The 50,649-nt window shown below is 67.8% G+C and carries 45 protein-coding genes, 1 other RNA gene and 1 pseudogene (1 of these 47 only partly in view); 25 read left to right on the top strand and 22 right to left on the bottom strand.

What is annotated here, in order from left to right; translation table 11 throughout:
• The first annotated feature begins 422 nt into the window (after nucleotides 1-422).
• Genes AVMA1855_RS08885 through AVMA1855_RS08875 form a run of 3 tightly spaced genes read left to right on the top strand, consistent with a single transcriptional unit; the run spans nucleotide 423 to nucleotide 3,774 of the window.
• Nucleotides 423-1,799 carry an aspartate aminotransferase family protein gene (locus AVMA1855_RS08885; protein ID WP_284397832.1) on the top strand — a complete coding sequence of 459 codons (1,377 nt, stop codon included), beginning with the start codon at nucleotides 423-425 and terminating at the stop codon, nucleotides 1,797-1,799.
• The gene (locus tag AVMA1855_RS08880; RefSeq protein WP_284425427.1) at nucleotides 1,799-2,866 is read left to right on the top strand and encodes a GNAT family N-acetyltransferase; all 1,068 of its coding nucleotides are present in this window, start codon (nucleotides 1,799-1,801) and stop codon (nucleotides 2,864-2,866) included. The genes AVMA1855_RS08885 and AVMA1855_RS08880 overlap by 1 nt, the downstream gene beginning before the upstream one ends.
• Nucleotides 2,863-3,774, top strand: coding sequence for an arginase family protein (locus AVMA1855_RS08875; RefSeq protein WP_284425426.1), 912 nt, complete (start codon nucleotides 2,863-2,865; stop codon nucleotides 3,772-3,774). Before AVMA1855_RS08880 ends, AVMA1855_RS08875 begins: the two co-directional genes overlap by 4 nt.
• Before the next feature lie 13 nt (nucleotides 3,775-3,787).
• Here AVMA1855_RS08875 and AVMA1855_RS08870 read toward each other — a convergent pair whose 3' ends face one another.
• The 9 genes from AVMA1855_RS08870 to AVMA1855_RS08830 form a co-directional block, all read right to left on the bottom strand.
• Nucleotides 3,788-5,014: a DegT/DnrJ/EryC1/StrS family aminotransferase gene (locus AVMA1855_RS08870; RefSeq protein ID WP_284425425.1), complete on the bottom strand. Its 1,227-nt coding sequence runs from the start codon at nucleotides 5,012-5,014 to the stop codon at nucleotides 3,788-3,790.
• Nucleotides 5,004-5,414: a DMT family transporter gene (locus AVMA1855_RS08865; RefSeq protein WP_284425424.1), complete on the bottom strand. Its 411-nt coding sequence runs from the start codon at nucleotides 5,412-5,414 to the stop codon at nucleotides 5,004-5,006. The genes AVMA1855_RS08870 and AVMA1855_RS08865 overlap by 11 nt, the downstream gene beginning before the upstream one ends.
• Nucleotides 5,411-5,737 carry an EamA family transporter gene (locus AVMA1855_RS08860; RefSeq protein WP_272553130.1) on the bottom strand — a complete coding sequence of 109 codons (327 nt, stop codon included), beginning with the start codon at nucleotides 5,735-5,737 and terminating at the stop codon, nucleotides 5,411-5,413. Before AVMA1855_RS08860 ends, AVMA1855_RS08865 begins: the two co-directional genes overlap by 4 nt.
• 59 nt (nucleotides 5,738-5,796) lie before the next feature.
• Nucleotides 5,797-6,690 (bottom strand): alpha/beta hydrolase, encoded by an 894-nt coding sequence (locus tag AVMA1855_RS08855; protein WP_284425433.1) that lies wholly within the window; start codon nucleotides 6,688-6,690, stop codon nucleotides 5,797-5,799.
• A gap of 11 nt (nucleotides 6,691-6,701) precedes the next feature.
• A complete protein-coding gene (locus AVMA1855_RS08850) occupies nucleotides 6,702-7,355 on the bottom strand; it encodes an MtnX-like HAD-IB family phosphatase (protein ID WP_284425432.1) in 654 nt (217 codons plus the stop codon).
• A 70-nt stretch (nucleotides 7,356-7,425) separates the two neighbouring features.
• Complete coding sequence (locus AVMA1855_RS08845; protein WP_284425423.1) at nucleotides 7,426-8,349, bottom strand: HlyD family secretion protein; 924 nt, start codon at nucleotides 8,347-8,349, stop codon at nucleotides 7,426-7,428.
• Nucleotides 8,346-9,095 (bottom strand): ABC transporter ATP-binding protein, encoded by a 750-nt coding sequence (locus AVMA1855_RS08840; protein ID WP_284425422.1) that lies wholly within the window; start codon nucleotides 9,093-9,095, stop codon nucleotides 8,346-8,348. The genes AVMA1855_RS08845 and AVMA1855_RS08840 overlap by 4 nt, the downstream gene beginning before the upstream one ends.
• Entirely contained in the window at nucleotides 9,092-10,228 is a 1,137-nt protein-coding gene (locus AVMA1855_RS08835; RefSeq protein WP_284397849.1) for an ABC transporter permease, read from the bottom strand. The genes AVMA1855_RS08840 and AVMA1855_RS08835 overlap by 4 nt, the downstream gene beginning before the upstream one ends.
• Nucleotides 10,225-11,685: an efflux transporter outer membrane subunit gene (locus tag AVMA1855_RS08830; protein ID WP_284425421.1), complete on the bottom strand. Its 1,461-nt coding sequence runs from the start codon at nucleotides 11,683-11,685 to the stop codon at nucleotides 10,225-10,227. Before AVMA1855_RS08830 ends, AVMA1855_RS08835 begins: the two co-directional genes overlap by 4 nt.
• Nucleotides 11,686-11,897: 212 nt before the next feature.
• Here AVMA1855_RS08830 and AVMA1855_RS08825 point away from each other — a divergent pair, with 212 nt between their 5' ends.
• From AVMA1855_RS08825 to AVMA1855_RS08785, 9 genes are all read left to right on the top strand, one after another.
• Nucleotides 11,898-12,629 carry a response regulator gene (locus tag AVMA1855_RS08825; protein ID WP_284425420.1) on the top strand — a complete coding sequence of 244 codons (732 nt, stop codon included), beginning with the start codon at nucleotides 11,898-11,900 and terminating at the stop codon, nucleotides 12,627-12,629.
• Between the two features lie 15 nt (nucleotides 12,630-12,644).
• On the top strand, nucleotides 12,645-13,814 hold the full coding sequence (locus AVMA1855_RS08820; protein ID WP_284397857.1) for a sensor histidine kinase: 1,170 nt from the start codon (nucleotides 12,645-12,647) through the stop codon (nucleotides 13,812-13,814).
• Nucleotides 13,815-13,998: 184 nt separating this feature from the next.
• The gene (locus tag AVMA1855_RS08815; RefSeq protein ID WP_284397861.1) at nucleotides 13,999-14,499 is read left to right on the top strand and encodes a hypothetical protein; all 501 of its coding nucleotides are present in this window, start codon (nucleotides 13,999-14,001) and stop codon (nucleotides 14,497-14,499) included.
• Between the two features lie 112 nt (nucleotides 14,500-14,611).
• The gene (gene pyrC, locus AVMA1855_RS08810) at nucleotides 14,612-15,661 is read left to right on the top strand and encodes a dihydroorotase (RefSeq protein ID WP_284425419.1); all 1,050 of its coding nucleotides are present in this window, start codon (nucleotides 14,612-14,614) and stop codon (nucleotides 15,659-15,661) included.
• Between the two features lie 70 nt (nucleotides 15,662-15,731).
• Entirely contained in the window at nucleotides 15,732-16,610 is an 879-nt protein-coding gene (locus AVMA1855_RS08805) for an NYN domain-containing protein (protein ID WP_284425418.1), read from the top strand.
• 121 nt (nucleotides 16,611-16,731) lie between these two features.
• A complete protein-coding gene (locus AVMA1855_RS08800) occupies nucleotides 16,732-17,352 on the top strand; it encodes a DUF3025 domain-containing protein (RefSeq protein WP_284425417.1) in 621 nt (206 codons plus the stop codon).
• A 133-nt stretch (nucleotides 17,353-17,485) separates the two neighbouring features.
• Nucleotides 17,486-18,358, top strand: coding sequence for a protease HtpX (gene htpX, locus AVMA1855_RS08795; RefSeq protein WP_272565273.1), 873 nt, complete (start codon nucleotides 17,486-17,488; stop codon nucleotides 18,356-18,358).
• Nucleotides 18,359-18,558: 200 nt separating this feature from the next.
• Entirely contained in the window at nucleotides 18,559-20,133 is a 1,575-nt protein-coding gene (locus AVMA1855_RS08790) for a methyl-accepting chemotaxis protein (RefSeq protein WP_284425416.1), read from the top strand.
• 144 nt (nucleotides 20,134-20,277) lie between these two features.
• Nucleotides 20,278-20,688: a hypothetical protein gene (locus AVMA1855_RS08785; protein WP_284425431.1), complete on the top strand. Its 411-nt coding sequence runs from the start codon at nucleotides 20,278-20,280 to the stop codon at nucleotides 20,686-20,688.
• 54 nt (nucleotides 20,689-20,742) lie between these two features.
• Here the strand turns inward: AVMA1855_RS08785 and AVMA1855_RS08780 are convergent, their stop codons facing one another.
• The 11 genes from AVMA1855_RS08780 to AVMA1855_RS08730 all read right to left on the bottom strand — a co-directional run bounded on the left by AVMA1855_RS08780 (nucleotide 20,743) and on the right by AVMA1855_RS08730 (nucleotide 34,558).
• Complete coding sequence (locus AVMA1855_RS08780; protein WP_284425415.1) at nucleotides 20,743-22,458, bottom strand: NAD(P)/FAD-dependent oxidoreductase; 1,716 nt, start codon at nucleotides 22,456-22,458, stop codon at nucleotides 20,743-20,745.
• A gap of 318 nt (nucleotides 22,459-22,776) precedes the next feature.
• On the bottom strand, nucleotides 22,777-23,679 hold the full coding sequence (locus tag AVMA1855_RS08775) for a hypothetical protein (RefSeq protein ID WP_284425414.1): 903 nt from the start codon (nucleotides 23,677-23,679) through the stop codon (nucleotides 22,777-22,779).
• Between the two features lie 273 nt (nucleotides 23,680-23,952).
• Nucleotides 23,953-25,083: a lysylphosphatidylglycerol synthase transmembrane domain-containing protein gene (locus AVMA1855_RS08770; RefSeq protein ID WP_284425413.1), complete on the bottom strand. Its 1,131-nt coding sequence runs from the start codon at nucleotides 25,081-25,083 to the stop codon at nucleotides 23,953-23,955.
• A 3-nt stretch (nucleotides 25,084-25,086) separates the two neighbouring features.
• The gene (gene clsB / locus AVMA1855_RS08765) at nucleotides 25,087-26,322 is read right to left on the bottom strand and encodes a cardiolipin synthase ClsB (protein WP_502870299.1); all 1,236 of its coding nucleotides are present in this window, start codon (nucleotides 26,320-26,322) and stop codon (nucleotides 25,087-25,089) included.
• Nucleotides 26,319-27,083 (bottom strand): endonuclease/exonuclease/phosphatase family protein, encoded by a 765-nt coding sequence (locus AVMA1855_RS08760; RefSeq protein ID WP_284425411.1) that lies wholly within the window; start codon nucleotides 27,081-27,083, stop codon nucleotides 26,319-26,321. Before AVMA1855_RS08760 ends, clsB begins: the two co-directional genes overlap by 4 nt.
• A gap of 295 nt (nucleotides 27,084-27,378) precedes the next feature.
• The gene (gene cysK / locus AVMA1855_RS08755; RefSeq protein ID WP_272550931.1) at nucleotides 27,379-28,296 is read right to left on the bottom strand and encodes a cysteine synthase A; all 918 of its coding nucleotides are present in this window, start codon (nucleotides 28,294-28,296) and stop codon (nucleotides 27,379-27,381) included.
• A gap of 77 nt (nucleotides 28,297-28,373) precedes the next feature.
• A complete protein-coding gene (gene rtcA, locus AVMA1855_RS08750; protein WP_284425410.1) occupies nucleotides 28,374-29,429 on the bottom strand; it encodes an RNA 3'-terminal phosphate cyclase in 1,056 nt (351 codons plus the stop codon).
• Nucleotides 29,423-30,286 carry a nucleotidyltransferase domain-containing protein gene (locus AVMA1855_RS08745; RefSeq protein ID WP_284425409.1) on the bottom strand — a complete coding sequence of 288 codons (864 nt, stop codon included), beginning with the start codon at nucleotides 30,284-30,286 and terminating at the stop codon, nucleotides 29,423-29,425. Before AVMA1855_RS08745 ends, rtcA begins: the two co-directional genes overlap by 7 nt.
• Before the next feature lie 67 nt (nucleotides 30,287-30,353).
• Nucleotides 30,354-31,571 carry an RtcB family protein gene (locus tag AVMA1855_RS08740; RefSeq protein ID WP_284425408.1) on the bottom strand — a complete coding sequence of 406 codons (1,218 nt, stop codon included), beginning with the start codon at nucleotides 31,569-31,571 and terminating at the stop codon, nucleotides 30,354-30,356.
• A 56-nt stretch (nucleotides 31,572-31,627) separates the two neighbouring features.
• A complete protein-coding gene (locus AVMA1855_RS08735) occupies nucleotides 31,628-32,437 on the bottom strand; it encodes a hypothetical protein (protein WP_284425407.1) in 810 nt (269 codons plus the stop codon).
• 567 nt (nucleotides 32,438-33,004) lie between these two features.
• A complete protein-coding gene (locus AVMA1855_RS08730; RefSeq protein WP_284425406.1) occupies nucleotides 33,005-34,558 on the bottom strand; it encodes a vWA domain-containing protein in 1,554 nt (517 codons plus the stop codon).
• Nucleotides 34,559-34,776: 218 nt separating this feature from the next.
• Between AVMA1855_RS08730 and rtcR the strand changes: the two genes are divergently transcribed.
• The 13 genes from rtcR (at nucleotide 34,777) to AVMA1855_RS08665 (ending at nucleotide 48,792) form a co-directional block, all read left to right on the top strand.
• Nucleotides 34,777-36,396 (top strand): RNA repair transcriptional activator RtcR, encoded by a 1,620-nt coding sequence (gene rtcR / locus AVMA1855_RS08725; protein WP_284425405.1) that lies wholly within the window; start codon nucleotides 34,777-34,779, stop codon nucleotides 36,394-36,396.
• A gap of 10 nt (nucleotides 36,397-36,406) precedes the next feature.
• An RNA gene (gene rnpB, locus AVMA1855_RS08720) (RNase P RNA component class A) lies at nucleotides 36,407-36,848 on the top strand.
• A gap of 565 nt (nucleotides 36,849-37,413) precedes the next feature.
• Nucleotides 37,414-38,052 carry a hypothetical protein gene (locus AVMA1855_RS08715; protein ID WP_284397898.1) on the top strand — a complete coding sequence of 213 codons (639 nt, stop codon included), beginning with the start codon at nucleotides 37,414-37,416 and terminating at the stop codon, nucleotides 38,050-38,052.
• Nucleotides 38,049-38,678, top strand: coding sequence for a C39 family peptidase (locus AVMA1855_RS08710; RefSeq protein ID WP_284425404.1), 630 nt, complete (start codon nucleotides 38,049-38,051; stop codon nucleotides 38,676-38,678). The genes AVMA1855_RS08715 and AVMA1855_RS08710 overlap by 4 nt, the downstream gene beginning before the upstream one ends.
• Entirely contained in the window at nucleotides 38,671-39,594 is a 924-nt protein-coding gene (locus AVMA1855_RS08705) for a hypothetical protein (RefSeq protein WP_284404768.1), read from the top strand. The genes AVMA1855_RS08710 and AVMA1855_RS08705 overlap by 8 nt, the downstream gene beginning before the upstream one ends.
• Nucleotides 39,595-39,607: 13 nt before the next feature.
• Nucleotides 39,608-40,006 carry a hypothetical protein gene (locus tag AVMA1855_RS08700; RefSeq protein WP_284425403.1) on the top strand — a complete coding sequence of 133 codons (399 nt, stop codon included), beginning with the start codon at nucleotides 39,608-39,610 and terminating at the stop codon, nucleotides 40,004-40,006.
• A 63-nt stretch (nucleotides 40,007-40,069) separates the two neighbouring features.
• Nucleotides 40,070-41,470, top strand: coding sequence for a hypothetical protein (locus AVMA1855_RS08695; protein WP_284425402.1), 1,401 nt, complete (start codon nucleotides 40,070-40,072; stop codon nucleotides 41,468-41,470).
• Nucleotides 41,467-42,489, top strand: a complete 1,023-nt coding sequence (locus AVMA1855_RS08690; protein WP_284425401.1) for a polyprenyl synthetase family protein — start codon at nucleotides 41,467-41,469, stop codon at nucleotides 42,487-42,489. Before AVMA1855_RS08695 ends, AVMA1855_RS08690 begins: the two co-directional genes overlap by 4 nt.
• Before the next feature lie 28 nt (nucleotides 42,490-42,517).
• Nucleotides 42,518-44,401 carry a hypothetical protein gene (locus AVMA1855_RS08685; protein WP_284425400.1) on the top strand — a complete coding sequence of 628 codons (1,884 nt, stop codon included), beginning with the start codon at nucleotides 42,518-42,520 and terminating at the stop codon, nucleotides 44,399-44,401.
• A gap of 4 nt (nucleotides 44,402-44,405) precedes the next feature.
• Nucleotides 44,406-46,964 carry a hypothetical protein gene (locus AVMA1855_RS08680; protein ID WP_284425399.1) on the top strand — a complete coding sequence of 853 codons (2,559 nt, stop codon included), beginning with the start codon at nucleotides 44,406-44,408 and terminating at the stop codon, nucleotides 46,962-46,964.
• A 9-nt stretch (nucleotides 46,965-46,973) separates the two neighbouring features.
• A complete protein-coding gene (locus AVMA1855_RS08675) occupies nucleotides 46,974-47,171 on the top strand; it encodes a hypothetical protein (protein ID WP_284425398.1) in 198 nt (65 codons plus the stop codon).
• 188 nt (nucleotides 47,172-47,359) lie between these two features.
• Nucleotides 47,360-47,956, top strand: a complete 597-nt coding sequence (locus tag AVMA1855_RS08670; RefSeq protein ID WP_284425397.1) for a hypothetical protein — start codon at nucleotides 47,360-47,362, stop codon at nucleotides 47,954-47,956.
• A gap of 11 nt (nucleotides 47,957-47,967) precedes the next feature.
• Nucleotides 47,968-48,792: a hypothetical protein gene (locus AVMA1855_RS08665; RefSeq protein WP_284425396.1), complete on the top strand. Its 825-nt coding sequence runs from the start codon at nucleotides 47,968-47,970 to the stop codon at nucleotides 48,790-48,792.
• Between the two features lie 51 nt (nucleotides 48,793-48,843).
• Here AVMA1855_RS08665 and AVMA1855_RS08660 read toward each other — a convergent pair whose 3' ends face one another.
• Both AVMA1855_RS08660 and AVMA1855_RS08655 read right to left on the bottom strand, forming a co-directional pair.
• The gene (locus tag AVMA1855_RS08660; RefSeq protein WP_284425395.1) at nucleotides 48,844-50,067 is read right to left on the bottom strand and encodes a M48 family metallopeptidase; all 1,224 of its coding nucleotides are present in this window, start codon (nucleotides 50,065-50,067) and stop codon (nucleotides 48,844-48,846) included.
• A gap of 28 nt (nucleotides 50,068-50,095) precedes the next feature.
• Nucleotides 50,096-50,649 (bottom strand): annotated as a pseudogene (locus tag AVMA1855_RS08655) (YjgN family protein) (it continues 679 nt past the right edge of the window).

The raw sequence follows: 50,649 nt of genomic DNA, 5'->3' as shown, positions 1-50,649 counted from the left end.
CTCTTGTGTTGGCGCGAGGCCTCAGCGAACAGGTCGAACTTCAGGGCGCTACGGGGAGTGATCATGGCAAAGGATGGAGCACGCGTTCTCGATCAACAAGGGACCGGATGGGTTTTGAGAGGTTCCCATTGTTATTGAGATGTCCATCGTCAATTGCTTTTTCGTAACAAAAAAGTACGTAATATCGAGGCTGCTCATGTCTTGTGAACGAGGTAGTCCTTGTGGGCGCATAGGCATCCACTGGCCCAGTCACCGGCGAAATCAACAGCCGCGATGGGAAGCCGGTGACGCTCCACGATTTGCACACAAACGCTCGATAGACGGTCAAGGTTGGGGGGCCAGACTGCGCTGCAGATGCTGAAGGCCAAGCCCGTTGCGGGATGCCAAGGCATGCAAGCCAACCCTCTGGAGCCCCTTCCGACATGAGCCAAGACAACGCCCAACTGCTGGCCGACGAAGCAAAGTACTGCTCGTTCGGCGACACCGTTCACTACGTCAACCCGCCCAAGATCTTCGACGGCTGCGACGGCAGCTACATGTACGACGCCGAGGGAACGCCTTACCTCGACCTGCAGATGTGGTACTCGGCCGTGAACTTCGGCTACAAGAACAAGCGGCTGGAAGAGGTCATGATCCGCCAGCTGCAGACCCTGCCGCAGGTGGCCAGCCAGTACCTGCACCCCACGAAGATCGAGCTGGCGAAGTTCATCGCCCAGGACGCCGAAGCCAAGTGGGGCAACGCGGGCCGCGTGCACTTCAACGTGGGCGGCGCGCAGGCCATCGAGGATTCGCTCAAGGTGGTGCGCAACGCCAGCGGCGGCAAGAGCCTGATGTTCGCCTTCGAGGGTGGCTACCACGGCCGCACGCTGGGCGCCTCCAGCATCACCTCCAGCTACCGCTACCGCCGCCGCTTCGGCCACTTCGGCGATCGCGCGCAGTTCCTGCCGTTCCCCTATCCGTTCCGCCGCCCCAAGGGCATGACGGCCGAGGAATACTCCGAATCGCTGGTGCAGGAGTTCGCACGCAAGTTCGAGAACGAGTACCACGCCGTGTGGGACCCCAAGACGCGCCAGTGCGAATACGCGGCCTTCTACGTCGAGCCCATCCAGGGCACGGGCGGCTACGTGGTGCCACCGGCCAATTTCTTCAAGGGCCTCAAGAAGGTGCTGGACGAGCACGGCGTGCTGCTGGTGGTGGACGAGATCCAGATGGGTTTCTGGCGCACCGGCAAGCTGTGGTCGGTCGAGAATTTCGGCGTGAAGCCGGACGTGCTGGTGTTCGCCAAGGCGCTGACCAACGGCCTGAACGCGCTGTCCGGCCTGTGGGCGCGCGAGGAACTGATCAACCCCACGATCTTCCCGCCGGGCTCGACGCACTCCACCTTCGCCTCCAACCCGCTGGGCACGGCGCTCGGTCTGGAGGTGATGAAGATGACGCACGAGATGGACTTCGGCGCCCAGGTGCGCGACAGCGGCGCCTACTTCCTGGAAGGACTCAAGGACCTGCAAAAGCGCCACAAGGAGATCGGCGACGTCGACGGCCTGGGGCTGGCACTGCGGGCCGAGATCTGCACCGAGGACGGCTTCACGCCCAACCGCGCGCTGCTGGACAAGATGGTGGACATCGGCCTGGAAGGCAATCTCGAATACAAGGGCCAGAAGCGCGGCCTGGTGCTGGACGTGGGCGGCTACTACAAGAACGTCATCACGCTGGCGCCTTCGCTCATGATCACGCGCCCCGAGATCGACGAGGCCCTGGTGCTGCTGGAGCAGCTCCTGACGCGCGCCAAGCGCAGCTGATGCCCTGGCGCAACGCGCTCGAGCCGCAGGCGCTGGCCGGGCACTTCGCCGCGCACCCGCCGCAGGGCTTCACGGTGCTGCAGGGCCTGCCGGCGCCGGCCTTCGCGGCGCCGCTGGACCTGCTCACCACGGCGGACGATGCGCTCAAGGCCCGGGTGCGGGCGCTGCCGCTGTTCGCGCGCTGGTCCCGCTGGCTGCGGGTGGCCACGGCGTTCGTGGGCACCACGGTGACCGAATACGCGCCGCTGCCCGCGGATGGCACCGCGCCCGAAGCCCTGGCGCAGGTCGTGCGCGCGGGGCCGGGGCGGCGCTTCGCGCTGGCCATCATCAAGGACCTGCCGCAACAGTCGCCCCTGCTGTCCGACGCCGACAACGCCTACGCGGCCGCCCTGGCGCACGCCTGCGAGCGCCAGGGCTTCGTGCTGGTCGAAGGGCAGGCGCTGGCCTATGTGCCCATCGACTTCGCGAGCATCGCCGACTACCTGGGCCGCCTGTCCGCCAGCCGGCGCCAGAACCTGCGCCGCAAGCTGCGCAGCCGCGCGGGGCTGGCGGTGCGCCACATCGCCACGGGCGCGGCCTTTGCCGACGACGCCGTGGTGGACGCCTACTACGCGCTGTACGAGGCCGTTTACGCGCAGAGCGAGGTGCACTTCGACCGGCTCACGCGCGGGTTCTTCGCCGCCGTGCTGCGCGATGCGTCCAGCGGCGGCATCGCCTTCGAATACCGCCACGCCGCCACGGGGGATCTGTTGGGCTGGAACCTGTGCTACGTGCATGGCGGCCGCCTGGTGGACAAGTACATCGGGCTGGCCTATCCGGCCGCGCGCGAGGCCAACCTGTACTTCGTGAGCTGGATGGAAAACCTCGAATACGCGCTGGCGCAGGGCCTCACGCACTATGTCGCCGGCTGGACGGACCCCGAGGTCAAGCGCAGCCTGGGCGCGCGCTTCACCTTCACGCGCCACGCGGTGTACGTGCGCCAGCCCGTGCTGCGCGCGCTGGCGCGGCGGTTCGCCGGGCGCTTCGAGAGCGATCGGCAGTGGCGCGACCGCGCGGAGGCCGCATGAGGCCGGCGGACTGGCCACCGGTCGTGCTCGACCTCGACGGCGCCGTCGGGGCGCTGCCGGACGAGCGGCGCATCGATCTGGCGCAGGACTGGCACGAGTCGCTGCGGTTCGGCTGCGGCCTGGCCCGCATCCGGGCCTTCGGCGGCCTGCTCGACGCCCGGCTGCCGGCCTTCGACCGCCACGGCCCGGTCTTCATGGGCAGCGGTGATTTCCACCACCTGAGCTGGCCGCTGATCGCCCGCTGCATCGCCGCGCGCGGGCACACCGCCGCGCGGCCCCTGCGCGTGGTGGTGCTGGACAACCACCCGGACAACATGCGCTTTCCCTTCGGCGTGCACTGCGGCTCGTGGGTGCGCCGCGTGGCGATGCTGCCGCAGGTGTCGCACGTGCACGTGGTCGGCATCACCTCGGGCGACATCGGCCTGCGCCACGCTTGGGAGAACTACCTCGCGCCGTTGCGGGCCGGCCGGCTCACCTACTGGAGTGTGGGGGTGGATACGCGCTGGGCGCGCTGGCTGGGCCTGCAGGCGCGGTTTCGCAGCCTGCCCGATGCCGACGCGCTCGCCGCCACGCTGTACCGCGTGCTCTCGGCCCACCGCCAGCCCACCTACCTCAGCATCGACAAGGACGCGTTCTCGCCCTCGGTCGTGCGCACCAACTGGGACCAGGGCGTCCTGGGCGCGCACCACGGCGCCGCCCTGATCTCCGCGCTGCGCGGGCAGCTCGTGGGCAGCGACGTGACGGGCGAGGTGTCCGTGCACCGCTACCGCACGGCGTGGAAGCGCTGGCTCAGTGCGGGCGACGGGCAGGACACGGCCCAGGCCGACGCGGCGCTGCCGCAGTGGCAGGCGCAGCAGGCGGCGTTCAATCGGGTGCTGCTGGGCCAGTTGGCGATGGCGGCGGATTGAACGGCGCGCGGGGCTAAGTCAGCAACGCTTGCGCCAGCGTGGCGCAGACCCGCTCGAAGCCCGCGTCGTCCAGCCAGGGGCTGTTGCTGATGGACAGCACCTGCGTGGCGAATCGCCGGGCCTGGGGCAGCCCTGCCGCGCGGTCCTCCGCCGAAACTAGGTGGGCGTATCGCTCGTAGTCGGGCAGCACGTGCACGAAAGGCACGCCCACGCCCAGGCCGGCACCCCACAGGGACTTCAGGGCGGCCTCGCGGGCCGCGGCGTGGGGCAGCAGCACCAGCAGGGTGGGCCAGGTGCCCTGCGCACCACCGGCGGCCACGCTGTCCTCCAGCACCTGCAGCCCTGCGATGCCGCGCAGCCGTGCGACCCGCGCTGCGGCGCGCGCTTGCGCTGCGGCCAGCCAGTCGGGCAGCCGCGCGAGCGCCCGCACGCCCACCGCCTGCCGCCAGCGGCCCACGCGGTGCAGCGGAATGCGCGGCGAGAAATCGTCCCCCGCGGCGCCCACGCGGTCGCCCCGGGCGAGCGCCCGCCGCAGCGGCGCGCCGTAGGCCATCGGCAGCGTGGCCGGGCGGTAGAGCGCGGCGTAGGCCAGCAGTTCGGCGCAGCGGCGCAGTTCCCAGAACATACGGCGCGGCACGGTGCTGCGGCTGGCGTGCAGGCATGAGGTGCGCAGCTGCGGGTCGGCTGCGATGAGCGCGCCGCCCTCGAAAAGGGTCAGTCCCTTGCCCACCGCCAGACTGAAAAAAGCGAGGTCGCTGCCGGCCCCCACGCTCGCGCCGGCCACGCGCGCACCCAGGGCCTGCGCCGCGTCCTCGATGACCCAGGCGCCCGCGGCCCGCGCCAGGCTGCGCACGTTGGCCGTGTCCACCACGCGGCCGGCCAGGTGCGTGGGCAGCACCGCCAGCGTGCGGTGGCCGCACAGCGGATCGAGCTCCGCCAGGTCCAGGTCGAGCGTGCCGGGGCCGAGGTCGCACAGCCGCAGCTTCAGGCCGCAGTGCGCCACCGCCATGGCCACCAGCGGGCAGGTATAGGCCGGCACCACGACTTCGTCGCGGTCGGGCGCCAGCGTGCGCAGTGCCGTGAGGGCGACCACCAGCGCGGCGGTGCCGGAGCACTCCACCTGCACGGCGGGCACGCCCAGGAAGCGCGCGAGCGCACCGCCCAGGTCGGCATCGCCGCCAGGTAGCAGGTCGGCCATCCGCAGCGGCAGGCCCGCGGTGGGCGGGGCTTCACGCGCCATCGTGCGCCGGGACGTGATCGGCCCCGGGCTCGGCATCGGCCTCGCTGCGCGCCAGGCAGGCGATGCCGCCCAGGATGAGCACCGCGCCCGCCACCTGCGGCCAGCCGATGGGCTCGTTGAACCACATGGCCGAGATCGCCAGCACCGAAACGACTTCCAGGTGCGACGCGGCGAACGCCGGGCCGATCGGGGCATGCTCCAGCAGCGTCATCCAGGTGAAGAACGCGCCCAGGTAGCCGATGAAGGCCCCGTAGATCCACGGGTGCCCGAAGACCCGCACCAGCCAGTCGGCGGACAGCTCCAGCGGCAGCGCGTGCTCGCCCGCGAGCTTGAAGCTGATCTGCGCCAGCGTGTCGAACGCCACCAGCGCGAGGAACCCGAGGGCGTAGAAGCGCTTCATCCGTGCAGCCCCACGACGGCCACGCCGGCCGACACCAGCAGGATGCCGGCCACGCGCATGCGCGACAGCTTCTCGCGGAACAGGAACCGGCCGGCCACCATGACGGCCACGATGTTGATGGAGCCCAGCAGCACGCCGTCCGACAGCGGCACGAGCGAGAGGAACGCCAGCCACACCAGGAACTCGGCGACGTAGCAGCCCACGCCGATCCACAGCCACGGCCGTCGCGCCATGAACGCCCAGCGGGCCAGACCGCTGCCGGCGCGCGGGTCGGCCGTGGCCGCCGCCTTGAACGCCAGCTGCCCGCCCGTGTCCACCAGCATGTTCAGCGCCCAGAGCGCTGCCACCAGCGGCGTGATGCCGCTCTCGGCCCCGGCCGGGTTCACGGCGTGCCCCCGCGGGCGACTTGCTCCGCGAACGCGACGGTGCGCGCCACGACGGCGCGGCGCTCCCGGTCGATGGTGATCATGTGGTAGCTGTCGTCCAGCAGCACCAGCTCCACCGGCGCGTACCGCACGCCCTGCACGATGGCCTGGGCGTTGGCGGCCGAGGCGATGTCGTCGTGGCGCGCATGCAGCACGAGGCAGGGCGAGCGCACGGCGTCCAGGCGCCGGCGCACGTGGGCCGCCAGCGCGCGCATTTCGATCACCGACCACCACGGGTTGCCCGGCAGGCCGGCGGCCGCGCTGTCGCCCGATTGCATCTGCGCCACCACGCGCTCGCGCAGCGCCGCGTCCTTGATGCCGTAGGGCGGCTGCTCCATGAAGACGCGGCGGCGCCCGATGCCGAGCATGCGAAACAGCGGCAGCAAAAAGGACAGCCGCGTGTACGCGGGCATGCTCCAGCCGTCGTAGCGGAAGGTGGGCGACAGCGCCACCACGCCGGCCACCTGGGCCGGGCGATCGGCGGCCAGCGCCAGCGCCAGCACGGCGCCCATCGAGAGGCCGCACGCCACGAGCCGGCCGCCGGTCACCATCGCCAGCCGGTCGGCGCCGCGCTGCACGCTGGCGTGCCAGTCCTGCCAGCGCGTGGCGACCAGATCGTCCTGCGTGCCGCAGTGGCCGGCCAGCTGCACGGCCAGCACGGTGAAACCGGCGCGGTGCAGGCCCTTGGCCAGCAGGCGCATTTCGTTGGGCGTGCCGGTCAGCCCGTGGATCAGCAGCACGCCGGTGCCGGCGTTCGGGCCGTGCCCGCGCAGCAGGTACTCGTGCTGCGTGCCGGCATCGCCGGAGCGGGCCGCAGTGTCGCCCAGGGGAAGGGCGGTTTCGCGGGGCATCACGGCGGCGTTCATGCCGCCAGTTCCAGTGCCACGGGCTGCGGCAGCAGGGCCAGCGCCTGCGAGAAGTCGGTGAACGCCGCATGGGCGATGCCGTGGTCAACGCAGTGCTGGATGAGCTTGTACTTGGCCAGCACGAAGTCGGCTCGGCCGGACACGCAGAAGTCCGAGGTGCTGTCGCCCACGTACAGCACGCGGCCATGCCGCTCTCGCTGCTCGGCCAGGCGTTCGCATTTGCAGTTGCCGCTGGCGCGCGCGCAGGCAGCGCTGGCCCAAGGCGATTGCAGCTGCCAGCTGCGCGGGTCGGTCTGCACCAGCCGGTTGGCGATCACCGGCAGGTCGCCCAGGCCATGGCGTTCCAGCACGGCATGGATGGCGTAGTCGATGCCGTCGCTCACCACCTGCACCGGCATGCCCCGCCCGCGGGCCGCGCGCACGAAGGCGCCGAAGTGCGGGTCCACCGCGATGGTGGCCAGGTGCGCGTCCAGCTCGGCGCGGTCCATGTCGAGCAGGGCCACCTGGCCCTTCATGCATTCGCGCGAGCCGATCTCGCCGCGCTCCCAGGCGGCCTCCAACTCCTCCCAGCCGTCGCGGCCGAAGCGCTGCAGCAGCGAGTCGGTCACGTCTTCGGTGCTGATGGTGCCGTCGAAGTCGCATTGCACCATCCAGCCCGAGCCGGTCGCGGGCTGGGAGACATGGCGTGCATCGACCAGGGCGATGCGGTGGGTTCTGGCGTCATTCATGGAAGCTCACTCTCACGTTCTGTCCGACCCGCGCGGTGGGCGCCTGATCGAACTCCAACACACATTCGACGATGCGCACGGGGCCGCGCTGGACGTCGTCCTGCAGCCGCCCGGTGCCGAGCACGGGGCTGATGCGCACCACATGCGCCGGCGGCATCGCCGCAGCGGCGGTGTCGCCATCGGTGGTGACGGTGGCGCGTTGGCCCACGTGCACCTGGGCCGCGTAGCTTTCGTTCAGCTCGGCCCGCACGACGAGCGGGCGGCGCGGCAGCAGCGTGATGGCCGCTGCGCCGCCCGACGCCGGCGCACGCTGGCCGGCCTGCGTGCCCACGCGGACCACGGTGCCGTCTTCTGGCGCATGCAGCTCCAGCCGCGCGCGCTGCGCCTGCACCTGGGCCAGGCGGCTGCGCGCCACTTCGGCCTCGGCCTGCGAGACGGCGAGGTCGGCTTCGGCATCGCGCACGGCCTGCAGGGCTTCGTCGGCACGCTGGGGTTCAGCGGCGCCCGCAGTCACTGCCTCGGACAGCCGAGCCGCCGTGCGACGCAGGGCCGGCAGGCGCTGGGCGCGTGCCTGGTGGCGGGCCTGGGCCAGGTGCAGTTCGGACTGGGCGACCGCGGCTTCGCTGCCCGCGGCATCGCCCGCCAGGCGCAGCAGCAACTGGCCGCGCTGCACGGTCTGCCCTTCCTGCACGGCGACGGCCTGCACCAGCCCTTCCTGCGCGGGCGACAGTTCGAGCAGGCCGCCCGGCACTTCGATCTTGCCGCGCGCCACGGCCACCTGGGCCGGGGGCGGGGGCTCGGCCGCGACGGCCGAGGGCAGGGGCTTTTCGTTGCAGGCGACCAGCAGCACGGCCGTGGCGAGGAGCGCCGGGATCAGGCCGAGCAGCGATGGGGGCGTAAGGGGCAGGCGGGTCATGGGGTGTTCGTGGTCAGGGGCGCGTCGGGCTGGCGCCAGTCGCTGCGGATGGCGCCGTCCTCCATGCCCAGCACCCGGTCGGCATGGCGCACCAGCCGGGGGTCGTGGCTCACGCACAGCACCGTGGTGCCGTGCGCATGCGCGATGCGGTGAAGGATGTCGATGACACGCTGGCCGCTGTCGGCATCCAGCGCGCTGGTGGGCTCGTCGGCGAACAGCAGTTGCGGTTCCTTGGCGATGGCCCGCGCGATGGCCACGCGCTGCTTTTCTCCACCGGACAGCTGCGCGGGCCGCATGCTGGCGCGGTGCGACAGGTCCACCTCGTCCAGGGCGCGGCGGGCGCGCTTTTCGCTCTCGCGGTCGCTCAGGCCCAGGTAGCCCAGCGGCAGCTGCACCTGTTCCAGCGCCGTCAGGGCGGGAAACAGGTTGAAGCCCTGGAACACGAACCCCGTGTGGTGCAGCCGAAAGCGCTCGAGCGCGCGCACGCTGAGCGCGCCCAGGTTCTCGCCCAGGGCGATGGAATGGCCCGCGTCCGCCCGCTGCAGGCCGGACAGCAGCGACAGCAGCGTGCTCTTGCCGCAACCGGAGGGGCCGGAGATGAGCGTGAGCTCGGCCGGGTAGATGGACAGCGTGAGGCCTTCGATGACCTGCACGCGCACGACGCCAGACACGAACGACTTGTGCACCTGCACCGCCTGCAGGCTGTGCGTGAGGCGGGGGGCTTCGGGAGCGGTGCCGTGGTTCATCGCAGGAGCAGGGCCGGGTCGGCCCGCAGCAGGCCACGGATGGCGAAGAAACCCGAGAACAGGGCCACGATCCCGACCAGCACCGCGCAGGCGGCGGCTACGCGCGGCGTCATGGCGACCGGCACGCCATAGGCGGCCGCCACCCCCAGCAACGCGGCGCTGGTGGCGCCGGCGACCAGCAGGCCCAGCCCGCCGATCCAGCAGGCCTGCTCGATCACGAGCCGGCCCAAGGCGCCGCGGCTGGCGCCCAGGGCGTTGAGCACGGCGTATTCGCGCGCCGTGCCGGCCACCACGCCCATGAGCGACTGGCTGGTGACCACGGTGCCGACGAGGCACACGACGATCACCATGAACAGCACGGCCACGCCGGCGCCGGTGTCGAACATCCAGTACAGCTGCGACCGGCGCGAGAACTGACGGGCCGTCCACACCTCGAACGGGCCGAAACCCGGGCCACCCTGCGAAAGCCGAGCCTGGGCGGCCGCGGCGTCCGCCGGGCTGCGGGTGCGTGCGACCACGTAGGTGCTGCCGGAGCCGGCTTCGGCACCGGCGATTTCGCGTGCGGTGTCCAGCGAGGCCAGCACGTTCACGCCACCCAGGCCGCGCAGGCCGTCCACGGCCGCGGCCACGCGCACCGGGTGGCTGTTGATCCACGCCGTCTGGCCGACCCGCACGCCCAGCGTGTCCAGATCGGCCCGGTCCACGATCACCGCGCCCGGCTCGCGCAACGCATCGCGTTGCCATGGAGCGATGAGGCGGGCAAACAGCATGCCGTCGGGCGCGCTGCGGATGCCCGAGACATAGACCGAGATGCCGCCCGCGCCCGCCTGGGCGCTGCGCCAGTCGCCATCGACCCAGAGGTAGGGCTCGACGGCGGTCACGGCGGGGTCCATGCGCATCCGGCTTTCGACGTCGCGGCCGATGGCGCGGCCGAAGTTCACGCTCTGCGTGCCCGGGTAGCCGGCCCAGAGATCGGCCGTGGAGGCCCGCACATAGACGGCGGCGCTGCCGAAGATGCCGAGCACCAGCGCGGCCTGCACCATCAGCAGCAGTCCGGAGAACCCGACAGCGAACACCGCCGGCACGAAGCGGCGCCATTCGTGCACCAGGGTCTTGCGGGCCAGTGGAATCATGGCGCGGTCCCCGCGATGTTCTCCGCGATGTGCGTGGCCTCGGGCGCGGCCGCCCCGGCCGTGGGCTCGGCCGGCGGCAGTGGTGCACCGCCCAGGGCTTTGTAGAGCGCCACGAAGGCGAGGGCGCGGGCGTCCTGCGCCGTGTCCCATTCCGCGGCGGCCTGCAGCTCGGCGCGCCGCTGCGGCAGGCCTTCGTATTCGCTGGCCAGCCCAAGGCGGATCTGCGCCTGCCCGGCCGCCGTGCGCTGGCGCAGCAGGCCCAGGGCCTGGGCGAGCGCGTCCGCGCGGGCCTGCTGTGCCCCCAGGGCCGCGAGAGCGCCCTCCACCTCGGCCACGCCGTTGTTCACGGCCTTGCGGTAGCCGAGGAGCGCGGCGTTCACCGCTTCCTGCCGTGCCTGCACCTGCATCTGCCGGCGGCCCCAGTCGAACAGCGGAATGTCGATGACGGGCCCGAGCGCGGGGGCGTTTTCGCTGCGCGTGCGGAAATGCTGGGTGATGTTGTACGAATAGAGCAGCGAACCCATGAGCGAGATGCGCGGGTACAGCTCGGAGCGCGCCAGCCCCAGCGCCGCGGCCGCCTTGTTCACCTCCGCCTCGGCGGCGTGCACGTCGGGGCGGGTGCGCAGCAGATCGGCGGGCAGTTCGGCCAGGGCGAACGGCGCCAGCGCCGAAGGGGCGCTGCCGGGCACCTCGGCGCTCCAGGCCGGATCGGGGGTGGTGCGGCCGAGCAGCACGGCCAGGGCCTGGGCGGCACGGGCGCCGGCTTCGGTCAGGGGCGCTTGCGCTGCGCGGGCCTGTGCCCCCCGCACGCGGGCCTGCACGATCTCGTCCGCCGGTCCCAGCCGGGTGCGCAGCCGCACCTCGGCCAAGGCGGCGCTGCGCTCGTCCAGGGCTGCTATCTGCGCCAGCCGCTGCGCCTGGCGGCGGGCGGCGCGCAGGTCGAGGTAGTTGCGCACCACATCGGCCACGACCGCCACGCGAACGCCCTGGGCATCGGCTCCGGCCGCATCCAGCTCGGCTTCGCCGGCCTGGCGCGTGCTTTCGCCGGCGCCGAAGAGGCCCAGCTCCCACACCATGTCCAGGCTGGCGTGAAAGTAGGTGTCGGTGGCCGAGATGTCCTGCAGCGAACGGGCGCTGGCGCCCAGCGATGGCCGGAACTGCAGGGCGGCGCGGCCCGATTGCAGCCGCGCCTCGCGGAGCCGGCTGGCGGCCTGCGCCAGGTCGAGGTTGCTGGCCAGCGCTTCCTGCACGAGGGCATCCAGCGCAGGGTCGTTGAAGGCTTTCCACCAGGACCGCAGGTCGGCCGCCGGCGCACCGGCGGGCGCCGGCTGGCTCCAGGCCGCTGGCACCGGGGCCACGCCCTGCACCGAGGGGGCGTCGGCCCCCCCGAGCGCGGCGCACCCGGCCACCAGGACGGACAGCGCGGCGCACGGCAGGAGGCGAAGGGATCGGTTCACGCGGACAGGACCTGGAGGGGGAAGGGCATTCGGGAAGGTTTTCAGCGGGCATTGGGCCCGCCAAAATTCGCGCAGCCGTGAATACCGTGTGGAGAAAACGTGGAGACGCGCCGAGGCCCGGTGCGGAGGGCGGCCCATGGATAATCGGCCGGCGATGTGCCGCCCTCGGACCCTCCCCGGGCCCCGTGGCCGCCGCCCTAGCCCCTGGTGCCATGAACAGTCCTACCCCTCTGCCTGGTCCGCTTGTCCTCGTGGTCGAGGACGAACCCGGGATCGCCAGCATCCTCACGGCCTACCTGCAGCGCGACGGGCTGCGGGCGCAGCAGGCCGGCAACGGTCTGGACGCCCTGCGGCTGTTTCGCCAGCTGCGGCCCGACATGGTGCTGCTGGACATCCACCTGCCCGGCATGGACGGGCTGGACGTGCTGCGCGCCATCCGCGAAGAGGGTCAGACCCCGGTCATCATGGTCACCGCGCTGGCGGACGACATCGACAAGCTGCTCGGCCTGCGCCTGGGGGCCGACGACTACGTGGTCAAGCCCTTCAGCCCGCCCGAAGTGGTGGCCCGTGTGCGCGCCGTGCTGCGCCGCACGCGGTCGCAGGAAGCGCCCGCCACCACGCCGATCCGCGTGGGCCGGATCGAGATCGACCAGCAGGCCCATGCCGCCCTGGCCTACGGCGAGGACGGGCGTGCCGTGCCGCTGCCGCTCACGTTGACCGAGTTCCGGCTGCTGGCCTGCCTGGCGGCGCAGCCCAAGCGCTGCTTCTCGCGCGGCCACCTGATCGAGCATTGCCTGCCCGAGAGCGACGCGCTCGACCGGGTGATCGACTCCCACCTGTCCAAGCTGCGGCGCAAGCTGCAGCAGGCCGGGCAGGGCGAGCTGATCGAGACGGTGCGCGGCATCGGCTACCGCCTGTGGCCCGGCGAGTCCGCCGAGGCCTGACCCGAGCCGCGCGCCATGCAAGGCTCCATCCTCGATCGCATCTGGGTCCGCTTCGGGCTGTACATCGCCGGGACGCTGCTCGCCACCATGGGCCTGCTGGCGGCCAGCGTGGTCGTGTTCTCCGAAATGCAGTACCGCGATTTCTACCGCAGCCTGCCCGCCACCGTGCAGCACGAACTGGACGAGCTCAACGACCATGACCAAGAGGACAGCCCCCAGGCGATGGCGATCTACGGGCAGTACTGGCGCGGCGACCTGCTGTTCGGCGAGAAGTGGTCGCTGGTCGTCGGGCTGGTGGTGTGCCTGCCTTTCGGGTTGGCCGTGGGGTTCTGGGTGTCGCGCCTGGTCACGCAGCCCGTGGCCTCGATGGCCGAGGCCGCCACGCGCGTGGCGATGGGCGACTTCACCGTGCGGGCGCAGCCGGGCCGCTACAAGGGCGAGATGGCCGAGATGGTGGGCCACTTCAACCAGATGACCGATGCGCTGGAGGACATGGCGCGCGAGCGCCGCGCCACCGCCGCCTCCATCTCGCACGAGTTGCGCACGCCGCTGACCGTGCTGCGCGCGCGCCTGCACGCGATCTGCGACGGCGTCATCGAGGCCGACGCCGCCGAGTCGCGCGCGCTGCTGGAGCAGGTCGAGTACCTCGGGCGCCTGGTCGGCGATCTGCACACCCTGTCGATGGCCGAGGCCGGCCAGCTATCGCTCAAGATGGCGCCGCAGGACTTGGCGGAACTGGTGCGCGAAGCGCTGGCAGGCCACGCCAGCCGCATCGCCGAACACGGCGTGGCGCTCGATTTGCAGGTGCCGCAGGCCCCGAGCACGGCGCTGGTGAATGCCGACCCCGACCGCCTGCGGCAGGTGCTGTTCAACCTGGTCGAAAACGCGCTGCGCCACGCGGGCGACGGCGGCTGGCTGGGCGTGGCGGTCGAGGTGACGGCTGCCGGCGTGGCGCTGCGCGTGAGCGATGCCGGGGCCGGGCTGCCTACCGAGATGCTGTCGCGGCCGTTTCGACGCTTTCCGCACGCACCCGGACACGGGGGCGAAGGCTCTGGCCTGGGGCTGTCCATCGTCCATGCCCTGGTGGTCCGCCAGGGCGGCACGGTCGAGGTGGAAAACCGCCCGGAGGGGGGCTCTTGTTTCACCGTGCGGTTTCCGGCGGTGGCGCCCCAGGCGTTGGCCTGAAGGGTTGCCTCCCCGCCTGCGCTGCGCCCGGCGGGCACGGGCGGTGCGGGAATCTGTCCTACGGACCCCGCTGCCAAAGACCCACAGCAGGGGCGAAAGGCCATTTCTAGGATCGGGGCTTGTCGCGAGGACGGGGTCTGACACCCGCTCCTGCGACTTTCCAATGACCGATCCTGACTGACCCATGAACGCTTTTCTCAAGACCTTTTCCGCTGCCGCCTGCACCGCCTTGCTGCTCACCGCCTGTGGCGGCGGCAACGACGACGATCCCACCCCGAGCGACCAGCCCGGCGTGCTCACGGTGAGCAACGCCACGGTCTCTGGCCTGAACGGCGTGTACGGCGACGGCACCATCAACCTGACCGATGTGGAAAAGAAGAACCCGGTGGGTTCGTCGCCCGAAGTCTGCACCTTCCGTTTCGACGGCGCCAAGAAGGTCGGCTCCAGCGACCAGGCCTCCGGCGACGTGCGCTACCAGCCCAATGCCGGCAACCTGTACATCGCCTTCCTCACGTTCTCGCAGCGCGAATTCAGCGCCACCGACTGGAGCGACACCACCGTATCGCGCGATTCCAACCAGGTGCGCCTGCTGAGCAAGACGCTCACGGCCACCGATGGCTCGGGCGATCGCATCACCGTCTCGGGCATCGTGCCCATGCGCGGCAACCGACCGTCCGGCTGCTGATCCGAAATACCAACCCGCAACCCCCTCGCCCCATTATTTGGGGTTTACCCTGTCCACCCTCCCGGGTGGGCAGGGTTTTTTCATGGGCCGGTGCGATGGGACAATGGCGCCCATGACCGCTGCCCACTCCCCCGACACCCTCACGATCACCCGCCCGGACGACTGGCACCTGCACGTGCGCGACGGCGAAGCGTTGCTCACCGTCGTGCCGCACACGGCCGCCCAGTTCGGGCGCGCCGTCATCATGCCCAACCTGCGCCCGCCCGTGACCACGGCGGCCCTGGCCACGGCGTACAAGGAGCGCATCCAGGCGGCCGTGCCGCCCGGCGTCGCCTTCGAGCCGCTGATGACGCTGTACCTCACCGACAACCTGGCGCCCGAGGAGATCGTGCGCGCCAAGGCGGCGGGTGTGGTCGCCCTCAAGCTCTATCCCGCCGGCGCCACCACCAACAGCGATGCCGGCGTGACTGATCTGCGCAAGACCTACCGCACCCTGGAGGCCATGCAGAAGGCCGGCCTGCTGCTGCTCGTGCACGGCGAGGTGACCAGCAGCGACATCGACCTGTTCGACCGCGAGGCCGTGTTCATCGAGCAGCAGCTCATTCCGCTGCGCCGCGACTTTCCGGAACTGAAGATCGTCTTCGAGCACATCACCACCCGGGATGCGGCGCACTACGTGCAGCAGGCCGACCGTTTCACCGCGGCCACCATCACCGCGCACCACCTGCTCTACAACCGCAACGCGATCTTCACCGGCGGCATCCGCCCCCACTACTACTGCCTGCCCGTGCTCAAGCGTGAAACGCACCGGGTGGCGCTGGTGGAGGCGGCCACCAGTGGCAGCGACAAATTCTTCCTGGGCACCGACAGCGCGCCGCACCCGGCCCACCTGAAGGAGCATGCGAGCGGCTGCGCCGGCTGCTACACCGCCCATGCGGCGATCGAGATGTATGCCGAGGCATTCGACCATGCCGGTGCGCTAGACCAGCTCGAAGGCTTCGCCAGCTTCCACGGCCCCGCGTTCTACGGCCTGCCGCGCAACCAGGGCACGATCACCCTGCGCCGCGAATCGTGGACGCCGCCGGGCAGCTTTGCCTTCGGCGAGGCCGAACTCAAGCCGCTGCGCTCGGGCGAAGCGCTGCCGTGGCGGGTGGTGGGGTGAACGCCACCGCGCACCCGGCGTGCCTGCCCGCCTTGGCGGCCGTGCTCCGACAGTCCCTGCGAGGCCACCCATGACCGCTTTCTTCATCGACGCCGACAACCTGTGCGCGCCCGCCTGGGTGGAGGAGGCCTTTCGCACCTTGGAGCAGCACGAGGGCAGCGTGTCCCTGCGCCGCGCTTACGGCAGTGCCGACAAGCTCAAGGGGCTCGGGGAGGTGCTGCGCACCCGCATGATCCGGCCCTACATGAACCTGTCGCTGACCAAGAACACGACGGACGTGGCCCTGGCGGTCGATGTGATGGAGCTGTCCTATGAGCCGTCGCATCCGTCCACCATCGCGATCGGTTCGGGCGATGCCGACTTCGTGCCGCTGGTGCTGCGGCTGCGCGAGCGCGGGTTCCGGATGGTGTGCCTTTCCGACCGCGGCAAGATGGCGCCCGAGGCCGTCAATGCCTACGATCAGGTCTTCCTGGTCGGGCAGGAGGCCGATGCGGTGACCGAGGCCCCCGCCGCGGTGCAGGATGCCGCACCACCGGCCCCGCGAAGCCCCGCGGCCAAGAAAACGCCCGCGCGCAAAACCACCCCCCGCAAGGCCGCTGCGCCCAAGCCGGCGGTGCAGGCCGCACTGTCCAGGAAGGCGCCGGCGAAGAAAGCCGCCGCCAAGAAGGTGGCTTCCACCACGGCGGCCAAGGCGGCGGATGGCCGGCGGGCGCGGTCGGCCTCGGGTGCGGGCGAGGCCGTGAGCGTCCGCAACATCCTGGACCATGCCCCTGCCCTGAAGGCCGGGCAGTGGCAGCCCCTGGGCGACATCGTGAAACTGCTGCACGACGCCAAGCTGCTGGGAAAGAACACGGCATCGACCAAACTGTTCAAGAAATTCCCCGACCAGTTCGAGCTGAAGCCCCAGACGCAGCCCAACGCGGTCCGCTACCTCCCTGAGGCGCGCTGAATCCGTGGGCCCCGGCGCGCTCGGCGCGGTACCGCCCTGGCGGCAGCCGTTTGAAGACCTGGGCCCCGCGGTCCGGGCGGCGTGGCAGTCCGGCACGCCCCTGCCGGACGCCCTGAACCGGATGCCGGACGCCGCTGTGCGCTTTGTGGCGCACTCGGCGCTGCCGGCGGGCCAGGCCTACGAGGCGTTCATCTTCGACACCGGCACCGTCCCCACCCGCGACAACCTGCACGATTTCTTCAATGGCCTGGTCTGGCTGCGGTACCCGCTGGCCAAGCGCCGGCTGAATGCCCTGCAGGCCGAGGCCATCGCCCAGACCGGGGTGGGCGCGGTGCGCGGGCCGCTGCGCGATGCGATCACGCTGTTCGATGAAAACGGCGCCGTGCTGTTCGCCCCCGCGCCGCTGTGGCAGGCGCTGGCGGCGCGCGACTGGCGGCGGTTGTTCGTCGATCTGCGGCCGCTGTGGCGGCAGGCGCAGCTGGTGTTGTTCGGCCATGCCTTGCTGGAAAAACTCGAGGCGCCAAGAAAACCGATCACGGCGCATGTGTATCAAGCGCAGGGTGCTATGGATTCGGTAGCGGATGTGGATGCCTGGCTGGCCGGCGCGCTCGATGCGGCGCACCTGGCCACCAAGCCTTTTCTGCCGCTGCCGGTGCTCGGAGTGCCCGGCTGGTGGCCCGGGAACGAGAACTTTTGCTTCTATGATGACTCCCTCGTATTCCGCAGCGCGCGCCCCGCATAACAAACCACACCAGGGCCATCGCAACGCTGCGAACACGGCTTGAACGCCTGCGCACCATCCCCATTTTCCGGTTTGTGACAGCGCGTTCCTGCCGCTGGTCACACCCCCGTATCCCTCCGTGGAGAACCCTTCGATGAAACGAATCGCGCTTTTCTTGTTGACCAACGTCGCCGTCGTGGTGGTGCTGGGCATCGTCGCCAGCTTGCTGGGCGTCAACCGCTTCCTGACCGCCAATGGCCTGAACCTGGGGGCACTGCTGGGCTTTGCCTTCATCATGGGCTTCGGCGGCGCCATCATCTCGCTGCTGATCAGCAAGCCCGTCGCCAAGTGGAGCGCGGGTGTGCAGATCATCGACGGCACCGGGTCGGCCGATGAGGCCTGGATCGTCGAGACCGTGCGCAAGTTCGCCGACAAGGCCGGCATCGGCATGCCCGAGGTCGGCATCTTCCCCGGCGACCCCAACGCGTTCGCCACCGGCGCCTTCAAGAACAACGCCCTCGTGGCGGTGTCCACCGGGCTGCTGCAGGGCATGACGCGCGAGGAGGTCGAGGCGGTGATCGGCCACGAGGTGGCCCACATCGCCAATGGCGACATGGTGACCATGACGCTGATCCAGGGCGTGATGAACACCTTCGTGGTGTTCCTGTCCCGCGTCATCGGCTATGCGGTGGACAGCTTCCTGCGCAAGAACGACGAGAACAGCTCCGGCCCCGGCATCGGCTACTACGCCACGACCATCGTGCTCGACATCCTGCTGGGCTTCCTGGCGTCGATGATCGTGGCCTGGTTCAGCCGTCAGCGCGAATTCCGTGCCGACGCCGGCGCGGCGCAGCTGATGGGTCGCAAGCAGCCCATGATCAACGCGCTGGCCCGCCTGGGCGGCGCCCACCCGGCCGAACTGCCCAAGAACATGGCCGCCCTGGGCATCGCCGGCGGCATCGGCAAGCTGTTCAGCACCCACCCGCCGATCGAAGAGCGCATTGCCGCGCTGCAGACGAACGCCTGAGGGGTCATGTGAATGGGGCGGACGGCCTTCCACGCCGCCTGCCCCGCGAAAGAGCGGCCGGAGCGATCCGGCCGCTCTTTTTTGCGCTTGTATCAAGTTGTCAGAACCGGTGCCGATACTTACCATGGACCCCACCCCATGCGCCTGGCGCACCGCTGGCCGCTCTTTCCCGCCTGCGGCCCTTCTCACCGGTATCTGACATGACCCTGCACAACGCCCGCCTTTCCCTGCGCCTTGCCCTGGCTTTCGGGGTCATCTGCCTGGTCATGTCCTTCGCCGCTGCCGTGGGCATCTGGCGGCTCATGGAACTGCAGGACATCGCCGATGGCCTGGGCGGACCGGCGGCGGAGCGGGCCTTGCTGGCACGCGAACTGCACGCGATCGTGGTGCTGAGTTCCTCGCGCGCCGAAACTCTGCTGGAAATCGACAACCCCGCCTATGCCGCGCGCATCGACACGGACCGCAAGGCGACCTCCGCCCGTTCGACCGAGGTGCGCAAGCGGCTCGAAGAACTGGCGACGGACAGCGAATCCAAGCGCATCTTCGAGGCCATCGACACCGCGGGCAATGCTTTTCGGGGCGCGCGCGACGATCTGGTCAAGCGGCGCAAGGCCGGCGAAACCCTGCCGCCCGATGCGGTGGGCAAACTGCTGCGCCCTGCGGCCGACCGCTATGCCGCGGCGGTGAACGACATGGCCGATTACCAGCGCAAGCAGGTGGAGGAAGACCGGGCCGCCGCCGCCGCCAGCGAACGCCAGGGCATCGCGCTGCTGGTGGGCGGCTCGGTGCTGGGGCTGCTGCTGGCGCTGGTGTGCGCCGTGGTGCTGTCGCGTTCCATCCTGCGGCCGCTGTCGCATGCGTCCACGGTGGCGGACCGCATCGCCGAAGGCGACCTGACCTCCACCGTGCCGGCCATCGGCGCCGGCAACCGCGACGAGGTGCGGGCCATGCTGGCGCGCCTGGACGGCATGCAGGCGCGCCTGACCGGCCTGGTGATCGGCATGCGGCAGGCCAGCACGTCGGTGGCCGGCGCCAGCGCCGAGATCGCGGCCGGCAATTCGGACCTGTCGGCGCGCACCGAGCAGACGGCCTCCAACCTGGAGGAAATCGCAGCCAGCATGGAAGAGTTGCTGTCCACCGTGCGCCACAGCGCGGATGCGGCCCAGCAGGCCACCCACCTGGCGGTGTCGGCCAGCGACGTGGCACGGCGCGGGCGCGACGCGGTGGAGCGGGTGGTGGGCACCATGGACGGCATCGCCCAGTCCTCGCGCCGCATCGCCGACATCACCAGCGTGATCGACGGCATCGCCTTCCAGACCAACATCCTGGCGCTGAACGCCGCCGTGGAAGCGGCCCGCGCCGGCGAGCAGGGCCGGGGTTTCGCCGTGGTGGCCAGCGAGGTGCGCAGCCTCGCGCAGCGCTCGGCCACGGCCGCCAAGGAGATCGGTGGGCTCATCGGGGACAGCGTGCGCCAGGTGGCGGAAGGTTCGCAGTTGGTCCACGCGGCCGGCGGCACCATGGGCGAGATCGTCGACTCGGTGCAGCAGGTGGCGACCATCATCGGCGAGATCGGCACCGCCACGCGCGAGCAGAGCACGGGCCTGGGGCAGGTGGGCGAGGCGGTGAACCAGCTCGACCAGATGACGCAGCAAAACGCGGCGCTGGTGGAGGAATCCTCCGCCGCCGCCCAGGGGCTGCGCGTGCAGGCCGAGCAATTGGCCCAGCTGGTGGAGGCCTTCCGGCTGCCAGCGGGTTCGGCGCTCGCGGTGCGCTGACCGCTCGAGCCGCGGTGCGCCGGGCGGGGGGCGGCCTCGGCGGCAGGTCCACGCTTTACCGGGGGTTTACGCCAGCGCGTCAACAGGGCCCGCGGGCGCGGGCGTTGAGCACGCATCAGTCACTCTCTCGGACCGGTACCCATGATGCTTTCTTCCCCTGCTGTCACTTCTTCCTCCAGGCCCGTATTCGCCGGCCTGGCGGCGGCCCTGGTGGCCGCCACGGTTCTCTCGGGCTGTGTCGTCGCCCCGCCGCCCCGTCCACGCACCGTGGTGGTGGAGCCACCGCCCGCGCGTGCCGTGATGGTCGAGCCCGCCCCCGTGGTGGTCGTGGCGCCCACCGCACCGCCCGCACCCTATGTCGAGACGATCACCGTGGCGCCTTCGCCCGTGCATGTGTGGGTCGGCGGATTCTGGGAGTGGGGCGGCGGCCGCTACGTCTGGCGGCCGGGCCACTGGACCACGCCGCCGCGCCCCGGCGCGGTGTGGGTGCCCCACCATTGGGAGCCGGGCCCGGGCGGCTGGCACATGCGGCCCGGGCACTGGGCGCCCCGCTGAGGCCAGGTGCCGCCTGTGCGCTGAAGGCGCTGGGCGACGGGCCGGGCATGCGCGTCAGGCGAGCAGCGCGCGCGCCACGGCCTCGCCCACCTTGATGCCGTCCACCCCGGCCGAAAGAATCCCGCCCGCGTAGCTGGCGCCTTCGCCGGCCGGGTACAGGCCGGCGGTATTCAGGCTCTGGAAGGCCTCGTTGCGCCCGATCTTGAGGGGCGACGATGTGCGCGTCTCCACCCCGGTCAGCACCGCGTCGTGCATGTCGAAGCCCTTGATCTTCTTGCCGAAGGCCGGCAGCGCCTCGCGCAGGGCCTCGGTGGCATAGCCGGGCAGGGCGGCATCGAGGTCGGTCAGCGTGACGCCGGGCTTGTACGAGGGCTCCACGGAGCCCAGCGCCTGCGAAGACCGCCGTGCCAGGAAATCGCCCACCAGCTGCGCGGGCGCGTTGTAGTTGCTGCCGCCCAGCACGTAGGCGTTCGACTCCAACTGCCGCTGCAGCACGATGCCCGCCAGCGGGTGCGGCGTGGCACCGGCCGCCAGCGCCTGCACGCCATAGGTGCCGCCCAGCGCGGCCTCGAACGCCGCGGCGTCGTGCGGATAGTCGTTGGGATCGATGGCGACGACCATGCCGGCGTTGGCATTGCGCTCGTTGCGCGAATACTGGCTCATGCCGTTGGTGACCACGCGGTGCGGCTCGCTGGTGGCGGCCACCACCGTGCCGCCCGGGCACATGCAGAAGCTGTACACCGCGCGGCCGTTGCCCGCGTGGTGCACCAGCTTGTAGTCGGCCGCGCCCAGCAGCGGGTGCCCGGCGTGCCGGCCCCAGCGCGCGCGGTCGATGAGCCCTTGCGGATGCTCGATGCGAAAGCCCACCGAGAAGGGCTTGGCCTCCATGTGCACGCCGCGCTCGTACAGCATGGCGAAGGTGTCGCGCGAGCTGTGGCCCAGCGCCATCACCACGTGGTCGGCGCGCAGCGCATGGGTCTGTCCCGTGGCCTGGTCGAGCACCTGCAGGCCGCGCAGGTGGCGCTGACCGGCGGCGTCCTGCTCGACCACCACGTCGGTCACGCGCTGCTGGAACCGCACCTCGCCGCCCAGCGCGATGATCTGCTCGCGCAGCGTCTCCACCACCTTGACGAGCTTGAACGTGCCGATGTGCGGGTGCGCCACCGAGAGGATCTCGGGCGGCGCGCCGGCCTGCACGAACTCCTCCATGACCTTGCGGCCCAGGTGGCGCGGGTCCTTGATCTGGCTGTAGAGCTTGCCGTCGCTGAACGTGCCGGCGCCGCCCTCGCCGAACTGCACGTTCGACTCCGCGTGCAGCTCGCGCCGCCGCCACAGGCCCCAGGTGTCCTGCGTGCGCTCGCGTACCGCGCGGCCGCGTTCCAGCACGATGGGCCGGAACCCCATCTGCGCCAGCACCAGCGCCGCGAAGATGCCGCAGGGCCCGAAGCCCACCACCACGGGCCGGTGCGCCAACCCCTCTGGCGCCCGGCCCACCGGCCGCCAGACCATGTCGGGCGTGGGCTGGATGTGGGGCTGCCCGGCGTGGCCCGCCAGCAGCGCGGCCTCCTGCGACGGATCGGCCAGGGTGATGTCGATGATGTACACCGCCAGCAGTTTGGCCTTGCGCGCATCGAAACTGCGCTTGAAGACGTGGACATGGGCGATGCCTTCGGGCGGCAGCGCCAGGATGCGGCAGGCGGCGGCACGCAGGGCGGGCTCGGGGGCTTCGGCTGCGCTGAGCGGCAGCTTGATTTCGGACAGGCGGATCATGGCTTGCGGGCCCGTGTCGATCGGGCGAAGGGCAATGTCGTGGGGACCGGCATGATAAAGGAGGCCCGCGATGCCGGGCAGACCGGGTGCGGCAAGCCCAGCCGATGTGCAGTCAGTACTAGGGCATATTGCTACTAAATTAATAGCAATATGCCCTAGTAATGATTGCGCTGGAGGCCTTTTTCCTTGTTGCCGGCGTGCAGGGCCTGCACTGCTCCGAAGTGCATGAGATCGGACCGACCGAATGGCAGCGAACACGCGACGGCGCAGGGCGCACGTCAAGGTCGCGCCTGGCGCGAGGCCGATGCCGGAGAAGGGCTAGTCCGCGCAGAACTGGCAACCCGCCGATGTCAGGTGGTCGACCTTGCACGCGGTGCACCGCGAGACGTCCATCATCGTCCTGCAGGAGCCGCATTTGCCGGGGACGGACGGGTTGTCGCCCACGTTGAGCACGTCATAGATCACGCCTTCCTTTCGGCCGCACGCCGGGCAGTCGAGAAACCCCATGGTGAAGGGCCCGGCTTCGAAATGGCACACCAGGCAGCGTAGATCGCCATGCTCGCTTTCCACCATCGCATCGCTGCCACAGGCCAGGCAGCAGCGGACTGGGCCGAAGCGATCGAAATCGTCGTACGCGCGGTCAATGGCCTCGTCCACGTAGGATGTCTTTTCGATGAGCTTCTGATACAGGTCCAGGCCGATGAACTGCTTCAGGCTGTTGGACAGGTATTGGTCTTGTGCCCGGAGATTGACCTTCCAGTCGAGCTGGGTGATGACCCGCACCAGCAACCAGATGGACTCGTCCAATACCGTTTCGGGGTCCATGTCCAGGCCGAGGTGCATCAGTTGATTCCTTCGGTTCTGAAAATCGTCGAGAAGCTGGAGGTCCTGGGCGTTGAGAAGCAGACTGGACGAGGCCTTTTTTCGGCTCTCCCAGAAAGCGATGGACTTGAACTGTCCGTCGTGGATGGACTGCAGTAGCTCGGCTTGCGTCTTGGTGTGCAGGCTGGCCACCGCGATGCCTTGCCAACCGACGGTCCTGACGATGCGCAGCTTGGTGAGCAGTTCGAGCGCGGCCTGAATGTTGGCCAGTGTCTGCAGCGCGTTGGTCTCGTTGCGCTCATCCGCCAGCGCGTGTTCCAGAGCGTGCAAAAGGAAATGCCGCGAGGTTTTCTGCAGGCGCCGGATGAGTTCGGCATCGACGGGGTCGGCTGGTTTCATGGTTCGGTTGTTGGAGGTGGGGGCGGCGCATCGGCGCTGTTGCCATGGGCCTGCGACTGGCTCCGGATTCTTTCGTGGACGGTGCCAGGAGCTCAAGGGGGGAACCCGTGTGAAGGATACGGGCTGACAGACCGGGCGCGGGTGTCCGGTCGCGCGGGGCCGCACCGGGTTGCCGCCATCCCTGCCCCGGCATTCCATGGCAACGGCCTCCAGGCGCAGCCTTGGGTCTTGCGGCTCTCAGCTCGATTGCTATTTAATTAATAGCACTATGCCTTAGTATTGATTGCGCTGGCGGGCTTTTTGATGATCGTCCTGGGCGGCGGATTCTCCTGCCATGCCGGGCCGGCGGCGGCCCAGCAACTCCACCCCGCCGAACGCCAGTGCAGCCAGCCCCAGGGGCAGGAAGAAATACAGCATGCGGTAGGCCAGCACAGAGGCCAGTGCCTGCGGTGGGGGCAGGTAGGCCGACAGCACCGCCACGCCCACGGCCTCCAGCACGCCCAGCCCCGCGGGGATGCGCGAGATGAGCCCGGCCACCGCGCCCAGCAGCACCGTCGCCAGTGCGGCTGCATACGGTGCGCGCTGCCCGGTCAGCACCCACAGCGCCGCGCCCATCACCATCCAGTTGGCGGCCGACAGCGCCACCTGCAGCATGCCCACGGGCCAGCGCGGCATGGCGATGCGATGCCCGCGCAGGTGCACGGGCCGGCCATGGCGCAGGGCGCAGGCAGCGACGTAGAGCAGGCTCGCCGCCGTCAGGGCGGCACCCATCCAGCGCAGGTGCTGAGGGCCGACGTGCCAGTTTTCGGGCAGCTGCGGCGACCACAGCCAGAACACCGCGCCCGCCAGGAAGAAATAGCCCAGCCAGTTGGTCAGGATGCTCATCCCGATCACCTGCCCGATGGCCGCCACCGACACGCCCTGCTGCGAGTAAAGGCGGTAGCGCACCGTCACCCCGCCGATGATCGATCCCAGGTTCAGCGTGAACGGATAGGCGATGAGTGTGATGCCCACCGTGCGCCCGGCCGACAGCCCGTGTCGCGTGTAATGGCGCCCGAACAGGTCGAAGGTGCTGTACAGCAGGTGGCTGGCCAGCGCCAGCGCGCCGCCCAGCAGCAGCACCGGCACCGGCAAGGCCAAAAACGACGCCCAGACCGCGGGCCAGTCCACCGTGCGCGCCTGGCGCACCAGCAGCGAGACGACGAAAAGGACGAAGGCGCCGCTGGCGAGGGTCACGGCCCAGGGCCACCAGCGGTGGGCGGTCAGGCGCTTCCAGCGGCTGGCGGGGCGTGCCGGCGGCGCAGCACGGTCCCTGGGGGCCTCGGCCTGGGGCCGGGCGGGGTCTTGCCCGGGCGCGGCCGGGTCCAGGGAGGACAGGGCCGGGGAGGGCGCCGCTGCCGCCATGGCTCAGGTGGCCGAAGGCCGGTGGGTGGGGTCGGGGGTCGGACCGTCCTGGGCGCCAACCAGTGAGATCTCGGGCTCGTGGCGCGGCAGCCAGCCCGCCCACGAGGGGAACCAGCGCATGACGTGGAACAGGAAATAGCTGCGCAGCAGGCGCAGGCCATCCCAGCGCGAGGGGGGCGTGGCCTCGACCTGGCGGCAGCTGTGCTGCATCAGGTGGTCCAGCCGTTCGTGCAGCGTCGCGTTGAAATCCTTGTCGCGGATCACCACGTTCGCCTCGAGGTTGAGCGAGAGGCTCAAGGGGTCGAGGTTGCTGGAGCCCACGGTGGACCATTCGCCGTCCACCAGCGCGACCTTGCCGTGCAGCGGCCGGTCGCAGTATTCGTAGATGCGCACGCCGGCGCGCAGCAGGTGGTCGTAGAGCATGCTGGCCGCCGTGCGCACGATGGGCATGTCGGGCTGGCCCTGCAGGATGAGCCGCACGTCCACCCCGCGCCGCGCCGCGCGGCGCATTTCGCGGATGAAGCGGTAGCCGGGAAAGAAGTAGGCATTGGCGATCACCACGCGCTCGCGCGCGGCGCGCAGGGCCACGCGGTAGTGGCGCTCGATGTCGTTGGTGTGGTTGTGGTTGTCGCGCGTGACGAAGATGGCGTCCGCCGTGCCCGCATGGGGCAGCGGCGGCACGGCGTTCGCCCCCTGGCGCCGCCGCCGTGTGCGTGGCGGCATGACGGCATCGCGCGCGAAGCCCAGCATGTGGGCGACGATGGGGCCGCGCACCTCGACCGAGTAGTCCTGCTTGGCCTCGGGGCCGTAGTCGGCCACGTGGTCGGCCGAGTAGTTGATGCCGCCGATGAAGCCGATCTCGCCGTCCACCACCACGATCTTGCGGTGCATGCGGCGCAGCACGTTCAGCCGCTGGCCGAACAGCCGGCGGCCCGGGTCGAAGATGCGAAAGCGCACTCCGGCGTTCACCAGTTCGCCGATGAAGTCTTCCGGCAGGTCGGGCGAGCCGAAGCCGTCCACCAGCACGTGCACCTCGGCGCCGTTGCGCGCGGCCTGCAGCAGTGCGGCGTGCAGCCCCTGGCCGATCTTGTCGTCGAAGAGGATGAAGGTTTCCAGGATCACCTCGCGCCGCGCCTGCGCGATGGCCTCGAACACGCGAGGGAAGAACGCCTCGCCGTTCTCCAGCAGCGTGAAGTGGTTGCCGGGAACCCAGCGCGAGGGGCGGGAGCGGTGCATCACAGCGAAATCTCCGCGGCCAGGGGGGCGTGGTCCGACAGCTTGTGCCAGGGCTTGCGCGGCAGCACCACCGGCGCGTGCACCGAGGCATTGCGCACGTAGATGCGGTCCAGCGCGAGCAGCGGCATGGAGGCCGGGAAGGTGCGCACCGCCTTGCCCCGCGCATGCATGAACACCTCGTGCAGGCCGGCGCCGGCGCGCAGCACGTCGTGCGCACGGCCGCGCCAGTCGTTGAAGTCGCCCGCCACCACCACCGGGTCGTCGGGCGGAAACGTGGCCACCAGCTCGCACACGCGCTTGAGCTGGCGCTGGCGGTGCGCCTCCTGCAGGCCCAGGTGAACGCAGATGGCATGCACCTGCCGGGCGTGGCCCGGGGGCTGCAGCACGCAGTGCAGCATGCCGCGCCGCTCGGGTCCGCTCACGGAGATGTCGTGGTTTTCGTAGTGGACGATGGGGAACTTGGACAGCAGCGCGTTGCCGTGGTGGCCGTTGTCGTACACCGCATTGCGGCCATAGGCGTATTGGCCCCAGATGGTGTCGGCCAGGAATTCGTAGTGCGGCTCCTGCGGAAAATTGGCCACGCGCCCGGCGTGCCGCTGGTGCGTGCCCAGCACTTCCTGCAGGAAGACCAGGTCGGCCGACACGCCACGCACGGCTTCGCGCAGCTCGTGCAGCATGAAGCGGCGGTTGAAGGTGGTGAAGCCCTTGTGCACGTTCACGGTCAGCACCTTGAAGGCAACGGGAGAGGCGGTGGATGGTTCCATGGGGCAATCAGTGAGCGCGGGGGAGGGGCGGGAACCGGGCCGAAAAGCCCGGTTTCAGGCGGGCCCCGCATGGGCTTTGATTGTTTCGATGGCGGTCCGGCTGGGCTGTAGGACGGCTGGCCGAACGCTTGTGACCCGATGGCGGCCGGGCCTGAGGGCCGCTGGCAGCCCGGCTCCCGGGCCGGGGCAGGCGCCTGCCCCAGCCCGAAAAAGGCCCCACCCATGGGCATCGGGTGGGTGGACTGCGCACGCTGCCCTGGCCCGGGGCAGCGCGCGGTCTCATTCAGAAAGCGCCTCAGGAGGGCAGGAAGCCCTCGACCGACAGGTAGCGCTCGCCCGTGTCGTAGTTGAAGCCCAGCACCTTGGCGCCGGCGGGCAGCTCGGGCAGCTTCTGTGCGATGGCGGCCAGCGTGGCGCCGGAGGAAATGCCCACCAGCAGGCCTTCCTCGCGCGCGGCGCGGCGGGCGTATTCCCGCGCGGGCTCGGCATCGACCTGGATCACGCCGTCAAGCAGGCTGGTGTCGAGGTTCTTGGGCACGAAGCCCGCGCCGATGCCCTGGATCGGGTGCGGGGCCGGCTGGCCGCCGGAGATCACGGGCGAGGCCACGGGCTCCACCGCGAAGATCTTGAGGGCCGGAAACTTCGCCTTCAGCACGCGGCCCACCCCCGTCAGGTGGCCGCCCGTGCCCACGCCGGTGATCAGCGCGTCCAGGCCATCGGGAAAGTCCGCCAGCACTTCCTGCGCCGTGGTGCGCACGTGCACGTCGATGTTGGCGGGGTTTTCGAACTGCTGCGGCACCCAGGCGCCGGGGGTCTGCGCGCGCAGTTCCTCGGCGCGGGCGATGGCGCCCTTCATGCCTTTTTCGCGCGGTGTGAGGTCGAACTGCGCACCGTAGGCCAGCATGAGGCGGCGGCGCTCGATGCTCATGCTGTCGGGCATCACCAGAATGAGCCGGTAGCCCTTCACCGCCGCCACCAGGGCCAGGCCGATGCCCGTGTTGCCCGACGTGGGCTCGATGATCGTGCCGCCGGGCTGCAGCGCGCCGGTGCGTTCCGCGTCTTCCACCATCGACAGGGCGATGCGGTCCTTGATCGAACCGCCGGGGTTGCTGCGCTCGGACTTCACCCACACGTTGGCGCCCGCGCCGAACAGGCGGTTGATGCGCACATGGGGCGTGTTGCCGATGGTTTGCAGGATGTTCTCGACTTTCATGGCGTCTCCAGGTTGGACAGGTACGGGACAGGCAAAAAAACATTTTGGCCCATGCCTACGACACTCCGCGCATATGGTTATGCCGGCGATGCGGCTTTCTCGATGTCGATGCGCGTGGCACCCGCGCAGGGCGCCATGGCGATGCGCACCGGCAGGCACTGCGCGATGACCTGCGCATTCGTGCTGGCATGCGGGGTGATCGCCTCGGCCGTATAGCTGGCCTGCTGGCCGCTGCGCCAGACGGCGAGGGCCAGCGGCAGCATCCACTGGTCCGCCAGGTGCGGACCGACAGCGCCCCGGCTGTGCTCGAACGAGCGCACCTCGCCGGCCAGCTGGCGCGCCACCTGTTCGGCCGGCATGCCGCGCTCTCCCAGCGCGCAGAACACCTCGGTCACCTCGGCATGCTCCAGCACCGCCAGCAGGGCGTTGCCCGGGCCTTCGTTCTGCCGTGCGGGCGGGATGCGCCACGGGTCGTCGCCTTCGCTCCAGTCCAGTTGCTGGCGCAGCGCCGCCAGCTCGCGCACCGCGATGCCGCGGGCCAGCCCCGGCACCAGGGCCTCGGCCCAGGCGCTGCGGCGCGCGCCGCGGTCCAGCAGATCGAACGGCGCCAGCGGGCCTGACGCGGGCGCGATGACTGCATGCACCTCGCCGCCGCCTGCGGGATAAAAGCCCCGGCGCCGCAGCGTAAGGTCCAGCCCCACGCCAAGGCGCCGCACCAGCGGCGCAAAGGCCCGCTGCAGGAAATCGAACGGGGGCGCCATGGGGTTGTGCGTGCCGCCCGAAAGCTGCACCCGGCTGGGCGCGCCAGCCAGCATCAGCGCGGGCAGCACGGTCTGCAGCACCAGCAGGCAACTGCCGGCCCCGGCGATCGCAAAGGCGTAGTCGCCCGCCTGCACCGGGCCGGGCGTGAACTGCAGCGCTTGCGACCCCAGCTCGGCGCCCTCCGCCTGCCCGCCGCAGACCTGCACCGCCGCCTGCACGCAGGCCAGGTGCTGGCGCATCAGTCCTGGCTTGGGCCGGCCCGCGCGGATGCGGTCGATGCGCAGCGGCCGGCCGGTCACCATGGACAGCGCCAGGCCGGTGCGCAGGATCTGCCCACCGCCCTCGCCGTGGGAGCCGTCGAGGGTCAGCATGGCGCGGGCCCTTCGGCGCCGCCATGGGCAGGATCGAAGCGCAGCACCGTGTCGTGCAGCAGGGAGTCCAGCCCGGCATGCCCGGCAATGGGCAGGGGCTGCACCGGCTGCGCCGCATTGGCGGCCAGCTCGGCCTCGATGAATGCGTGTATGCCGGGCCAGCGTGGGCTGGTGGCCGACTCGTTCGCACGCATCTTCACCGCCAGCAGGGCGTTGATTTCTTCGATGAGCGCCGCATCGCGTTGCGCATCCAGCGTGTGCTGGGCCAGTTCGGCGAAGCGCATGGGCGGCACTCCGGGGCGCGTGCGGATCCATCGCGCCGCCAGCAGCGGGCGCAGCACGTACAGGTATTTCTTGTAGCGCACCACGTCGGCCTGCAGGTGCTCGCGGAAGTTCTTCTTGGCCATGGAGGCGTAGTGGTGCCAGGCCTTGGCGTTGGAGAACACCTGCGCTGCCAGGGCGCGCACCTGGGCCATCGTGTCCGCCGCCTCGCGGTAGACGACGGGCGAGCGCAGCCACTCCAGCAGCGTGGGGTTCGATTCGCGCATCAGCCCGAGCGCCTTGCGCAGGTCCCAGCCATTGATGTCCAGGTCCCCGCTGATGGGCACCTCAATCACGTCGCGCCCGGGCGAGACCGTGAGGTACCAGGGCAGGCGGTGCACGTAGAGAAAGCGCACGTCGTAGTCGCTGTCGGGCGAGGCGAAGCCCCAGCCGCGGCTGCCCGATTCGCAGGCGAACAGGATGGTGACGGCGTGCTGCGCCTCGATGTCACGCAGCGCATCCATGATCTGCCCGCGCATGGCGGGCTCGATCGGATGGGCGGAATGAAGCAGTTCTCGGGGTTCTGTCTTTTGCATGTCCATGCTTTCAGCGCACGCTCCTCGTGCGTTGGTCTTGATCCGATGGTGGGCCGTGGTGCGCTCGCTATCCCTTCACGCACACCACTTGCTTGAGCGTGTACACCACTTCCACCAGGTCTTCCTGCGCCGCCATCACGGCGTCGATGTCCTTGTAGGCCATCGGGATCTCGTCGATCACATCCGCGTCCTTGCGGCATTCCACCCCTTCGGTGGCGGCGATCTGGTCGGCGATGGTGTAGAGCTTCTTGGCCTTGGTGCGGCTCATCTTGCGGCCCGCGCCGTGGCTGCAGCTCATGAAGCTCTCCGGGTTGCCCTTGCCGCGCACGATGAAGCTCTTGGCGCCCATGCTGCCTGGAATGATGCCCAGCTCGCCGGCCTTGGCGCTCACGGCGCCCTTGCGGGTGACGAACACGTCTTCGCCGAAGTGCGTCTCGCGGCTCACATAGTTGTGGTGGCAGTTCACCGCTTCCACATGGGCCTCGAAGGGCTTGGCGATCACCTTGCGGGCGGCCGCGATCACGCGCTGCATCATCACCTCGCGGTTGGCGCGCGCGAACTTCTGCGCCCAGCCCACGGCGCGCACGTAGTCGCCGAAATACCGGGCGCCTTCCTCGAAATACGCCAGGTCCTGGTCGGGCAGGTTGCGCTGGTGCAGCTCGGCATCCTTCTTGGCCAGCTCGATGAAGTGCGTGCCGATGGCGTTGCCCACCCCGCGCGAGCCCGAATGCAGCATGAACCACACGCCACCGTGTTCGTCCAGGCACACCTCGATGAAGTGGTTGCCGCCCCCCAGCGTTCCCAGGTGCTTGTGGTGGTTGGTGCTGGCAAAGCGCGGGTAGTCCTCGCAGATCGCGTCGAACTCGCCCTTCAGCGAGGCCCAGGCCGCGTCGCTCTCATCGGGCGGCGTTTCCCACGCGCCCTTGTCGCGGCCCATGCGGCGCGGGTTGCTGCCGTGCGGCACGGCCTTTTCGATCGCGGAGCGCAGCGGGCCCAGGTTGTCCGGCAGGTCGTTGGCGTGCAGCGTGGTCTTGCACGCCATCATTCCGCAGCCGATGTCCACGCCCACGGCCGCCGGGATGATGGCCTTGAAGGTGGGGATCACCGATCCCACCGTGGCCCCGATGCCGTAGTGCACATCGGGCATGGCGGCCACGTGCTTGAACACGATGGGCAGGCGCGCCGCGTTCTCCAGTTGCTTCTGGGCCTCGTCCTCCACGGGCACGCCCTGCGTCCACATCTTGATGGGGACACCGTTTTCCACACTGCGTTGCAGGTAGTTCATTGCGTTCTTCTTTCTTTTCGTCTGTCTGTCTGTTTGTCTGTCTTATTTTCGGGTGCTCATTCACTGACCCAGTCGAACACCGCTTCCACGATCTGTCGCGGGCCCGTGCAGTTGCCACAGGTGCAGTGCGCGGGTTGTGCCATCGCGCTGGTGTCCAGCGCCAGGATCTTCTGTGCAAAGCGCTGGCGGTTGCCGGGGTCGAGCATCCAGGCTTTCATCGCCTCGCAGAATTCCGGTTGGTCTTCGGCAAAGGCGTTCTGGATTTCGTTCTTTCCCCAGAAGTCCCAGTAGCTCGCCTCGGCGTACCGCAGCACGGCGCTTTGGCGCTCGTCGTTCAGCCAGTGCGTCAGCAGCGGTTGCACGTTCACGCCGCCCTTGTGGAACATCAACAGGATGTCGAAGGCGTTCGCGCCATTGAACGGGCTGGGCTCGCGCCCGGCGTGCCCCAGGCCTTCGTGGAAGAAGGCCAGTGCGTAAGCGTCCACGGCGGCTCGCTCCTGGGGCGACAGGGCATCGGCCGGGCAGTTGCCCAGGCGGTCCAGGTACAGCTCGGTCGAGTGGTGCAGCTCCTCGCCCAGGGCCATCAGTTCCAGCATGCGGGGCAGGAAGTAGAGCAGTTCCTCGGCCGGCTGCTCGCTGCCCTTGGCGGAGCTGTTGTATTCGTAGAAGTGGCGGGTCGTTATGCGGCGCAGCGGCAGGCGCCGCATCTCGCGTTCCATGGCCTCGTCCATGCAGCAGGCCGTGCACACATCCAGCATCTGTGTCGGAGCGCCATGGTGCTGGAAGGCGGCATAGATGGTATCCACCGCCTCGCGCAGGGCGGGTGGCAGCATGGCGGCCTGCGCCGCGGGGGCGTTCGTTTTCATCGGTTTCTTTCCTGTTTGGTTCGCCATGGGGCTCAGCCCTTCCGGCGCATTCAAAAAAAGAAGTGACAAGGGGTGTCGGGTTGCGCCATTGAGCTACCTGCCGAAGCAGACCGGGGATTGAACCCGGAACCTTCAGAGCCCGAGGGCCCCGACGCTCTACCTGTAAACCCGTCTGCATTCACCTAGCAAACACACAAAAAAGCAGCGACAAGGATCGACGAAACATCGTGCTCTACCACTGAGCTACGGCCTTTCGACCGGCGGGATTCGAACCCGCGACCACGAGAGTAGAAGTCTGTAGTTCCGTCAGCATTCGCTGCAAAAAACAGTGCGACAAGGGTGGCAAGACATGGACCACGCCGCGGTGCGGCGCTGGGATTCGAACCCCGGTCCCTCCAGATGTAGTCCTGCCTGCATTCGCACATTCATTCATCGATGGCCTTCCCGTTCGGCGACAAACAGGCGGTGCGACCGGGATGTAGTCACACCTGCATTCGCCGAACGACAGCCATCATTCCCACAATCTGGTGCCATGAATTGGCATTCATGGCACCTTCTCGCCGATCGTCAGATCGGGGTGTCCTCGATCACTCCGACCCAATGCGCCGCGCCCATGCCCCCTGCGGCATACACCGCCAGCAGCTTGAACACTTCGTCGCTGAAGCCACCGATGTTCAGCACATCGGGCTGCTCCTGCGCCTGCGTCGTTGCGCAAGGCTGGATGTCGATGCACACCAGCCGGGCCGTCGGGTTGCGCTGCTTGAACGCCGCCCACTCCTGCATGGTCGCGGTGCCCCGGCCCCGTGCACGGTCGGCCCACGATTCGTTGTCGGACACCAGCACCACCAGCTCGGCCTGCGCCTTCTCGCGGTTCAGCAGGGCCAGCGGTGCGCTGCACGACGTTCCTCCACCACCCACCGCGGCCAGCTTGGCCGCATTGGTCATGACCGAATCGCGGGGATTCAGTGGCAGCGGCACCACCTTCGTTTCGAAGGGCAGCACACGCGCATCCGCATTGCGGCGCAGCACGGCAGCGGCCACCAGAGCGGCCACGTCGATGCACCGCACCGCGGAAGTCGCCGAGCCCCGGTGGCCCGTCACAGGCGAGCCCATCGAGCCCGACACATCGGGGCACACCACCACGCGGCCTTCGAACTGCGGCACATTGGCCAGCGCGAGTTCCATCGCATCCTGCAGCGCTTCCTTCACCACCGTCGGCACGTCGGCGCCGCAGGCGGTGTACGCCGCCATCAACTGGTACGGCAGCACGCGGGCCTTGGCCACGGCCTGCGGGTCACGCAGCTTGGCGGCCACGGCATCGGCCAGGCCTGGCAGCGCGAACACGCCATGCCGGGCAAAGGTGTTCAGGTTCTGGCGCACCATCTGCCACGAGCCGCGCTGTGCAATCGTGGCCCAGGCCGATGCGTCCAGCTCCAGCGCGGTCAGCATCTGGAACGGCACGTCGGGCACGGGCTGCGTGCGGTCTTGCTTGAAGCGTTCGAAGGCCTGCGTCAGCGGAGGCAGCGCCTCCTGGGCATAAGGGCGACCGATCAGCCAGGCGAACCACGCGGCGCGCCAGGCTTCCGTGGGCTTCGGGTGCACCATCTTCACCACGTCGGCCAGCGAAGGCGTGTTGCCCACGGCGGCGTTCAGCAGTTGCGCCTCGGTGGCGTCGAGCAGCCATTGCTGCACCAGCTTTTTCGGACGCGTGCCGAGCGATTTGCGGCCTACCGCGCCGGAGCGCAGCATCTGCACGAAATTGCGCAGCATCTTGCCGTTGTCGATCACGCGGCCGAACACCTGGGCCAGCAGGGGCACATCGCGAACCGCCAGCGTGGCCGCCAGCAGGGCCGGCATATCTTTCATGGAGCCGGCACGGCGCGCATACAGGGCCGTCTTCGCCACGAACACCGGGTCGACTTCACGGGCGAGGGCCTGAACGGCGTCCAGCTGGTCCTGCGCCTGGGCATAGAAGGTGCTGTGGAGGCAGCCGGTGGCGGCCAGCTGTGCCAGCTGGTGCTTGGGCGACAGGGCGTAGGCCGCACCGCCGGCCTGGTTGCGCACGGTGGCAGCGGGGAGCAGGGTGCCGCGCAGCGTCTGGAAGAGTTGGTGGTTGGCCATGTGCTTTTGCTCCGTTCGTTGGTTCTTGGTGGGTTTGTCTTTTCGACTTGCCTCTTCCATTGCAACCGGTGTGCCAACTGTGGTTTTGAATGGATGGAGAACCTCTTAAGTCGATGATTTGATTCGATATTTTTTAATCCGCTTGTCATTTCTGCCGCACTGACTGGAGGTTAGAATGCTTTGATTTTTATAAAATGAGCTAGTTTTTTATCCAAAAGATGAAGAAGCAAAACGTGGTGATCGGCTTTCTGGGCACCCAGCTCGATTCGGGCAAGGGGGCAGGGCGTTGGGAGAAGTGGCGCCCGACGCTTTCGCTGGTGCAGCACGACGACGTGGTCATCGCACGGATGGAGTTGTTCTACACAGCTTCCCACCAGGAACTGGCCGAGCGGGTGCGCACCGATATCCAGGCGGCCTCGCCCGAAACCACGGTGGCGCTGGTGCCGCTCGACATTGCCGACCCCTGGGACTTCGGCGAGGTCTATGCCAAGCTCTTCGACTGGACGCAGGGCTATGCTTTCGACACCGAGCGCGAGGAGTACTGGACGCACATCACCACGGGCACGCACGTGGCGCAGATCTGCCTTTTCCTGCTGGTGGAGTCGCGACGCATTCCGGGCGTGCTCGCGCAGACGTCGCCCCCAAAGCGCCAGCAGGCGGGCGATCCCGGCAGCTACGCGCTGATCGATCTGGACCTGTCACGCTACGACGTGATCGCCCAGCGCTTCGGCGCCGAGCAGCGCGATGCGGTGGATTTCCTCAAGAGCGGCATCGCCACGCGCAATGCCCGTTTCAACGCGCTGATCGAAGAGGTGGAGCGGGTGGCGGTGCGATCGCGCGCGCCCATCCTTTTCACCGGGCCGACCGGCGCGGGCAAGTCGCATCTGGCGCGGCGCATGTTTGAGTTGAAGAAAGCCCGCCACCAGGTGGAGGGCGAATTCGTGGAGGTGAACTGCGCCACGCTGCAGGGCGATGGTGCCGCGTCCACGCTGTTCGGGCACAAGAAAGGCGCCTTCACCGGTGCGGCGGCGGACCGGGCAGGCCTGCTGCGCACGGCGCACAAAGGGGTGCTGTTTCTCGACGAGATCGGCGAGCTGGGCCTGGACGAGCAGGCCATGATGCTCAAGGCGGTGGAGGAAAAGCGGTTTTATCCCATGGGCAGCGACCGCGAGGTAGCCAGCGATTTCGAACTGATCGCCGGCACCAACCGCGACCTGCGGGCCGAGGTGGCAGCCGGGCGTTTTCGCGAAGACCTGTACGCGCGCATCAACCTGTGGAGTTATCAATTGCCGGGCCTGGCCCAGCGGCCCGAGGACATCGAGCCCAATGTGGATCACCTGCTGGCGCGATGCGGTGTGGAACTGGGCCGCACGGTGCGCCTGTCGGCCGAGGCGCGGGCGGTGTACCTGCGCTATGCGCAGTCTCCCGAGGCGCTGTGGAGCGGAAACTTCCGCGACCTGTCGGCCAGCGCCACCCGCCTGGCCACGCTGGCCGAGGGCGGGCGCATCGGCCTGCCGTTGGTGGAGGCGGAAATCGCGCGCCTGCAGTGGCTATGGCAACCCCTCGGTTCGGCAGACCGCAGCCAGGATGGCGATGCGGTGGATCTGGCCGCACTGCTGGGCGAGCCGCAGGTGCAGGCCATGGACCTCTTCGACCGGTTGCAGTTGGCGGCCGTGTTGCAGGTGTGCCGCGGGGCGCGCACCCTGTCGGACGCGGGGCGGCAGTTGTTCCAGGCCTCGCGCGCGCAGCGCGCGGTGGTCAACGATGCGGACCGGCTGCGCAAATACCTGGCGCGATTCGGCCTGGACTGGGAGCAAGCCCGCAGCGGTGGACGATAATCGCCCCCGTGAAGCGCGCCAGACCGCCGCTGGTGCAATCTGGGAAACCAGGCACTGGAGGAACGTCCGGACTGCACAGGACAGCGTAGCAGCTAACGGCTGCCCACCGTGAGGTGAGGATCAGAGCAACAGAGACGAGTCGCAAGCAGGCGGCAAGCCACCGAAGGTGTTCTATGGGTCACCCGCGCAAGCGGGTACGGCTGGCGCAAGCCAGACGGTTTGGGGCGAAAGCCGCAGAGACCATAGCCACCCGAAGCGGGCGGCGCCCGCTTCGGGTGAAACGGGCAATCTCTACGCGCAGCAATACCAAGTAGGCCAGCGTTGATGTGGTTCCGCAGAGCTGGCGGGTAGGTAGCATCGAGCCGTGGTGGCGACACCCGGCCCAGAGTAATGGCGGTCACGCCGCGGGCAACTGCGGTGCACAGAATCCGGCTTATCGGCGCGCTTCACACTTTTTCTTGCCGTGCCGATGGTCGGCCCAGGCGCCGGTTGCGGTGGAGCCGGCGGTGCGACCGCCCTGCGGCAGCAGGCCGGCATGCAGGCGTTCCGCTTCACAAGCCGCCTGATCGGCCGGGCTTTCGGCCTCCCATCCCACTCCTTCGACCGGCCTCCCGGAAGGCGGGTTTTCTTCTTTCAAGAAATCCGCAGTCCTGCCCCGCGTGGCGGCAGCGACGCGTCGTCGATCGGCTCGGCACATGTCGCGCTGCGGCCTTCAGAACGCTTCAGAAGTCTTCAGCAGGATTGACCCGGCTTTCATGCCGCGCCCCCTCCAATCCCACCAGAATATTCACAGCCACAGGCCAGAAATTTCCAGCAGCGGCCGAGTCGGATGCGCCTCGGCGCGGAGGTTTTTCAGCCGCCATGGCGATGCCATTGGCGCCATGGCCGTAACTCGCACGAAACCGGGGCACAGCGCTGGCGAGGGCTCTTCCGCTGGAGGCGGCTCTGAGTCATGGAGTGGATTGCCATTCCTCGATTGGCCCGAGGGTGATTTTTCTTTTCTCAAAGGACATAGACATGAGCAGTGATCCATTCACCCAGATCCTCAACGAAATCCTGCAGGGACTCGTCACGCAGTTGAATGGCGAAATCGGTGGGGCCATCCGGGGCGCCGGCTATGACCCTTATCCCAATGTCGCCTCGGGGTCCGCCAGCATCGGGGTGGGCACGGCTTCTTATTCCGTCTCCAATCTGACGGGCATTTCGTCCCTGCAGATCCAGGACATGGTGGTTGGCAACGTCACTTCGTCCGGTGCCAATATTTCCGGCACAGTGAATTTTCATGCAGTCCTGAACAGCTCCCTGAGTGCGCAGGCCGGTGGCAGCTTGAAGGTGCTTTTCTTCGATCCGGGCATCTCCGGCAGCGTCCGGATCGACAGCCCCAGCATCTCCGGCACGGCGCAGTTCCAGGCCGGCACGGCCGGCGGCAAGCTCTGCCTGAACCAGCTGTCGGGCATGAACGCGAACTTCAACTACGGCAACGCTTCGGTCTGGATCGATGGCCTGGGGCCGCTCAACTACCTGCTGCAGCCCGTGGAGAACCTGATTCTGGATGCCGCCAAGGGCGCCATCAGCGAGCTCATCTCGTCGCAGATCAACAGCATCGTCAGCCGGGAGCTGAACCAGGCGCTGCCCCAGTGCGTGCCCTTTCCATGAGGGTGAGGATCGAGCCGCTGGCCCGCACGACGCAGCGCATCGGCCCGATGTTTCCTGCCTGGCAAGAGGTCGAGGCGAGCACGGGGCAGGCGCTGAACCTGCCGCTGGAGCCGCAGCAGCGCACCAACTGGTGCTGGGCCTCGGTGACCTGTGCGATCGCCGCGCACTACGGCGACACCTCCTGGCGGCAGGACACGCTGGCCTGGCGCATTCTCGCGCCGGACGAAGTGCTTCCCAACTGCCTGCCGCCACCCGCGCTTCTCCTGGAGCCCCGCTACGACCAGCAAGCCGCGATGGAGCGCACCCTGCGCTACGTGAATTGCCTGGCCGGATGGAGCAGTGGACGACCGCCGTTTCGCCGCCTGATGCGCGAGCTCGACGATGGCCGGCCGGTCGCGGTCGCGATCCGCTGGCATGTGGGGCCGCAGCACTACGTGCTGGTGGACGGCTACTGCCGAACGAAGCGCACGGTCTCGGTCGCCGACCCGCAATGCGGCCGCGCCACGGTCGATTTCGATGATTTTCCGTTGCACTACCGCCATGGCGGCGAGTGGATGGAAACCTACTGGACACACAACCCCCGCTCGGCCAACCCGACACGCAAAGGAGAGGTGGAATATGAGTAGCTACGACGTCGCGCTGGTGCTGGATGCCGGCACCCTCAACCAGGGCATGACCCAGCTGTATGCCAATGCCCAGGCCAAGCAGAAGCTGTTCCAGGGCGTTCAGGACGTGGGCCAGATGGGCATCACCTCCGTCAACTGGAGCATCGATGCCGTGCCCCAGTTCGTGCTGGCGCCACCGACCCTCACGCAGTGGAATGACAAGAACACGTTCGTGCCGTCGGGCCAGACGAAGCCGAAAGATCCGACCGACCAGATGTTCCAGGTGCAGCTGGCGTCGGTGTCCACCACGTTCAACATGCAGAGCGGGCCGCCTTCCCCCCTCACGTTCTCGTTCACCCTGTTTGCGCAGGTGACCGTGTCCAACAACCAGATCCAGTTGGGATCGGTGGCGGTGCTGCCGATCAATCCGACCGGCGCCACGGAGTTCATGCTCCAGGTGATCTGCGGGATCGTCTACACCAAGGTCCAGGCCCTGCTGCAGGGCTACCAGATTCCGCCCAGCATCACGGTGGAAGGGCAGAGCTTCACCCCGCCGGTCATGACCGTCACCGGCGCGCACCTGGTGCTGGCAAGCAACCTGGTGGCCAACGGCACGCCGGATATCAGCGGCGTGCAGTGGCCGCAGCAGGCGCTGGGCGTGCTCGTCGGCCGCAAGCTGCTGACCGCGCTGGTGGCCCAGTACAGCGGTGCCATCGTGCAGAAGATGGACGCCGCTCAGGTCAACGCCAGCGACAGCAACTGGACGGGGAGCTACTCGCTCGACGGCGGGATCAGCAACGCCTCCATCGCGGTGGCATCCACGCTGCCCAACATCAACATCACCGCCACCTTCGCCGCCACCGCCTCGGTGGGCGTTTCATGGTGGCTGGTGCCAGCCGCCTGCGCCCTGGAAGCCGCCTCGAACCTGCTGCCCTGATTGGAGCCACACCATGGTTGACTTTGCCAAAGCCGATTTCGCCACCAGCCCCACGCCGCTGACTTTCACCGTCGCCCCCGTGGTGTCGGGGTCGAACACCGTCCAGCTGCAACTGCAGCCGCTGCCCAGCTTCACGATCACCTACGCCGAAGACGGCAGCGGGTGGGAGAAGTTCAACGCAGGGCTGCTCAAGCACGTGGCGACCACCATCATCGGGGTTGTCACGCCCTTCATCACATCCACCATCCAGAGCAAGGCGCAGGCCTATCTGAACGACAAAGCCTCGTTCCCGGTGCCGCCCATCCCCATCACGTTCGAAGGCATCAGCCTGAGCCTGACGGCGTCGAACCTGAACATTTCCACCGCGGATGCGGACCACCTGCTGATCACGGCCACCGTCAATGTTTCCTGACCTGTCGTCCCCGCCCACCGGACCCGGTCACATCGCACGAGGAGAATTTTCATGAGCGCTGGAATGCAAGCTTTTCAAGCCGGCTGGACGAATCAGCCCGCCGCCACCCTGAACGCCGCCTTGCCCCGCAGCATCGGGCTTGGCGACATCCCGATGCTGCCGCTGTCGCGCGCGCTCGACATGCCCGCGCAGGCCGGTTTTGCGCGCGGCTCTCTGGGCATCGACCTGTCGGGCATGCAACTGGCGCTGGCCGGTGACGGGCCGCTCGCGGTCGAATGCAGCAGCGATGCGCAAAGTCGCTGCGTGCTCGCCGTGCGCCTGCAGGGCATTGAGCTACGGGGCACGCACGCCCTGAAAGGCACGCAGATCTGGGAGACCGGACTGGACGGTGCCGGCACGGCCATGCCCATCGGCGCCCGGCGCCGCGGCGGCAGCGCGGACGAGTACGCGCACCCCACCTGGATCAAGACCGCGAACGACCAGCGCGGGTTGCTGCAGAACGTGCCCGGCGGCAATGGACAGACGCTCCTGACCACCTACTCCAATCACCGGGCGGCCTTCAACGATGTCTTCAATGAGCAGAATTTCCAGGCCTACGCGTTCCAGCAAGGCTGGGGCAACTCCGCCATCTCCGAAATGGCCGACGACACCAACACCGCGCTGACCGAGGGCGGCGTGGTCAACGATCCCAAAAAGCAATACAACAACTCAGGTACGGGAATCACCACCAACTACAACGGACATGCCCAGAACCAGAAGCTGGCCTTGCTCACCACCCTGACCGCCATGGCGGAGGGCGCCGACCCCAACAATCCCAAGGATCCCACCAATCCCTACAACCAGGCGGCCGCTGCGACCCTGGGCTTTGGCTCGAGCATCGTGCAGAACATCAAGGTGACGAACCCCAATGTGACCAAGATCGAAGACTTGCCCCCATTGCAGAAGGACGGCGTCTACGAATTGGTGCAGAACGGCACGCCGGCGCCAACGCCTTCGGTGGATGAAGTGCACAACTTTCTGAACGGCAGCCCGATCGGCGGTCGCGATGCGCAAGGCAACAGCTGGACGTGGTCGCTGAGCGAGGACGAGCGCGCGTTCGTGCGCAAGCTCCAGGCAGACATTGCCGAGCATGCCGCTCGGGTGGCCGCGCAAAAGCCGGTGGCCCTGGTGACGGGGGCGCTGCACGCCCGCCTGGCATGCCATGTGTACCTGCAGTTCGGTGCGCATGGCGACCAGGGCGCACCGGCGCTGATCGACGGGCGTATCGAGCTGGACGGCTTCGACCTGCACTTCGACGATGGCGCGTGGAACGGCGCCCTGGGCGACGGCCCGGCGCAGGCCGCGCGCGATGCCTTGTCCGAGGCGCGCTTCATCAAAAGCCTAGTGCACGACCGCATTGCCGATGCACTGGAGCGCGCGCTGGTCCAGCCGCTCGCCAGGGCCCTGCTGGATTCGCAGCCGTGAGGATTGGCGCCGCTGCGCCGGACCCGGTCCACGCCATCCTGCAGGGGCTGATGGCGGCGGACATGCAGGGCTTCAAGGGGAAATTGGACCAGGCGCTGCAGCCGCAGCAGGGCTATCTGACCGATGCGGAGATGTCGCTCTACCAGGGGGGCAAGAAGCTGCGCCCGCTGATGCTGCTGCTGACCGCGCGGCTTTTCCAGCCCGACGGCGAGCTGCCGAACAAGGTGCTGCGCGCCTCCGCGTCGCTGGAGATGCTGCATGTGGCGAGCCTGATCCACGACGACATCATTGACCACGCCTCGCTGCGGCGGGGCCACGCCAGCGTCAACGCCGCGCGCGGCACCGAGATGGCGATCATGATCGGCGACATGCAGTTCCTGCAGGCCGTGCGCTGCTTCGTCGATGCGATCGAGGACGCGAACGACATGCAGCTCGTGAAATGGGTGCTGGACTCGGCCTTCGACATCTGCCGCGGCGAGATCGACGAGATGACCACGCAGCCGTACTGGCATCCGGACTCGCTGATGAGCCGCTACCTCACCACGGTGGACCGCAAGACCGCCGTGCTGTTCGGCCTGGCCTGCGAGGCCGGCGCCGCGCTCATGCGCGCGCGCACCTCGGAGCTGCGCCGCCTCGGCTCCTTCGGGCGCTACATGGGCCGTGCGTTCCAGATGATGGACGACATCTTCGACCTCGCGCATTCCGATGCCGAAGCCGGCAAGTGCAGGGGCATCGACCTGCACCAGCGGCGCATCACCCTGCCCATCATCCATGCGATGAAGCTGTTCGGCGATGCGCACCCCATGGTGCGCTATCTGCGCGACACGCAGACCCCGCCGCCCGAGCAGATCAACGCTTGGGTCGAGGAGATCCGCCGCTCCGACGCCTTCGCGCTGGCCTACGCCCAGGCGCGGGACACCGCGCTGCAGGCCGTGCAGTACCTGCAGAACCTGCCCGCCGGCCCGCACCTGCGGGCATTGCACGACATCACCCTGCATGTCGTGAATCGACCTTACTGACCGCCAACATTTTCGAGAGGACGCCGCCATGGGCTTGCAGCTATTCCATTTCGTGTACGACACGCTGATGCAGAAGGCCAACGACAACACGCCTGACAACAGCCTGTTCCTGCCGGTCGCGCTGTCCGGCATGAAGGGCTCGGACAACAAGCCCTATCTGCCGCTGAAAGGCACCCAATGGAACCTGGACAACATCGGCGGCGCGCAAGACATCTCGGCCGACATGGCCACATCCTGGCTCCAGGCCCTGTTTCCGCTGATCGGCCAGTTGAGCCTGCAGACCAATCCCACGCCTCCCGTCACCCAGCAGATGGTCGATGACGCCAAGGCCGCCGTGACCTACATCATGTCGCAGCACCTGAACGTGATTCCGTATCCCGGCGTGGGACCGGATCTGGACGTGAGCAGCATCGAGATCCAGGGGCTGGCGAACATCCAGGTCAGCGGAGAGCCACCAGCAGTCACCACCAGCAACGCCGGCTATACCGCGGACATCACGCTGAACCTCAATGCCTACGCTTCCACGGGGCAGGACTGGAACCAGCCGCTGGCGCTGGCGGGCCCTGAAAAGGGAACGGACAGCACGACCAACCCCCCTACGGCCTTCGACGGGCTGGGGTTCACGTTGAAGCAGTGCCTGTGCTTCGTCGACAAGCAGATGAACATCGTCGCCCCGCCGCCGACACTGGGACTCACGCTGTCGTCCGACCATGCGAACGGCTTCGACTGCCTGGCCACGGGCATTGCGCTGCTGACCTTGTCCAACGCGAAGGTGGTGTCGGGAACCACCGTCACCGTGGACGGCACCGGCAGCAGCGCCGCGCTGCAGATCGGCCTGAACACCGTCCAGCTCGTTGCGGTGCAAGGCAGCACGCCCACGTTCACGCTGCAGAACCTGCAGTACCAGAGCATCTCGCCGGTGCCCTTTCCCGCCTACATCAACACCAGCATCTTCTATGCGCCGTGGAGCCAGTTCTTCAAGCAGGTGCTGTCCACCGGGGATGCGGCCCAGCTGTTGAGCACCCAGGTCAACAACGCGCTGATGGACCCGGGCAACCGCGGCCAGGTCGAAAAATTGCTCAACCAGCAGCTGAAGAGCGCCTTCGACGACATCTTCGGCAGCACCCAGGTGGCAGGCAGCACCGTGGACACCGATGCGAACGCGGTGGACAAATACCTGTTCGATCGGGCGCGCGGGGCGCTCAACGACCCGAGCAGCTACGTCTATCTGCCGGCCCTGGTGTTGGGATCGACATCGCCGGTGATGGAGCCCTACACCGCCGTCAACCTGAGCATTCCCGGCCCTTTCACAACGTCGATCATGGGGCAGAACATCGCGCTGTCGGGCATCGTGCTGCAGAGCCTGGCGATCCAGGGGCTGTCGAACCTGATCGCGCCACCGAACAACATCGTCTTCGGCACCAACCAGCAGGCCAGCGCCACGCTGCTGCTCGGCACCATGAACCCCGGGCCCACGGTGCAGGTGAAGGGCAGTCCCCGCACGGTGCCCTCGCCGCCGGCCACCGCCAGCACGCCCTTCACCCTGAACGTGCAGGTGAACCAGAACGCGCCGATCCCGCTGAGCGGCACCCTGAACCTCAGCCTGCAGAACAACAGCAACACGCTGGGCATCCAGACCACGCTGAACGCGTCGGGCGACACGCCGGACGATCTGGTGCTGACCTACAGCCAGATCCTGCTGGTGGCCGGCGACAAGGATGTGCTGCTCACCATCTCGTTGCCGGACGACGAGGCGGCCTATGCCATGTTCATCAATGCGTTCCTGAGCCAGTCGCAGCTGATCGAGCAGGTGGTGTCCGCCCTGAACGGCTGCATCAAGGACAACCTGCAGCAGATCAGCGACGCAGCGACCCAGTTCGCCCGCTCGGCCTTGAAGAACCTGGGGCAGTGACACCATGAGCAACGACATCTACACCACCCTCCAGGGCGTCCTGAAGACCGACGCGGCCAGCAAGGTCCTGCAACTGGCCCAAAGCCAGTTTCCGGGACCGATCCAGACGGCGCTCGGCTATTACCTGAACGGCATCACGCTGCAGCTCGGACCGTCCGCCAGCCTGGCGGTCGATCCCTCCAGCAAGCAATTGCAGCTGCAGGCGCAGCTCGACGGCGCCGATCTCGATCTGCAGGCGACCCCGAGCGGCGTCACGCTGACGCTCACCAGCAAGCAGTACATCGATGCGCAGGTGGTGCTGACGTTCAGCCGGGGTGACAGCGGCGTGGAAATGGTGTTGAGCGCCACCATGGGCGCGAGCCTGCAATGGCCGCTGCAAAGCCTGTGGCCTGCGGAACTGAACTGGACACCAGCCAACCAGATCGCCTTTTCCCAGGGGCAGTTGACGCTGAGTTACGCCGCGGGCCCGTCCATCCAGTTCAACGGGCAAGGCGGCCTGCTGTATTCCGGGCAGCCTTTCCTGAACGCGGCGCTCAGTGTGCAGCGCACCGACCAGGGCGCGGGCGTCATGTTCGGCGCGGTGGTCCAGCAGTGGTCGCCGGGGTCGCTGTGGACGCCCCTGTCGGCACTGACCTTTAACGACAGCGGGGTGGTGGTATCCACCATCGCGGGCCAGTCCGGCAGCCTGGCCTCGCTCGGCCTGCTGAGCGCGGACGATGTCCCCGCGATCGCGGCCGATTTCGACATCGCCCCCGGCTTCGTGCTGTTTTCGTCGCTGCAACTGACCGACTCCCTGAAGGCGATTGCCAACTTCATGGGCGACGTGTCGCAGCTCGACCTGTTCGCCACCTATGCCAAGGACAGCGGCGACAAGACGCTCAAGGCGGTGCTGAAGAACACGTTCAGTGCCCAGGGCAACGGGGTGTTCGAGTTCGACGGCTTCACGCTGGACTGGGAGGACCCGGGCCAGGGCAACAGCAGCGTGAACGCCACGGCGTCCGGTGTCTTCCGGCCCGATGCCGGCACCGAGATCACGCTGGGCCTGACGGGCAGCATCGTTCCGTCGCAAGGGGATCTGAGCATCACCCTCAAATTGCAGAACTGGAATCAGCCCTTCGGCCTGCAGACCGTGGACATCGTCGAGCTGCAGGGCACGGTGACGGTGGGCGCCGAGGCCGCCGGCGTGACGCTGAGCGCGGGCGGCGACCTCAAGCTGCAGAACCCCAACGCGCCGCAGTACGAGTTCGACGTGGGCTTCGAAGTGGAGGTGGTGGACTTCGAGGTGCCCAACGGCATCGCGGTCTGGACGCAGGCCGACCAGCAGCCGATGCAGCTGTCCAACGTGTTCAACGCCGCCTTCGCGCTCGACTTCTCCCCGCAGACGCTGGACAACGACCACGAGCCTGAGATCGCCGACGTGGTGCGCTTTCTCGACGAGATCATCAGCATCAAGCAGTTCACCTTCTGGTTCGTGGAAGGCGCGCAGTTGCAGAAGATCGGCGACCGCGGCCCGTTCCCGGCCGGTTTCGGGCTGCAGGCCGAGTTCAGCCTGCTGGACCAGGACGATGTGCAGGTGACGGCCACGCTGGCCGAATCGGCCGACGCCAAGGCCGGCTTTTCCGGCTACATCCTGGTGCAGAAAGCGATTGCCTGGGGCAGTGTCTTTGCGCTGTCCGGCTGGGACCCCACCACCAGCAAGCCGAACGGCCAGGGTCCGATGCTGGCGATCGCCGCCACGCCGGATGGCATCGTGGTGCCGCAGATCAACGGCGGCAATCCGGTGCGCTTCTATTCGTCGCTGTACCTGGAGTTCCTGGACGTGGTGGAAGACCACCTCTACGCACTCGCCACCACCGATAACCAGTTCCAGCTGGACTATGCGGTGCAGAACGGCCAGCCGACGGGGGGCTGCGGCGCGTGGGCCGGCGACCGCATCACGTTCATGCTCAATCCGCAGGCCAAGCAGCTCAGCGCTTCGTTCGGCTTCAACTTCGGCTGGCACGACATCGAGTGGGACGGCATCACCCTCTGGGGCGTAACGCTGGTGCCCAAAATCCAGCTGCCCGATTTCAGCGTGGCGGCCGGCCTGGGCTTTTCGGCCTCGATGCAGGCGCTGGTGGTGACCGGGTATTTCGACTTCAGCCTGTTCGGACTCGACCTGCACCTGGGCGACGAGGCCAGCCCCTACACCTTGCTGAACGTGAACGTGGCCGGCGTCATCGCTCAGCTCAAGGACGTGGCGGGCCACCTGCTCACCGCGCTGAAGCAGGAGGCCTCGGCCCTGATCCAGGCGGTGCTGTCCGGCCTGAGCAGCTTCGTGGCCTGGGTCAAGAACCAGTGGCGCAACTTCGTCAACGGCCTGCAGCTCGTCGGCCAGATCCTGCAGGACCAGTTCAAGCAACTGGGCAAGGACCTCGCCTCGGTGCTGCAAAGCCTCGGCGCCCTGGCGGCCGAAGTGCAGCAGGCCATGGTCGCGCTGGGCTATGAGCTGGAGAAGGTGGCGGACTGGCTGGGCGACCTGTTCGGTTGCCCGATCAGCCATGGGTCCAATGCGCTGCCTTGATGGCGGTTGATGTCCTTCGGCTGTGGCTCTGAAGGGTTTTTGGTATCAGCGTCCGAACATTGGAAGGCCTGCCGCTCGCTGCCGGGCGGGCAGCGGATTGCTTTTTCGCTTCAATTACAGCGAACTGGTTTCGGCATATCTGGCACGCTTTTGCAAGCGGTGTTGATGAAAAAACCACAATTCAAGGCTGAAAACTTTGCCGAGTAATAAGATTCTCTTTCTTTGCACGTGTTTTCATGGGGATAAAAGCATGCAGTGATTTGATTTTTACATTTTAAAACGTTAATAACATATTGTTTGGTCGATGGCTATCCCTTGTCGAATAATTGCGCTGCGGCTTCTGACGGGATTCGCCTTTTGGGAGGATCGCATAATCTCTGGGAGATGGCTAAAGGATGAAAAGGAAAACAATAAAATCATTTGCGGCTACATTGTTGTTGTCCGTATTTTCAAATTGCCATGCGGACGACTTTGCTGTTCTGCCTGTTGTTACAGTCACGGATGAATATAACGTTGATTACAATGGTTGGGGTGATTATAATCCTTGGTATTTTCCTACGGCTTACCTCAATGCCGCAGCGTTGGATTATTTGGGGAGCTATGCTGGCACGCATGCGGAAGCTGCAATTTTGGCAGAGCTTTCTTTCTTGGATAAGAGTATCAGTGTTTGCATTGCGGTGGTTAGTGCAAATGCAAAGAGTACAACATCCGCATCGGATGTAACTTCAAGATGGCTGGCTGCGCAAGAGGTCTTTAATTATCAGAATACGACCGGCCTTCTTGCCAAGCGTGAAGAGATGATAAAGAATTTGATTTTTATCATCGATGGGAAAAGATATAAGGGATTTCATGTGCTTTACGCCGATGGTGTGAGAGAGACTTGGGCGGTAAATCCTGGTTATTCTTGGTCATCTGTTAAGCTTTTGGATCAACCACTACCCAATTCTCAAGAGCCTGACAACGGTTTTCGACCCAAATGCAATATCGGATAACGGAGTTTTAAATGAAAAAAATTCTTGCTAGTGCAGCTTTCCTCTGCTCTTTGACGGGGGTTGGGTATGCGCAACCAATTTCTGCCTCTTTTTTGGATCGGTATAATAACTCATTTGATTATAGTGATTTAATTTCTCGCGCTGTAGATAATCCGGAGGCGGGTGGGTATTTTTATGCTCACAAAGTGTTGTCAGAATGCAAAATGGCCTCCTCGCTTTTTAATTTTTGGAAAGAGAAATCAAAAAATTCTGCAAATGCGGCCAGAGACTCGGCACTGAATCTTATAAGCGCTAGATGTGTAAATATTCCTGCTGAAAGATTGAGTGATGATTATTTGTCAAAGCTGTATGTCGAAGGCACAAGTGGGAGGGATCCGCTGTTCGTGGCCTCGAAAAGTTATTCGAATTCCATGCCAGCTTTAAAGAGCGGCAATGTGAGTCAAGCAAGGCGATCAGAGGCTATCTCCGCTGCTTTGCAAGTCAAGGATCCATTGGTTGTTCAGGATCTGGGTCTGCGTTTGGTTGTAAATAAAGACCCCGATTCAGGGCGGACCACATTTCGAGCGCATGGACAGGATATTCCTTTGAATTCCAAGGTCGATGTTGGATTGGCGACATTCTTGGTGCCATGCGAGATGGGATTGAACTGTGATGCGAAAGATTTTGCAGTTACCTTGCCATGTGCAAGCCAAGGTATTTGCGATATAAATCGTCATGAGGCCGTCAAGAGAATGGCCGTTGAATCTGGGAAAGACTATGAAGGCATTACAAAACTTGCCAAGTTGATCGCAGATTCGTTGAAAGATCAGAGCAAATCGGCCCCTGCCCTAGATTAATTATTCAGGGTAGTAAGTGTGAATTGCTGGGGGTGGCGCCATTCCAACGGCTCAGCGGGCGCAGTGCGGTGCCCGGCCCTCGCGCAGCTCGGTCGCGCGCTGCACGGTGCCCGGGTGGCTGCTCAGCAGCGACAGCAGGCCCTCGCCGCCGGGCTCGACGCCCGGTGAGCGTTGTTTGGGCGGATCGCTCTGGCCCTTGCTTTCCTGGGGCTTGCCCGCGGGGGCGCCGGGGTGCTTCTTCTCTTCGTCGTGCGCAATGGCTAGCAGCAAGTCGGCCATGGGCGCCGTGGGCAGGCGGGCCTGGCCCATGAGCGCGATGGCGTAGCAGTCGGCCTCGCGCTCGTGGTCGCGGCTGTAGGCCAGGCCGGTGAGCAGCGCGCCGCCGGTGGACAGCAGGCCCGACACATCCCCCAAGGCCAGTCCCAGGCCGATGTTGAGCACGCCTTGCTCGACCACGGTGCGCGTGGTGTGGCGGTGCACGACATGGCCGATTTCGTGCGCGAGCACGCCGACCAGCGCGTCGTCGCTCAGGCCGTTCTTCGCAGCCGCCTGGGCCAGCCCGTCGGTCATCACCACGCGCCCGCCGGGCAAGGCGAAGGCGTTGGCGCCCATGCCCTGGCGGAACTCCAGCTGCAGGCGCGGCGTGTAGCCGCCGTAGCGCGGCGGCAGGGTGCGCGCCTGCGCCGCCAGCGCATCGAAGCGCTCGCGCAACTGGGTCTGGCGCGCTGCGGGCAGGGTGCTGGCCTTGAGCGTGCCGTTGTCCATTTGCTGCATGGCGCGGTCCGCCAATGCGGCCTCCCAGGCGATCGGCACGTGGCGCGTGAGCTGCGTGGCGGCCCAGGGCGTGCCGTAGCGGTAGAACAGCACCAGCGCGAGCACCGAGGCCAGCACGGTGGCGGCCAGCACGGTCCATCGGGTTTGCATGCGCTGCGCGATGCCGGGGCGGTGGCCGGCCGCGTGCATGGCGGCCTGCCAGGCACTGACCGCCTCGATCTCCAGGCTGCCGTGGTCGCGCAGGTCCACCACGATGCGCGGTGGGGCGCGGTTCGCGCTCCAGGCCTCGGGCCAATCGACCTCGCGAAAGCCGAACACGCGGGGCGGGGCGCCGGGGGCGAGGGGGTGCAGCGCGAGCGTGGGCCCGCGCGCGCCGGCCGACAGGCCCACGAGCGCCGGCTGGCCTTTGCTGCTCCGCCCGTCGTACCAGCGCGCGGGCACCAGGGCCGGCGCTCCCGGGTGGGGGGACGAAGCGGCCGGGGGCGCGGAAGGGTCGGCCATGCGGTCGCGGTGCGGCAACGGCGAAGCGTCAGCCGATCAGGTCGAGGCCGGCCGCGTCGGCCAGCGCATCGCCCACGCCGCCCTGCTGCTGGCGCACGAGCTGCCCGGCCACCTGGTCCACGCCGCCCTTGATGTGCAGGGTGACCGATTCGAGCTTCATGCGGTATTCGCTCACGCGGGCGAACGGGCGGTAGAACCCGAGCGTGACCACGGTGAGCAGGATGTTCTTGAGCCGCAGCCCCACGTAGCGGCCCGCGCGCAGGTCTCACTTGAAGCGGGCCATGTGGCTCACCCCGATGTTGTTCCACATGAGCTGGAACATGCGCGCTTCGCGGAAGGCGCGCGCGGGGGCCGATGCGAGCAGGAACACCACGAAGAACAGGATGAAGCCCAGCACGATGAACACGAACAGCCACAGCCCCATGCGCTGCGTGGAGTTGGCCAGCAGCGCCCACGAGCCCTTCAGCGCCGCGGCGATGACGGCACCCAGCACGGCCGACGACAGGAGAAACACCAGCACGGTGGCGACCCAGACCTTGACGAAATCCACGTACTCCGGCTTCCAGCGGCCGGGCTCGGTGC

The sequence above is a fragment of the Acidovorax sp. SUPP1855 genome (assembly GCF_030158955.1).
Classification (GTDB): Bacteria; Pseudomonadota; Gammaproteobacteria; order Burkholderiales; family Burkholderiaceae_C; genus Paracidovorax.
This window is presented reverse-complemented; position numbering and strand designations above follow the sequence as displayed.

Excerpts from the sequence above, each read along its gene's own strand:
- AVMA1855_RS08885 (WP_284397832.1), top strand. The coding sequence starts at position 423 with ATGAGCCAAGACAACGCCCAACTGCTGGCCGACGAAGCAAAGTACTGC.
- AVMA1855_RS08880 (WP_284425427.1), top strand. The coding sequence starts at position 1,799 with ATGCCCTGGCGCAACGCGCTCGAGCCGCAGGCGCTGGCCGGGCACTTC.
- AVMA1855_RS08875 (WP_284425426.1), top strand. The coding sequence starts at position 2,863 with ATGAGGCCGGCGGACTGGCCACCGGTCGTGCTCGACCTCGACGGCGCC.
- AVMA1855_RS08870 (WP_284425425.1), bottom strand. The coding sequence starts at position 5,014 with ATGGCGCGTGAAGCCCCGCCCACCGCGGGCCTGCCGCTGCGGATGGCC.
- AVMA1855_RS08865 (WP_284425424.1), bottom strand. The coding sequence starts at position 5,414 with ATGAAGCGCTTCTACGCCCTCGGGTTCCTCGCGCTGGTGGCGTTCGAC.
- AVMA1855_RS08860 (WP_272553130.1), bottom strand. The coding sequence starts at position 5,737 with ATGCTGGTGGACACGGGCGGGCAGCTGGCGTTCAAGGCGGCGGCCACG.
- AVMA1855_RS08855 (WP_284425433.1), bottom strand. The coding sequence starts at position 6,690 with ATGCCCCGCGAAACCGCCCTTCCCCTGGGCGACACTGCGGCCCGCTCC.
- AVMA1855_RS08850 (WP_284425432.1), bottom strand. The coding sequence starts at position 7,355 with ATGGTGCAATGCGACTTCGACGGCACCATCAGCACCGAAGACGTGACC.
- AVMA1855_RS08845 (WP_284425423.1), bottom strand. The coding sequence starts at position 8,349 with ATGACCCGCCTGCCCCTTACGCCCCCATCGCTGCTCGGCCTGATCCCG.
- AVMA1855_RS08840 (WP_284425422.1), bottom strand. The coding sequence starts at position 9,095 with ATGAACCACGGCACCGCTCCCGAAGCCCCCCGCCTCACGCACAGCCTG.
- AVMA1855_RS08835 (WP_284397849.1), bottom strand. The coding sequence starts at position 10,228 with ATGATTCCACTGGCCCGCAAGACCCTGGTGCACGAATGGCGCCGCTTC.
- AVMA1855_RS08825 (WP_284425420.1), top strand. The coding sequence starts at position 11,898 with ATGAACAGTCCTACCCCTCTGCCTGGTCCGCTTGTCCTCGTGGTCGAG.
- AVMA1855_RS08820 (WP_284397857.1), top strand. The coding sequence starts at position 12,645 with ATGCAAGGCTCCATCCTCGATCGCATCTGGGTCCGCTTCGGGCTGTAC.
- AVMA1855_RS08815 (WP_284397861.1), top strand. The coding sequence starts at position 13,999 with ATGAACGCTTTTCTCAAGACCTTTTCCGCTGCCGCCTGCACCGCCTTG.
- pyrC (WP_284425419.1), top strand. The coding sequence starts at position 14,612 with ATGACCGCTGCCCACTCCCCCGACACCCTCACGATCACCCGCCCGGAC.
- AVMA1855_RS08805 (WP_284425418.1), top strand. The coding sequence starts at position 15,732 with ATGACCGCTTTCTTCATCGACGCCGACAACCTGTGCGCGCCCGCCTGG.
- AVMA1855_RS08800 (WP_284425417.1), top strand. The coding sequence starts at position 16,732 with ATGCCGGACGCCGCTGTGCGCTTTGTGGCGCACTCGGCGCTGCCGGCG.
- htpX (WP_272565273.1), top strand. The coding sequence starts at position 17,486 with ATGAAACGAATCGCGCTTTTCTTGTTGACCAACGTCGCCGTCGTGGTG.
- AVMA1855_RS08790 (WP_284425416.1), top strand. The coding sequence starts at position 18,559 with ATGACCCTGCACAACGCCCGCCTTTCCCTGCGCCTTGCCCTGGCTTTC.
- AVMA1855_RS08785 (WP_284425431.1), top strand. The coding sequence starts at position 20,278 with ATGCTTTCTTCCCCTGCTGTCACTTCTTCCTCCAGGCCCGTATTCGCC.
- AVMA1855_RS08780 (WP_284425415.1), bottom strand. The coding sequence starts at position 22,458 with ATGATCCGCCTGTCCGAAATCAAGCTGCCGCTCAGCGCAGCCGAAGCC.
- AVMA1855_RS08775 (WP_284425414.1), bottom strand. The coding sequence starts at position 23,679 with ATGAAACCAGCCGACCCCGTCGATGCCGAACTCATCCGGCGCCTGCAG.
- AVMA1855_RS08770 (WP_284425413.1), bottom strand. The coding sequence starts at position 25,083 with ATGGCGGCAGCGGCGCCCTCCCCGGCCCTGTCCTCCCTGGACCCGGCC.
- AVMA1855_RS08760 (WP_284425411.1), bottom strand. The coding sequence starts at position 27,083 with ATGGAACCATCCACCGCCTCTCCCGTTGCCTTCAAGGTGCTGACCGTG.
- cysK (WP_272550931.1), bottom strand. The coding sequence starts at position 28,296 with ATGAAAGTCGAGAACATCCTGCAAACCATCGGCAACACGCCCCATGTG.
- rtcA (WP_284425410.1), bottom strand. The coding sequence starts at position 29,429 with ATGCTGACCCTCGACGGCTCCCACGGCGAGGGCGGTGGGCAGATCCTG.
- AVMA1855_RS08745 (WP_284425409.1), bottom strand. The coding sequence starts at position 30,286 with ATGCAAAAGACAGAACCCCGAGAACTGCTTCATTCCGCCCATCCGATC.
- AVMA1855_RS08740 (WP_284425408.1), bottom strand. The coding sequence starts at position 31,571 with ATGAACTACCTGCAACGCAGTGTGGAAAACGGTGTCCCCATCAAGATG.
- AVMA1855_RS08735 (WP_284425407.1), bottom strand. The coding sequence starts at position 32,437 with ATGAAAACGAACGCCCCCGCGGCGCAGGCCGCCATGCTGCCACCCGCC.
- AVMA1855_RS08730 (WP_284425406.1), bottom strand. The coding sequence starts at position 34,558 with ATGGCCAACCACCAACTCTTCCAGACGCTGCGCGGCACCCTGCTCCCC.
- rtcR (WP_284425405.1), top strand. The coding sequence starts at position 34,777 with ATGAAGAAGCAAAACGTGGTGATCGGCTTTCTGGGCACCCAGCTCGAT.
- AVMA1855_RS08715 (WP_284397898.1), top strand. The coding sequence starts at position 37,414 with ATGAGCAGTGATCCATTCACCCAGATCCTCAACGAAATCCTGCAGGGA.
- AVMA1855_RS08710 (WP_284425404.1), top strand. The coding sequence starts at position 38,049 with ATGAGGGTGAGGATCGAGCCGCTGGCCCGCACGACGCAGCGCATCGGC.
- AVMA1855_RS08705 (WP_284404768.1), top strand. The coding sequence starts at position 38,671 with ATGAGTAGCTACGACGTCGCGCTGGTGCTGGATGCCGGCACCCTCAAC.
- AVMA1855_RS08700 (WP_284425403.1), top strand. The coding sequence starts at position 39,608 with ATGGTTGACTTTGCCAAAGCCGATTTCGCCACCAGCCCCACGCCGCTG.
- AVMA1855_RS08695 (WP_284425402.1), top strand. The coding sequence starts at position 40,070 with ATGCAAGCTTTTCAAGCCGGCTGGACGAATCAGCCCGCCGCCACCCTG.
- AVMA1855_RS08685 (WP_284425400.1), top strand. The coding sequence starts at position 42,518 with ATGGGCTTGCAGCTATTCCATTTCGTGTACGACACGCTGATGCAGAAG.
- AVMA1855_RS08680 (WP_284425399.1), top strand. The coding sequence starts at position 44,406 with ATGAGCAACGACATCTACACCACCCTCCAGGGCGTCCTGAAGACCGAC.
- AVMA1855_RS08675 (WP_284425398.1), top strand. The coding sequence starts at position 46,974 with ATGTCCTTCGGCTGTGGCTCTGAAGGGTTTTTGGTATCAGCGTCCGAA.
- AVMA1855_RS08670 (WP_284425397.1), top strand. The coding sequence starts at position 47,360 with ATGAAAAGGAAAACAATAAAATCATTTGCGGCTACATTGTTGTTGTCC.
- AVMA1855_RS08665 (WP_284425396.1), top strand. The coding sequence starts at position 47,968 with ATGAAAAAAATTCTTGCTAGTGCAGCTTTCCTCTGCTCTTTGACGGGG.
- AVMA1855_RS08660 (WP_284425395.1), bottom strand. The coding sequence starts at position 50,067 with ATGGCCGACCCTTCCGCGCCCCCGGCCGCTTCGTCCCCCCACCCGGGA.